The sequence below is a fragment of the Pseudanabaena cinerea FACHB-1277 genome (assembly GCF_014696345.1).
In the GTDB taxonomy this organism is placed as follows: domain Bacteria; phylum Cyanobacteriota; class Cyanobacteriia; order Pseudanabaenales; family Pseudanabaenaceae; genus Pseudanabaena; species Pseudanabaena cinerea.
Genome location: NZ_JACJPY010000024.1, coordinates 1 through 53,948 on the forward strand (window position 1 = coordinate 1; position 53,948 = coordinate 53,948).

Consider the following 53,948-nt stretch of genomic DNA (forward strand, 5'->3'; position numbering starts at 1 on the left):
TCCCATTGGTATTCAAGTCCTCTGGCGTGGCTGGTCTAATTTACGCGAACTTTGTCAGGGCTGGCTTCTTGCTCAAATTCATACTTAACGGGAAAAGTAAGGAGGCAATGTGTCCTTAGAAACTTTGCCAACGGCTTCTTATGTCAAACTCACGGTTTCTGAGGCAGCGATCGCTTGAGTATTGGCTTTAGTATGTAGATGGTGCGAAGTTCTACAACGATTTGCACTGAATTACAACCCAGAGCAACTTTTGCAAATTTTGATCCGCAGAGGGTTTAAATATTTCTCTGTAAGCCTCAAAGCCTCAATAGGCTGTATCCACATACTTTTTACTAACTATGAAACTCGCATTCATTATTGATCCCATCGCCAAGCTTGATCCTGCCCATGATACTAGTGTGGCGCTCATGGAAGCTGCCTGTCGTAAGGGTTATGCAGTATTTATCACAAACATGAATAGCTTGAGTATCAAGGATGGCAAGGCATGGGCTTGGTTGCAGCCAACAGAGATCTTGCCGATGCCACTTGTGGATGGTAAATGGCAAGTGCCACAGCCTTGGTATCAAGTTGGGGCAGGTGAGTTTCAGCCTTTAGAATTTATGCAATTTGTGTGGATGCGTCCTGATCCCCCCGTCACCACTGAATATCTCTATGCCACTTATATTCTTGATTATATTGATCCTGTCAAGACGCGGGTAATCAATTCCCCGCAAGGCATCCGCGCTGCTAATGAGAAAATGTACGCACTGCAATTTACTAAGGCAATTCCCCAAACGATCGTGTCTGCCGATAAGGGCGTAATTCAAGAATTTTTGGCACAGCAGGGCAGGGCGGTGATGAAACCCCTCGGCGGCAAGGGTGGGGAAGGCATCCTCTTTTTAGAAACAGGCGATCGCAACCTTAACTCACTGATCGAAATCAGCACGAACATTGGCAAAACCCCTGTAATGGTGCAGGAATATCTGCCTGCTGCCCAACAGGGTGACAAGCGCATCATTCTTCTTGATGGCGAACCCATAGGCGCAGTGAATCGTGTGCCAAAATCGGGAGAGTTTCGCGGCAATATGGCGGCAGGTGGCAGTGCAGCCCAAGTTGACATTACCGAGCGCGAGTTGGAAATTTGTCAACAGCTTGCCCCTACCCTCAAACGGGATGGTTTGATATTTGTAGGGATCGATGTGATTGGCGGCTATCTCACCGAAGTCAATGTTACTAGTCCCACGGGGGTACGTGAGATCGATCGCCTTGATCGGGTTTCCTTGGGCGATCGGGTAATGGATTGGTTGATGTCAAAACTTAGCGATCCCAAAGCTTAAGAAACTTGGAATATGTGCGCTATATCACCGTCAGCCATGAGACGATCCCCTACTCTGGGATCATTAATTGGCAAGCTTAGCGGCTCTGCAAAGGTTATAAAAGGTTATATATAATGTTTAAAAAATTGTTGGTGCAATCACAAGAAATCAATGCTCAAAGTTTAGAAAAACTAGAAAACCAATTTCAGCAGATAATTTGTGGATACCACAATTCAAGTGATGTTGTGCAGATCGTGCGTATATCTAAGCCTAGTAAAGCATTTATTGAGCGATCGCTCATGCCCAATCAATATCTTGAGTTTGTCGCCGCAGCAAACGACTTACTAGAAATCTACGAGTGTTCGGCATTTAGTCTGATTTTTACCGACACAATTCCATGCTCCCAGCTAGTCGCCGATGATGCCGAGCTTCATATTAACTTACCGAAGATTAATGCCATTGCCGCTCTGAGATAAATATAGCGCTGGGTAATAACTATGAAAAGGGGATGATCACACTCATTACGATCATCCCCTTTTTTTTTGATTGTGGATCGGGATCATCCCAAAAAAACTACAATAGAGAGAACATAGTAGCTGTAGCCAGTCTTATTAGGACACAAATCTAGAAGATGCGTGGCGGCGCAAAGTGCCGCTAATTGCTTCTTGCTTTTTGACTTGTCCTCACCTAAGTGACTACAGCCACATTACAAAATCAGCATAAATTAAGACTGTGGCGAATAAAGTGACGAATAAAGTGACATATAAAGTTGGACTCCTTGGCTTGGGTACAGTTGGCGCAGGGGTTGTCAAAATTTTGCAAAACCCCAAAGGTCGGCATCCTCTGTTACCTGATCTGCAAATTACCCATGTCGGGGTACGATCGCTGACTAAAGCCAGAGATGTGGCGATCTCCTCTGATATAGTCACGGACGATTTGGACTCAATTGTTAATGATCCTGAAATTGATATTATCGTTGAAGTGATCGGTGGGATCGAACCAGCCAAAAGTTTAATTTTAAAGGCGATCGCCAATGGTAAGCACATCGTTACCGCCAACAAAGCCGTAATTGCCAGATATGGCAATGAAATCTTTACCGCAGCAAAACAAAAAGGCGTATATGTAATGTTAGAAGCTGCCGCTTGTGGTGGTATTCCTGTAATTCAGGCACTCAAGCAAAGCTTGGGGGGCAATCGCATCAGTGAGTTGACGGGGATTGTCAATGGCACAACCAACTATATTTTAAGTCGGATGTATTTTGAAGGCGCTGATTTTGAGGCAACCCTCGCCGAAGCACAAAAGCTAGGCTATGCTGAAGCCGACCCAACGGCAGATGTCGATGGCTATGATGCGGCGGACAAAATGGCAATCTTGGCGAGTTTAGCCTTTGGCGATCGCGTCAAACTAGAAGATATCTATCGAGAAGGAATTCGTGCCATCACCAGTGCTGATATTGGCTATGCCAAGGAGCTAGGATTTACGATTAAGCTCTTGGGGATCGCCAAAAGAGATGTAACTCAAGAAGATAGCCCACTGGAAATTCGTGTCCATCCCACGATGATCCCACTGCAACATCCCCTAGCCAATATTCATGGGGTAACAAATGCGGTTCGCATTGAAGGCGATCCCATCGGAGAAGTGGTATTTTCAGGGCCTGGGGCTGGCTCAGGAGCAACAGCTAGTGCGGTTGTTGCCGATATCATCAATATTGTGGCAGCTTTGAAAGCTATCCCCAATAACATTAATCAGTTGATGGGCTGCTCCCATGAGCATTATGCCGAAATTGCGCCCATTGCCAATACCGTAACCCAGTTTTACGCGAGGCTAGTCACCCACGATCAGCCAGGGGTAATTGGCGATCTTGGCAATGCTTTTGGTAAACACCAAGTTAGTTTAAAGGCAATTTTGCAAAAAAACACGATTCACGATGGCTTAGCCGAAATTGTGGTGGTAACGCAACAGGTCAGCGAGTTGAATTTTCAACAGGCGATCGCCGCTATTCGCGATTTACCAACTTTGCATAGCATTCCCACCATATTACGAGTGTTATAAATGGCTAAAAGCGTTGCTTCATGAGGCTTTTACCTTTGGATTAAAAACATAAAGACATAGAACGACATAGGAAGATGATGGCGGACATTGCTGACTGGAGTGATTTAGAAACACAATTGCAAGAGGTAAAAGAACTATTGCATAGCGTTGAGCAACGTTTGCAACAAGTGAGTCAAGGGGCGATCGCCAAACAAGATTTATTGCAACAACAGGAACAGTTAAAGGCAGAACTGCAAGATTTGCAAACCAGTAGCGATGCTCATAACCTAGCTCAAAATCAATCTAGTCAGCCAACCCATCAACAATCAAAAATCCGCCGTAAACCTAATTCTAAACATGTCCCAAACTCTGCTCCGCTACCCCCCCGTATAGACGAAATTCATCGGCAGTTATTAGAAATTCGCGATCGCCTCGAACAGATAGAGGCAGAAATCGAGAGTCGCTTATTGTCTTGGAGTAGTTTTAGTGAACCCTTCTGGCAAGTTGTCCGTTTCACAGGCTTGGGCATAGTTATCGGCATAATTTTACGCAGTTGCGCTGTCAGCTAGTTGATCAACAGACCGCAAAGATTCAGAAGCCAATGGTTAAAATACATTTGTTACCAACTTTGTAAACATCAAATCTAGAGAATGAGTCTCGGTACTTAGTGCCGTCACGCATCCTCTGAATAATGAAAAATAATGCAAAGCGCTGCTAAAAAACTACGCATATCCTTAATTAGGAAAAAAATATGGAAAACTTTAACTTTTATAATCCTGTCAAAATCCTATTTGGCAAAGGACAAATTGCCAATATTGCCTCAGAAATTCCTGCGAATGCCAAAATCTTAATTACCTATGGTGGCGGCAGCATCAAAAAAAACGGCGTGTATGAGCAAGTAATTGCTGCACTCGCAGGAAAGACGTTTCTTGAATTTGGCGGCATCGAAGCGAATCCTCATTTGGAGACATTGCTTAAAGCAGTCGAGCTAATTCGGAAGGAAGGGATCGACTTTATCTTAGCGGTGGGCGGTGGCTCTGTCGTTGATGGCACGAAATTTATTGCCGCAGCAGTTCCCTTTGAAGGCGATCCTTGGAATATCTTGGCGCAACAAGTTCCTGTCAAAGCCGCAATTCCCTTTGGCGCAGTGCTGACCTTGCCTGCGACTGGTTCCGAGATGAATACTAATGCTGTGGTAACGAAGGCGGCAACCCAAGAAAAGCTCTATTTCTCCAGTCCTTTAGTATTTCCTAAGTTTTCGGTACTTGATCCTGAAACAACCTTCTCGTTGCCGCCGCGCCAAGTCAGCAATGGCATTGTCGATGCCTATACCCATGTGATGGAGCAGTATCTCACCTATCCTGTCAATGCGCCATTGCAAGATCGGATGGCGGAGTCAATTTTGTTGACGCTGATTGAGGAGGGACCCAAAACCCTAGCCAATCTCAATGACTATCAAGCAAGGGCAAATGTGATGTGGTGCGCGACTATGGCACTCAATGGTTTGATCGGTGTGGGTGTGCCGCAAGATTGGGCAACTCATATGATTGGGCATGAGTTGACGGCTTTGCATGGCATCGATCATGCTCAAACCTTGGCGATCGTGCTGCCAAATATGCTGACTATTCAACGCGATCGCAAGCGCGAGAAGTTATTGCAATATGCGGAGCGCGTTTGGAACTTAGTCGATGGCGATGCAGATTTAAGAATTGAGCGGGCGATCGCAAAGACCCGTGAGTTTTTTGAGGCTGTGGGTGTTCGCACCAAGCTATCAGATTATGGCGTAGGTCTAGACACAATTGCGCCAATCATTGATCGTTTTGAAAAGCGTGGCTTTACGGCTCTAGGCGAACATCGTGATGTTACGCCTAAGGTGGTTGAGCAAGTTTTAACCCTTTGCGCTTAGGGACTTAGCGGCTTAGCAAGTACCACCGCCAAGTGTTAGCCTCTGTCAATATTGACAGCAATATTGCTGTTTCTTGTCTCGGCTTGCTAAGTCTATTATTTCGCCTCGCTAATTACATCCAAAATTACATCCAAAATTACATCCAAAAAAATTTAACAGCCATATCTAGCTTTTTGCACAGTTATCGGTTAAAGTCTGCGAGTAAATATTTTGTCGGTAAATTGTCAATACTGATTTAGGTATTATTAGCAACTTTTACTGGCAAACTATTGACAAATTCAGAAATCTCAAGTATCTAAACAAGGCAACAATGTTGTCTATTTAGACCCTATGTAGATTATTTTAGATAGATTGCACTCCTCATCTGGTCTAAAACAAGATTTTGGCTTTGTAGGCTTAGTAAGCTGAACCAGCCATGACAAAGCACAGAGGAGTAAACACTAGGAGTTAATTACGATGGGAATTTTTACTAAGCTAAAGGATTTTGTTGGGTTGTCTGAGGGTCAACAAGAGTACGAATATGAGTACGATGAGTCCAACAGCCGCGAGTATCAAGATATTTATCAAGAGGAAAATGGCGCGATCGCTCCAGAGCCAGAAGAGCCAGCCCCCCGCCGTAGCCGTGAACGTCCAGTAGCTCTTAGATCTACGTCAGAAATGGGCAATGTAATTGGTATGCCTGGGGCTGCTAATGGCATTTCTCAGGTGATGGTAATGGAGCCTCGCAGTTTTGAAGAAATGCCCCAAGCAATTCAAGCATTACGCGAACGCAAATCTGTCGTTCTCAACCTCACCATGATGGACCCCGATCAAGCGCAACGTGCTGTTGATTTTGTGGCAGGTGGAACCTATGCCCTAGATGGTCATCAAGAACGTATTGGCGATAGCATCTTCTTATTTGCTCCTTCTTGTGTACAGGTTACATCTCAGTCAACTGTCCTCAATGAAGCGCCTATGCCCCAGCCCCGCGTAGTCCGTCCGACTGCCGCTCCTTCGCCAGCATGGGCTGCTGAAGCACCTGTTAGCCGCTTTGCTCAATAGCTTGTCTAACAATTTATTCAATTAGGAACATAGATACGCTAAATTTTGAAATCTAAACTTGGAATTGTTGGTGGCGGAGTTATGGGCGAGGCAATTTTGTCTTGCTTGATTGCCAATAATATCTACCAACCTAAGGATGTATGCGTCAGTGATCCGATGCTAGAGCGTCGTGAGTTGCTGGCTGCAAAGTATGGAGTGCAGGTAACAGCTAATAATTTAGTAGCTGCTGAAGCGGAGATCATGCTGTTGGCGGTGAAACCTCAATCGCTCAAAGGGTTGGCGCTGAGTCTTACTGATGCTCCAGCCCCTTGTATCGTTTCGATTTTAGCGGGTGTTACCTTGGCACAGCTAGGCGGAATTTTCCCAGACAAAGCGATCGTTAGAGCAATGCCGAATACACCTGCTCAGGTTGGTGCGGGTGTAACGGCGATCGCGCCCAATTCTTTAGTCACCGATATTCAACGCGATCGCGTCCGCGCAATTTTTGCGTCGGTGGGGATGGTGGTGGAGGTGGCTGAATCTTTAATGAATGCAGTTACGGGTTTATCAGGATCGGGTCCTGCCTATGTGGCGCTGATGGTCGAGGCAATGGCGGATGGCGGTGTGGCGGCTGGATTGCCAAGGGCGATCGCTTTACAGCTTGCCACCCAAACGGTTTTAGGCACAGCGCAATTATTGACCACAACTAAATTACATCCCGCCCAATTAAAGGATCAAGTTACTAGCCCTGCGGGAACAACCATCGCAGCGATCGCCCAGTTAGAAAAGGCGGGCTTACGTTCCGCGATGATCGAGGCAGTGCTGACAGCAACTCGTCGGGCTGAAGAATTGGGAAGTTCAAATTAAAAAAATATAGGGAGTTAGTAGTTTTGGATTATCGTCAAGCGGGTGTAGACATCGAAGCAGGTCGCACTTTCGTGGAAAAAATTCGCGATTCCGTCGCCAGAACCTATCGTCTAGGGGTATTAGGCGATCTTGGCGGTTTTGGGGGGTGCTTTGAATTGCCCACAGGTTATCGACAGCCCGTTCTCGTTTCAGGTACAGATGGCGTTGGTACAAAATTAAAAATCGCCCAAATTGCTAACAAACATGACACCATCGGTATTGACCTTGTGGCAATGTGTGTAAATGATGTCTTGACCTCTGGCGCAGAGCCTTTATTTTTTCTAGATTATTTGGCGACAGGCAAACTCGAACCCGATCAACTGGCAGAAGTGGTCAAGGGCATTGCCGATGGTTGCCAAATGGCGGGTTGTGCTTTGTTGGGCGGCGAAACGGCGGAGATGCCAGGGTTTTATGGGGTGGGGGAATATGATGCAGCAGGCTTCTGTGTGGCGATCGCCGAAAAGTCGGAAATGCTCAATGGCACACAGGTCAATATTGGCGATGTAGTTTTAGGATTGGCGAGTTCAGGCATTCATAGCAATGGCTATAGCCTTGTTCGCAAGATTATTGAAACTAGGGGCTATCAATGGGGCGACAAGTTAAATATTTCCCCCGAAACCGCCGATTTGACCCTTGCCGAAGTATTTCTCCGGCCGACTCAACTTTATGTGCAGCCTGTATTGGCGGCGCTCAAGGCTGATTTAGGGATTCATGGTTTAGCGCATATCACGGGCGGCGGACTGCCTGAAAATCTGCCCCGTTGTCTGGGTGCAGGTCAAGCGGTAGAAGTAATGCGCCATAGCTGGCAGATCCCCGCCGTATTCCAATGGTTGCAAGCGCAAGGCGATGTGCCTGAAATGGATATGTTTAATACTTTTAATATGGGGATCGGTATGGCTGTGGTGGTTGATCCCCCAAAAGCGGCGGCGGCGATCGCCTACTTTCAAGGTCAAGGCTTGACGACTGATCGCATTGGTCAGGTAGTTGCGGGTGAGCGATCGCTGATTTTTGTTTAGTACATTTGACAGCGTGACAGAGCCGCGCTCTTAATCTTTTTTGAGTTTGCCCGAAATAATTTGTTTTAGTGCCAAATACATGAAAATAGGGTTGGTGCTAAGGTAGCGGAGCCATAACCGCTTTGGCTCCTGCCCAAGGCGAAACAGCCATGCTAGACCAGCATTCCGCATAAATTCGGGGGCTTGCTTCATGATCCCCGCATAAATCGGGAATACTGCACCTACACCAATTAAAACCGCTTGCAGGCGATCGCGGTATAATGCCATCCATTTTTCCTGCTTAGGACAGCCCAACGCCACAAATACGATCCCTGCACCACTGTCATTAATGGTTTGCACAAGTTCCAGATCCAGATCCTTAGAGATGGGCGCAAAAGGCGGTGCATACATCCCCGCAACCTTAAGATCGGGGAAATCTTGGGCGAGATGTTGGTGTATTTTCGTTAATATTTCTGGCTCTGTTCCCAACAAAAAAATACTAATTTGTGCCGCCGATGCCTTCTGACAGCAGGCTAGAAAAAGCTCCATGCCGCCCACGCGCTTGATGTAATCTAGTCCCATCAGGTTCAACATCCACACTAGGGGCATCCCTTCAGGAACAAGGAGATCGGCATTTTTGAGGATATTGGCAAATTCAGGATCGCGCCAACCTTCCACCAGCATATGCACATTGGCAACACAGACCATTTTGTGATGTCGCCGCTCTGCCCATGAGGTTATTTGCTCAGTTTGTTGATCAAAGGTTGTAATATTTACGGGAATCTCAATTACATCCCTTGTACATAGATCACTTTGAAACATTTGAAAAACCTTAAATTAGTCAGTAAAGGAAAACTATAGACACAGCGAGTCCATTGTGCTTTCAATTTCTTGAGATCGTGCTTAATAGCCAGCGAAAAGCATAGCGCCAATTTAATGAAAATTCAGACAGAGCGGCATCCGTGGCAATCTTTGCTAAGTCGCTATGGGTAAATCCGCGCAGCACAGACAATGGCGCATCGTGACGCACCATCTGCACGGCTGGCAAAATGCGGGTGAGGGCATAGATACCATAGTAAGCAAGGGGATGACGATGGAGGTCATTGATCAAAATCCCTTGACTTGCCACACGCTGCATCGATCGCACAATCTGGACAGCATTGTCATGGGCAAAGTGGTGCAAAAACATGGCGGCGATCGCCAAATCAAACTGATGATCGGCATAGGGTAAAGCCAAGGCATCGACAACTTCTAATTTAATTTTTGTCAGTAATTCGGGGGCTAAGCGCTTTTGCAAGGTCGATTGAGCATAGGCAACAGTGACAGGATTGGCATCGATCGCTGTAATTTCCACATCAATGGGGGGCGATTGTGCTGCTGCCCAACGCACAATATATTCAGGAAAGTCGCCAATGCCTGTACCAATATCGAGAATGCGAATGGTTTGATTGGCATGGGATTTGAGGAATGGGGCGATCGCTGCCATCGTTGTGGCATAGCCACCAAGAAATTGATTGACGGGGCGTAATTGTTCGAGAGCTTCGGTAAGGCGATGATCTTGAATAGAAAAATCATCCATTAGTTCATCTTGATCGGTACGAATTTGGAATGAAGGCATAGGTTTTTAGCACAAAAAGATTTGACAGAAAGAGTTGATAAAAAGAGTTGTTAATTGAGCAATGGCGGCTTTCTTAATTCAATATGGAAAATAAACAACTCTCAATTGATAGACCAGGACCAAAGGCGATCGCTAACCCCCTATGAGATGATGAATTTGATGGATTAGCGAGGGAGCCTAATGGAGAATTACCATCTGCATCGCTGTTAAGAATACCTTTAAGAATACGTTTGAGAATAAATAAAATAGTTGGTGAGCTCATATTGCCATAATCTCGCAAAACCCCATAGGAGTCAGCTACTTGGCGATCACTAAGCTCAAAAACTGCTTGAATTTTATCCACGATGCGCCTTCCCCCTGGGTGAACTGCCCAAAAGTCTAAATCTGATAATTGGAGCTGATGGCGGTTTAACATGGATTCTACATAGTTAGGCAAATGGGCTGCCAAAACATGAGGAATTTGTGCCGACAGATTCATCAAAAAGCCTGTATTACCCACCGTCCAATTCATCAAATCAGGTGTATCTACAATCCATTGACTATCCCCCCCTTGATAAACCAGCTTACCTTGAGCTTCAGTCTGCGCCATCAAGATGGCGGCGGCGGCTCCATCGGCAAAAATTGCATTGATAATTGTATTCTCCAAACTATTAGCGACTTGAAAATGCAGGGTGCATAATTCCACACATACCAACAAGACCTTGGCATTGGCATCGCTCTGACAGATGGCATCGGCAATTCGCAGCCCATTGAATGCGGCATGACAACCCATGAAGCCGAGCATCGTTCTCGCGATCGTAGGTGACAGTCCCAAATGTTTGATCAAATAAAAATCAACCCCAGGCGCGGCGAACCCCGTACAGCTAACCACAATTAAATGGGTGATATGTTCAGGTTGCAGCTTTGCCTCTGCGATCGCCTGCTGTGCTGCTTGGCAAGATAACTTTGGTGCATAGAAATTATATTTTTGATTGCGCTCAAAGGTGCTGGGGGTAGGGGTTAGCGCCCAATTTGGCGGATAGAGTTCAAAACTGGCAAGTTCGCCGCCATAGTCGGGTAGGCAGGTATAGCGATAATCAATGCCAGAATTAGCATAGAGCGCAGGGATACGATTTTTGATAGATCCAGATAGACCCTCGCTTTTGAGCATAAACGCTGCTGCTTGCGACTGAGTAAGGCAATAAGGCGGGTTAGCAGTGGCGATCGCTTCTAAAACTGTGTGCATTAAATTTTGGATAGGATGGGCTGCTGTAGGAGGCGATTTCCCGCCCTAACTTGCGGACGTTTGTAGTGAGGGCTAGGATAGATCGTCTTATTGCCGATTGGCAATGTTTAGAGATTCTGATTCTAGCGTAGGGTCAATTCATGGGTTGACCTTACCTGTGGCTATTTTGCGGAAAAGTCCTAACCTTTATAAGAAATCAAATCCTTAGTGATTGCGGATTAACACCTGCTTTAAGGGCGGCAAGCAAACCGATCGCTTCCCAATAGTTATCAGCTATTAGCCCCTTTAAACCCAACATTTCAGGGGTGACATTGAGGGTGGTTTGATTCTCCTTGACAAAAATATGATGCCCAAGGGATAGGGCATTGAGAGCCAGTAAACCTGCCCCTCCACAGGCACTGTAGGGAGTGACGATCGCGGCAATATCATCGGCGGTGATGTCATCGGGCTTAAATAAATGGCGATCGCGGATAATCTGCGGGGCGCGGCTTAAGCCCACTAAGACGGAGGGCAGAAATGTATAGCCTAGCTCCTCCGCCGCCGCACGGGGAGACACCGTTGGATCGAGGGGTAAGGGTTGCAGCGCTGGGGCATGGGCGCAGGGAATGCCAAATTCACGGACGATCGCATGGCTAATCACGGCTTCTGCCCCTGCAAGAGCATCCACCCCCTTACCTTGGCGATAGTTTTGCAATGCCTCACGATCGCCATCATCGGGAAATCTCGCCACAACGGCGATCGCCTGCACCTGAGCAACCTCAATCAACTTCGCCGCAGCGCGTAACAAACTATCGAGATTGGCGATCGTTCCCCATGCCGCCCCCGAATCCCCCGAACGCAGCTCCACCCCAAGGGGCTGATCGGTAATCAATATATCCGCAATATTTAGACCTAATGTTGCTTGGGCGGCGGCGATCGCCTGACGATGGCGCAATTCCAAATCTGGCTCCATACCGCGATCGAAAATTACCCCAATACGATTAGACCGCATAGGGCGCAATCCCCAATCTCCCCTTGCCATACGATCAAGGGCATAGCCTTCGGTATATAAAATATTGGGCATAGACCAATATAAGCTTGCACCGTTTAAAACATTGGGGTGGGTAATTAGATGGTCTGCGATTGAGGCGATCGTCCTTGCCACAGGCAGCGCATCCCCCGCATAACCACCAATGGCGGCATTGATGCCTGTCGGCACTAGTAACAAGACGTTAAAAGATAGCATAGGGACTTTAAAATTCATGTTCGCTCAATTTACGCGCAATTTACGCGCAATTTACGCGCAAGTTATTATTTATTCTCTCGTTTGTTTGCCCACAGCGCATCCTATAAATAGATAGACTGCGGGATTTCCTACTCACATTTGTTAAAATTTATCGGCAATACTTAAAGCCTGAATACTGACTAAAAAATGCCACAACAATTTGATGCTCTGATCGTTGGCAGTGGTGCTGCTGGACTCTATACTGCCCTTTGCCTGACGGAACTAGCACCAAATTGGCGAATTGCCCTAGTGACCAAAGATCAACTTTCCACATCTGCGAGTGATTGGGCGCAGGGAGGAATCGCTGCCGTCATTGCGGAAGAAGATACGCCCGAATATCACGGCAAGGATACCTTGATTGCAGGGGCGGGGCTATGCGAACCGCAAGCCGTTGATATTTTGGTGCGATCAGCTCCCCGTCAAATTGCCAAACTAGTTGCTCTGGGCGTGGAATTTGATCGGACTGCCGAAGGCAAACTTGCCCTTACCCTAGAGGCTGCCCATTCCCAGAGGCGAGTGTTGCATTCCGCCGATACCACAGGACGGGCGCTAGTTTCTAAGCTAGCCGCCGCCGTTTTGCAAAGCCCACAAATTCAGGTACTGGTCAACACTCTTGTGTTGGATCTGTATCTAGAGCAAGGCAAATGTACAGGCATATTTTGTGCATCAACCCATAGCCCTGAAGTTTATTGCTTAGTTGCCCCCATAGTTGTACTTGCCACAGGCGGCGGCGCTCAAGTTTTTTCGCAAAATACAAATCCGATGTCAAGTACTGGTGATGGCGTGGCGATCGCTTGGCGAGCGGGGGCAACCATCCGCGATCTCGAATTTGTGCAGTTTCATCCCACCGCCTTAGCATTGCCCAATGCCCCCAGATTTTTGATCAGTGAAGCAGTGCGTGGCGAAGGGGCGCATTTGATCGATCATCGCGGCGATCGCTTTGCCTTTCAGTACCATCCTCAAGGGGAACTCGCCCCCAGAGATGTGGTCAGCCGTGCCATTTTCAAGCATTTACAAACCACCAAAGAGCCAACGGTCTTTCTAGACCTACAACCAATTCCCCGCGATCGCATCGCCTATCGTTTTCCCAATATCATTAAAATATGTCAAGATTGGCAGATTGATATCCTCTCCGCTCCCATACCTGTCACCCCCGCCGCCCATTACTGCATGGGAGGCATTGTCACCGACTCCTATGGAGCCACCTCAATCGCAGGGCTATATGCAGTTGGCGAAACCGCCAGCACAGGCGTACATGGTGCAAACCGCCTAGCCAGCAACTCCCTATTAGAATGCTTTGTATTTGGCGAACGCCTAGCCCAAAAAGTCTGCCAATCCCCAATTACCAATCCCCAATCCCCAATTACGAATTACGAATTACGAATTACGAATTACCAATCCCCAATTACCAATCCCCAATTACCAATCCCCAATCCCCAATCCCTAAAAACATTCGCTACCATAAAAGCCAACATTCAAAACCTCACTTGGCAAGCCGCAGGTATTTGTCGAACTCAGACCGAGCTAGAAAATGCCCTTACGCAAATCAACCAGTGGCGATCGCAACTAGCGCAACTCCACCAATCATCACTCCCCGTGTCACGTATTAGTATCGAAACCCGAAACCTTGCCGACTATGCTTATCTACTAATGCGATCGGCGCTTTTCCGTACCGAAAGTCGCGGCGCTCATTATCGTCTAGACTGTCCAGAAAGAGATCGGCTATGGCAGGCACATACAATTATTAAAAGTGAAGAAATATGTTTAATGCAACCGAACTCCTGATCAATAACTTTGTCGAACAACTCAAGATCGGCTATCGGCGCACCTATGGTGGATATCTCCACGACTATGAAGATATCATTGCTTGGGCGGGCAATATGGCTCTGGAAAATATTGCTAATAGTGATGCGCTCTATCACAATGTTGAGCATACGATTTTGGTAACTCTAGTCGGTCAGGAGATCCTGCGCGGCAAACATATTCGCGAAGGGCGCGTCTCTGCTGATGATTGGCTGCATTACATTATTTCCCTCGTTTGTCACGATATTGGCTATGTTAAGGGCGTATGTCTGCAAGATGGCAATGGCAAATATGCCACAGGTATCGGTGATGGAATGGTAGAGCTGCCTGCGGGGGCTTCGGATGCAGGACTTACGCCTTACCATGTCGATCGCGCTAAGCTATTCGTCAATCAACGCTTTGCCAATCATTCCTTGATCAAGGCTGAAAAAATCTGCCGCAATATCGAACTTACCCGTTTCCCTGTGCCGAAGACGGGTGATCATCAAGATACGACCCACTTTGCAGGTTTGGTGCGATCGGCTGACCTGATTGGGCAACTGAGCGACCCACGCTATCTCAAAAAAATTGGCGCACTTTTCTATGAATTTGAAGAAACAGGGGTAAATGCGGCACTAGGCTATGCCCACCCTGGTGATTTGCGCCGTAACTATCCTAAATTTTATTGGACAAGCGTATATCCCTATGTCAAGGATGCTCTGTATTACCTATCGCTGACGCAACAGGGACAAGAGATTGTCGCGCACCTCTACTCCAATGTATTTGTCATTGAGCATGAAAAAGCTGAGTGAACAAAATCTAAGCAGCAAACCTATGATCATTACTGTGACAGTATTACGTCCGATCAAGCCTGTTTGATGTTGTAAGAGCAATCAAAAAAAATTTGAGCATTCTGTTCCTATCTTGATTTATCTGGGAATAATAGGCTAGGCTGTTTTGTATGCTCCTTATAGATGCAGTAAGCGGACATCTTAAAGGGAGCTATGTAGATTGATCACGTCCTAGCTGGGGCTTTGAGCTTTTGTGGTTTAAGTCCAAGAATCCAAAGGTTTGATGGGTGACTGCTATCAATGCCATCCGATCGCTTTTTTTGGGGAAAAGAAGCAACGACCTGTTTGGATTTAAGTTTTCCCTATGACTATTTTCGCACAGATGTAACTATTTCTTTCGTTTCAAGAAGGAAATAAATTTTTTTTATGAGGAGTAGCTAATAATATATGCCTAAGCATAGCCAAAAAGGTAGTCATCGGTCTTCATTCTATCGATTGATAGCAGCATCACTAGGTGTGGCGGGGGTATCGTCTTTACTGCTTCCTTACTTAGCGATCGCGCAGACCGTTCCCCCCACTCCCGCCAATACGCTCATCCAAAACAGAGCATCAGGAACTTACGAAGATCCCAATAATCCTGGTGTACCCATCACCACCACCTCCAACACTGTTGATGTTACCGTGGCTGAGGTTGCAGGTATCACCAATACGCCTGCGGGGATTATTGATACCAACGGCGGTAGTATTTCCACCAATGATGTCATTAATTTTGACTTCTTAGTTACTAATACAGGTAATGCTCCTAGTCATATCTTTTTCCCATCAATAGCAGCTATTACTGCGGTTGCCGATGCCGTCAATGGTCTGGATGAGGCAGGTTTGCAATATCAGCTTGACCTTAATAACGATGGTGACTTTGATGATGCCAACGAAACCCTGCGGAGTACTGCGTTTGATACTGCAACCATTACTCCCACTACTCCCATTGCCTCAGGTGCATCAGTAAGGGTTAGAGTCGTTGGTACAGTCACAGCCACAGGTGCTGGTGATGCAGTTAATGTCCGCTATGGCGATACAGGTGCTAACGATAATAGTGCTGGCACACAAAACCAACCCGACACTGGTACTGAGCCACCTGCGGCGGCTGGTGGTGACACTCCCACTGGTGCTAACGAAGTGCGTACCGTCAACTTTGATGATCCTGCTGTTGCAGGTACTGACTTGCCCGTTAACGGTGTCCGCGAAGCTTCGGCGTTCCAAGGTGGCACAGTTGCAACCGCAATTCGCAATATTGCCCTATCAACTGTCCTCAAAGCTAGAGTTGCCTATGATCCAGTTACTCCTGCAACTGTAACAGATGACCTCTTAACTTATCGCCTCGATCTGCGCGTTGCTGACTTATCCCCTAATCCCTCCATCTATACGACGACAGCACTCGAAGGCACAACTATTCGTCTTATCGATGGTGGACCAGAAGCAGATGCTACCCGCATCTTGATCTCTGATGTTATCCCTACAGGTACAGTTATTGACCATACCTTTGATGCAGCCCTAAACCTACCTGCGAACTGGCAAGCGGTTTACCAATACGGGGCGGCAACCTTACCAACTACTACGGTTCCTGTGGTCAGCACAGCAGCAGGAGCTTTACCCGCAGCAGTTTGGTCTACCACCGCACCAACGGCTGGCACGGCTGCAACTGTTCGCCGTGTTGGTTACATCTTTACTGGTACTTTACCCACAGGCTTTAGAACTGACCTAGTGACAAATGCCTTCCGTATCCGCGTCCGTACCTCTGGCTTGCCTGCTGAAGGTGGTGTGATCAATAACATTGCTCAGGTCTTTGGTGAAACCGTTGGCGATGCGACTAATCGCGTAGTCTATGACGAGTCGGGCGACCAAAACCCCAACAACTTTGAAGGTGCTGTGCCACCTGCGGTTGAAGGTACATTGTTTAACCCCACAACCGATACGGGCTTAGCTAACCCAGGGGTGCAGGATACTGACGGCGCTAACAATAACAGTGGTTCGGGGCCTGCTGGTGAGGTTAACATCTTCCCCATTGTGCCTCCAGGCAGCATCCTCAATGGACCAAATAATGTCCCTGGGGCGATCGGGATTAACAACAATCAGGATGACTTTACCAACCGCTCTGCTGCCCTACCTGCGGCAAACTCGGTACCTGGTACAACTTACGACCCTGATCCAATTGTCTTTAACAACACTTTCCAAAACCCACCTAGCAACACCACTCGTTTAGACACAGTGCGTCTGTTGCCATTGCCTCCTGATAATGCTTCTATTCCAACTACAGTTGTAGGTTCTACACAGCCTGCTGCGGATATTCCTGATGGTACTCGCGTAACGATTACCTTTGGTACACAGGTGGCTGCTTACGATTATGCAGGTGGTGTTTATACCTTTGTGCCTGCGGCAAGCTCAGGCTTACCACCTGGTTCTCAGTCCATTTTGCTTGACAACGTGCTGCCAGGGGTGCTGAACAATTACACTGTTTCCCTCAATCTACCTGGTGGCACTGCATTGTCAGCCGATCGCTTCGCAAATAGTGGCAACGACCCAACCCGTGCAGGTTTCAATGTGCCAATCGTTGCTTTTGTAGATAACGACAACAACGGCGCATTTCTGGCTGCCAATGACCCGATCTTTAACATCACCATTGATCGCGGCTATACAGGTTATGTCAGACTTCGCAAGCGGTCACAGGTCTTACAAGGTACTAACCCACGCCCCGTTACACCTGCGTCAAATGGCAGTCTTGATACAACGCCCAAGACTGCCGAACCTGGTAACGTGATCCGTTATGTGATTGATTACGTCAACTTCTCGTTGCCTCTGACGGCGGCAAGTACGGGTAGTGTGATTTTGGATGCTGCCAATTTGGTAATCACCGAAAATGGCGCACTAGCACCTAACAACTGGGGTGCGGTATCCGTCCACTTCTCCAATGCAACTGTTGAAGGTGGTTTTGCCCAAACAACTTTCGCGACTCAAGGTTCGATCACCTATGATGGTGCGGCAATCCCTGATCCTTTAACAGGTGCTACGGTTGGCATCTATGTAAACAATGTGGGTACGATCTCACCTGCGGCCGACCCTGCGATTTTCCAAGGTCAATTCCGTTTCCACCGTCGTGTTAACTAATTGATGTTATAGAGATTTTGATGTTGCCGTAGGCAACATCAAAATCTTCCTGTTTTTCTGAATTTAGGAATAGATTATGAAGAAATTACTGTTCGGCTCCTTGAGCCTAGTCGCTACGTTGGTGGTTTTACCGATCGCTTCGATCAATATGCTGCCAGCGATCGCCAATAGCTCCTTTGGTAATCAGCAACAAAACAATTTGCGGGTTGCCCAAACACAGCAGCAGCCTGTGGCACTTTTATTGTCGGCAGAGATCAAAAAATTGAGCCGTGACGAAAATGGCAATCAGAAGATCTCATGGAATCAATTGCCTCCTCAAGTGGTTCCTGGCAGCATTTTGCGCTATACAGTCACGGCGGAAAATAACACCAGTCGCAATATGCGGAATCTGGCAGTAACGCAGCCCATACCTGATGGCATGGTGTACATTATGCAGTCGGCAACTAAGGCGAGTGCAACTAATTCCAGCGTTGACTTTAGTATCGATGGCGGTAAGAGCTTTAGTCCTCAGCCTGTGATTAAAGTGCGCGGTCGTGATGGCAAGGTTGAAGAGCGCCCAGCACCAACCGATGCCTACACCCATGTACGTTGGAACTTTGGCGAAACCTTACCTGCGAATTCGCGAGTACAAGTTTCCTATCAAGTGCGAGTTAAGTAATTTGAAGTCTCCTCAAGGCTTCTATTTGGATATTTTGTAGGGATTTGATGAATAAGCGATCGCTCAAAAAAACATTACAGCGCTGGAGCTTCCGCTTCTGCGTATGGTGTTGCAGCTTTCTAGTTTGCATCAGCTTAGCTAATAGTGATGTTTTAGGGCAGGCGCGAACCTTTGAATTGCGAAATCAAGGGCGAGGTTCTTACAATGCCCCTGGTTCAACCACTGGTACGACCGTGCCAGTGAATGCAGCTTCAGAGATTAATAGAATCAATGGCGATCGCCTCATCGATCCTTTAGGACAAATTTTGGACTGTGCTGGCGGCGAATTTCCTGATTACACAGGCTTTTCGGTGGGAGTGTATGAGCCTGTGGTGGCAATGGGGGATGGCGAAGCATTGATGGCATCAGTCGATAGCCAAACTCAAAAGAGCAAAGCGATTATTTCTAATTCCTCCAAGATTGCTCCAGACCCTAGAATTGCCCAAACTATACAGGTGGGCGAAGTGGGGGCATTGGTGGATCTGACTCCCACTAATCCGCCAAGTGTTGGACCACCTGAGGGTATCCCCCCCAATGTCTTTAACCGCAACCCTTACTTCATTACCAATGAGCCTGTCAATGGCAGGCGTGGGGTTTACAACTTTTTGTTTGACGTAAATAAGGGGCAGACTACACCAGGGCGTACCTATATTTTGTTGGTGAATGCGCCCACCAGTTTAGGTGTGGCACAGAGACGAGTGCAGTTAAAAATTGAAACTTTAACTGCTGATGGTGTACTTTCCTATTCGGCGGCGGCTTTAGATGGTCGCCCCATCGGGGCGGATGGCGTATTTGTGGCGGAGGGTTCAGTACTGGTTAAAAATGCTGAAAATATTCCCCTATCGTTGATTGCGTTGCAATTGAACGCGGCGATGTGTGAATCGCAGGAAATACAAATTATTAAAACGGGCGATCGCGCTGCCGCCGAACCAGGGGATATTGCTTCCTATCGTTTATCAATTAAGAATCTTACCAAGGCAACCCTCAGTAACCCCAAGATTGCCGACACCTTGCCCCTTGGATTTAACTATGTGCCGAATTCGGCGATCGCCTCTTTTCGCGGTAGTAATGTTTCTGTATTAACAACGGAAAATGGCAGAAATCTCAGTTTTGCAATCCAGACTGAGATGCCAGTGGGCAATGATGAAATTCAACTTGCCTATGCGGTGGCAATTACCCCCGATGCCGTCAGAGGTTCGGGGCGCAATGCGGCGATCGCTTCAGCCTCGCGCAGTGACAATAAAAGCATCGTGCGCGATGGACCTGCCATTTTTACAATGCGAATCCGCCCAGGCATCGTGACTGACTGCGCCACTTTAATCGGGCGCGTATTTGTGGATAAGAACTTTGATGGGGAACAACAAAATGGCGAACCAGGTGTACCGAACGCAGTGATCTTTATGGATGACGGCAATCGCATTGTCACCGATGCCAATGGTGTTTATTCCATGGCAAACGTGATTCCTGGGGCGAGAACTCTAGCGCTAGATATTAGTTCTCTGCCTGGTTACACCCTTGCACCAAATCTATATTTCATTGAGCGCAATAGCCAATCGCGACTAGTGCGCCTCTCACCAGGGGGCTTGGCTAGGGCTAACTTTGGGGTGACACCTGCATTTAAGGGTGCGGGAGAGCAGAAATGAAACCAATGACTATAAAAGGAAAAGGAAAAGGAAAAGGGAAAAAGGAAAAAGGAAATAGCTGTTGGCTGTTGGCTATTAGCTGTTGGCTGTTGGCTAATCAACCATTAAATTTCCATCTCAAATTTGGGATGTTTAAAACCATCGGTTTATTAGCGATCGCTGTGATTTTTCTGGTAACTGATACTGGCTCAGGGGCGATCGCCAATGATTTAAGTGATTTAAGCGCTCGGACTAATCCAACCCCTGAGCAGACCCCCTCACCAATATCAAACCCAGAGCCAACAGCCAACAGCCAACAGCTAATAGCCAACAGCCAACAACCAACAGCCAACAGCCAACAACCAACAGCCAACAGCCAACAGCCAACAGCCAACAGCCAACAGCCAACAGCCAATCCCCAATCCCCAATCCCCAATCCCCAATCCCCAATCCCCAATCCCCAATCCCCAATCCCCAATCCCCAATCCCCAATCCCCAAATTTCCATCCTCTCCCCCAGCATGGACACCCTCAGCGATGTCCCTGGGGTGACTGTGATCTTGCGACTGCCCCTTGGTTCTGAGTCTGAATTATCGGTAAATGGACGCAAGGTCAATAGCAATGCCATTGGACGTACTGATGCCGACAGCACCGCCAAAACCGTCACCCAAACTTGGTATGGTGTGATTTTGGATGAAGGCGAAAATATTATTACAGCCAAAATTGTTGGCGGTGAGGCGATCGCCACAACTAGGGTAAAACTGCGGGGAGCCGCCACCCAATTACAAATTAGTACCTTAGAAACGCGCATTCCTGCCGATGGGCGCAGCACTGCCACGGTGCAGGGTTTACTGCTTGATGAAAAGGGCGATCGCTCTAACCGCAGTGCCATGATTACCCTTACCGCCAGCGATGGCGACTTTATTGGCGCGGATGCCCAAGCCGATCAACCAGGGTTTCAGGTGGAGGCTAGGGAAGGGCAGTTTTCGGCATTGCTCAAAGCCAGTCTCAATTCGGGCTATGCCAGAATTCGCGCCAACACCAGATTTAACAATCGGGAGGCGGAAGCCTTCACCCAATTACAGTTTGAAACGAATTTGCGCCCTTCCATCGTCACGGGGGTGGTGGATGTACGCATTGGCGCGAGGGGAACCGACTACTATCGCAGTTTCCGCGATTTCTTACCCAGCGATCACAATAATTCTACTAATGTCGATTTTTACGCCGCCGCCTTTGGTACTGGGCGCGTGGGGGAATGGCTAGTCACGGGGGCATTCAATACTCGCCGCACCCTCAATGAAGATTGTGAAGGTCGCAGCCGTCTATTTCGGGATATGCAGTTCTGTCAGCAAATCTATCCCACCTATGGCGACAGTTCCACTTACACCACCGAAACCCCATCCTTAACCAGCGTCTTCCTAAGAGCCGAGCGCACTTCACCTGTTCCCAATGCTGGCACTGATTTCCTAATGTGGGGCGATTTCCGTACCCCCGAATTTACGAGTCGATCGCAGGAATATACTGGTTTCACCCGTCAGTTAAACGGCTTGAAACTGAACTATAACATCGGCGATTTACAGGCAACAGGCTTCTATAGCAACAATACCAAGGGTTTTCAAAGGGATATTATTCCCCCCGATGGCACAAGTGGTTTCTATTTCCTATCGCGCCGATTGGTGACTCCTGGCAGTGAAAATATATTTATTGAATGGGAAGAGCTATTGCGCCCAGGCACAATCGTACGGCGGGAGCAGTTGGAGCGCAGCAAAGACTATGAAATTGATTACGATCGCGGCTCTCTGCAATTCCGTCAACCGATTTTCCAGACAGATATTGGCAGCAACGGCGAAACCCTCGTGCGGAGGATTATCACCTCCTACGAATACGACAATGAGAATGGCTCCAATAATAGCGTTTATGGCGGACAACTGCGTTATCACTTCCATCGCCATGCCGAAACTCCCAGTTGGCTGGGCATGAATTATTACAAGGAGGATCAAGGTGCGCGGAATTTTCAACTCTATGGTGCAAATGCGTTGTTTTCCTTCGGGCGCAATACCTATCTCATTGGTGAATATGCGCGATCGGAAAACCAAGCTACGAATTTATTAGCCCCCGTTTCAGGTTCGGCTTTGCGCTTTGAGGGCATGGCAGAGATCGCCCAAGGCATTATTGCTAGAGGTTTCTATCGCCAAACCGATACGGGCTTTGTAAATAATGCCACCATTAGTTTTACCCCTGGACAGACTCGCTATGGCTTGAGTGTCGATGCCAAATTGACCGATTCCACCACCCTCCGCGCCGCCTACGATCGCGAAGAAAATCGCGGTGTTGCCCCCCAGCCCTTCACCCTCAGAAGTTTTCTCGATCTCAATCCCCAATCTGCGCCTGGCACACCCGTTGACAATCGCCTCAGCACCTTTAGTTTTGGCTTGATCCAAAAGCTAGGCTTTGCCACTGCCGAACTAGATTTGTTAATGCGCGATCGCCAAGATTTCTTAAATACTTCCCTCACCAGCAACTCCACCCAATTGCGATCACGGCTGACCATGCCCTTGGCGAACAATCTCAAATTCATAGCCCTCAACGAAACTAGCCTCTCCAATAACTCCGATTCGATCCTGCCCGATCGCACTGCCTTAGCCTTAGATTGGCAAGTGATCGAAGGCATCAGCTTTAGATTGGGGCAGCAGTGGTTTAGTAGTGGCGTGCTGGCTGGCAGTAACTTCACTACCGCCGAAGTCGTGGGGGATTACAAACTTACACCCGACACCACTGTATCAGGTCGCTATTCCATTGTCGGCGGCGCGAATACCACCACCACCCAAGGGGCGATTGGCTTAAATCATCGATGGGCGATCGCCCCAGGGTTAAGATTAAGCCTGGGTTACGAAAGGATTTTTGGCGATAATCAGGTCAACAATGCCGCCGCCCGTCAAGTGCTGCAACCCCTGACCACTGGCACAAACACCGCTAACCTAGCGTTGCAAAGTGGCGATAATTACAATATTGGACTGGAATATAGCGATAATCCAGACTTTAAAGCCAGCGCCCGCTATGAATTTCGCAACTCTAGCGCAGGTGCGAACACGGTGCTGAGCGCCTCTGCCTTGGGCAAAATTAGCCCAGCTCTCACTGCCCTCTTCCGTTATCAGCGATCGGGCGTTGCCAATCAAACCATCAATAATTTTGGCGACACCTCTAGCATCAGGTTGGGACTGGCATATCGCGATCCCCATAATGATTCTCTGAATGCCTTGCTACGCTACGAATATCGGCAAAACCCTAGCACCATTCCCAACAGCTTAATTAGTGGCTTTGGTTCAGGCTCGGAAGAATCAGTATTTGCCATCGAAGCCATCTATGCCCCCACTTGGCAATGGGAATTTTATGGCAAATATGCCCTTCGCAATAGCACAGCTTACATAGCCCAAAACTTTGTGGGTACATCGGTGATCAACTTGGCACAGCTACGGGCCACCTATCGCATGGGCTATAACTTTGACCTCACAGGCGAAGCGCGATTTATCAATCAACCCACCGCAGGCTTTAGTGAAACAGGTTTTATGGCAGAGGTGGGTTACTACCCCACGCCCAATTTGCGCTTTGCCTTGGGCTATAGCTCTGGGGCGGTGAATAACGATCGCGACTTTAGTGGCACGCGATCGGCGGGGGGCATCTATGCCGCCGTAACGATCAAGCTCAATGAACTGTTTGATGGCTTTGGCTTGCAAAAAATGGATACCCCGCAATACAAAGAGCCTGTAGATCCGCAAACGCCGATTGCCTTACCAAACCTTAATAAGCCTACAAATACTAATCCTAAAATTTCCCAAGAGGCTGACCCCGCCACGGAAATGATGCGGATTGCCCTCGCGCAGCCCATTCAATTCCCATCCTATCAAGCCAACCTCTCCCCCATTAGCCAAGTTGTCCTCGATAACCTTGTGCTAGTGATGCGCGAATATCCCGCCTTGAATGTCGAAGTGCAGGGACATCTGGCATCTCTCAGTCAGTCGGGAACGGTTGCCAGTACGGAAGTGCAGCGACTAGGACAGATTCGCACCTATTTATTGAACAATGGCATCACGGCGGGGCGCGTCACCATGCGATCGCTAGGAGCGGCTGCCAACCCAGAAGCAAGCGCCGAAGTGTATCTAAACATCGGCGGCACAAAGGCAACCTTTGCTCAGATTGCCCAACGCTTAGCCCAGGGACAGGGCAACGCGGCTTTACAAAACATTCTGCCCGACATTGCCAAGCAGGAAAATAATAATCCTGTAGCATCGGCAAATGTGCCGCAGGTCGCCGCGATTTCGCAAGTGATTGAGTTTGCGCCGATGGGTAAAATGACCGATGTGAGCAATGCCAATCTTGATGCTTTGATCCGTCGGGTTGCCGATCGCGCTGACATTGCCATCGAAATCAAGGGCAATCTGGACGGCTCCGCCCTAGAGGTCAATCGCTTGATGGGCTTACGCAGCTATCTGTTGCAAAAGGGCATCAGCAGCGATCGCATTTTGATTAGTAATAGCGATCGCCCCATGCAAGCCAGTCAAGTTACAGTCACCCTTGCCAACCTAGAGGGCTTACCCATCGCCAAGCTGCCCGATGATTTGATTGATAATAAGCCTGATAATAAGCCTGTTGATGTCCCAACGGTAATAACTCCCGTTGCTCAGCGCAACCAACCCGCAAATGTTGCTAATAATGGCGATCGGGCTAATGGCAATCAGACTAATGGCGATCGGGCTAATGGCGATCGGGCTAATGGCGATCGCCTTAGCCTCTTATTTAGGGAAGAATTTAGGAAAGAATTTAACCTTAGCGTTCAACCGTCAAGCTTCACCACTAGCCAGATCAATTTTGGCGGTAATGCTATTGATACCTTTAGCAATGCCTTTAGCGGCAACTTGAATAGCCTTGAAACCAGCAGCCTAGCCCAGAGTCGCTTCTTCCTGCTCGGTCAATTGCTAAATCTGGATAATCGCCTTGCCCTATTGCCGAGAAACCTCAGACAAGACAATGGACAGGAAAATAGACGGGAAAATATCTTTAATAGCCCAGTCCTCTTCACCGACTTCACCGACAATACCCTCTCCCTCACCCCAGTTCCCAACCTCCTGCTCGGTCAACTACTCGATCCAGAAACATACACCCGTCAACCCCTCGCCCTCTTGCCACCCAACCTATTGCCCAACAATCCAACACTTAGCAATTCGCAAGTTCTCAGCCTACTCCTAGAGCCAACCACTGGTTTCTCATTCCTAGTTAGTACCGCACCTCAAGAGCAAGCTCAGCCACGATTTAGCTTCCCCAATGCCAACGCCGATACCAACATTCCCCTCTGGTCTTACACCCCCACCGACCAAATGCTATCCTTACTGCTCACCGAACCGACCACCATTGTCGCCAATGCCCCCGATCTTCGCACTCAGCGCTTCATCTCCGCTTTGAACTTCTTAATGAACCGCGATCGCGACGTATTAACTTCATGGCTCAACTCCCTCAACGGTCAACAACCTGAGATTCGCGGTGAATTGATCAGAACCGAACTGTTTGAAGAAGGACAAGAACAAGGAAAAAGTGAAAAGGAAAAAGAAAAAAGTTTTGAAGGAGGAAGATTATGAAAAAACTAGATATTGCAACTACCCTAAGTAGATTTTCTTTTTTCCTTTTTCTTTTTTCCTTGAATAGTTTTTCCTTTCTACTTTTTCCTTTTTCCTTGCCAGCGCAAGCTCAGAAGTTTCTGGCGATCGCCGTTAATAGCAATCTCGATAGTAATGACCGCGATAGTGTGATTACTTTGCGGGAAGCGATTATGCTTGCTAATGGTAAATTGGCAGTTCATCAATTAACGACAGCCGAAGCTAGGCAAGTTAGTCCAAGTTCACAACCAAGTCCCCAGCGTCATGACATTGATTTTCGGGAATTGAGCGATCCGAAAATTTTATTGCAAAGTGCTTTACCAGATCTAATCACGCCGATCGCCATTGATGGCACAACCCATCCCGCATACCAAAGCGATCGCGGCTTTTCTGTGGAAATTCCCATCCCTAAGCCCGTTGTCACGATTACCCCTGCGCCACAAGTACAAATCATGCGTGGACTAAGTATCACCAGCGATAATGTCAGCATCAAGGGCTTGAGCATTTACGGCTTTAATTCACGCCATTATGAAACTGCGGTTACGCCCCTCGGTGATATTTTTATATCCCATCGCTTGCCACCCCCCATCACCACTGAGCAGCAGCCCCCCGCCCAGTTTGCCCCCTTCCACGATCGCGATCGCCCTGCCAAGCGCGTCATTATTGAGGACAATTGGCTAGGCATTCCCCCCGATGGCTCGATGCCTGCCCAACCCTCTGCCTTTGGCATCTATCTCTTTCATGGCATTCAAACCAATATCAGCCGCAACCTGATTGCCAATCATCAGGGTAGCGGGATCATTACGGCAGTCGATAGCCGCGATAGTGTGATCCAACAGAACGTGATTCAGGGTAACGGTTTTGATGGAATGCCCGATGCCATTCGCTTAGAAGGCAATATCGACAGGATGCAGATCCGTTCTAATATTATCTGTGGCAATGCGGGAGCGGCAGTATTCCTATTTAAACCAGAGGGCGCGATCAGGGTGCAAGACAATTCCGTTAAATTCAATTCTCGCTTCTACCGCCGCTCCGCCATTCATCTGATGGGGCGCGGGCATATTGTGTCAGACAATCGCATTAGCAATCAAACTGGCTCAGGTGTCACCGTTGAAGGTTTTCCTGGCAGCGATCGCAATATAATTCGCCAAAATCAGTTCCAATTTATCGAAGGTCTAGACATCGACCTAATCCACCGCCGCAATGTCGGTGAACGGGATTTTCGGGTGGGTGATGGGCGCAACCCCAAGCGCGATTCCTATTACCGCCGTGTGGATACGGGCAATGCTGCCATTAACAGCCCCGAATTTCTGGCAAATGTGTTTAATCGTATTGATGGCAAAGTGGGCATCGATGGCATTGCCGATCCTCATACCGAAGTGGATATCTATCGGGTCAAAGGTAAAGGGCTTGCGGAATTACTAATTACGATCAAAACCAACGCTGAAGGCAAATTTAGCCATCGGTTTGACAATCTCCAAGCTGGCGACACCCTCAGCGCGATCGCCACTGACCCCGAATTCGGCACATCGGAACCCGCCCACCATGTCCGCATCGCGGAACTCAATCAACCCGTCCCTGTGATGCCTCCCGATCCCAGACTGTCACCCCAATGCACTACGCCGCCACCGCCACCCGTTGATATAGAGCCACCGCCGCCACCGCCACCGCCCGCCCCCCCCACTTTACAACTGCCGCGCCAAGTCCACTTTGCCCTTGATGAAGACTTCATCAGCAAAGCTTCGGCAAAGGTGCTAGACAAAATTGTAATGGCACTGAAAACCTACCCCAGCATTACCCTTGAGCTAATCGGTCACACCGATCCGAGAGCCACCGATGCTTACAATATCGAACTTGGATTGCGCCGTAGTCGCTCGGTGAGTCGCTATCTCCGCAGTCAAGGTGTTGCCCCCGAACGCATCGTGGTGCGATCGCAAGGGGAGAGCCAACGACTCACCAATCAAAGCGATGTCATTAACTATGCCCGCGATCGGCGGGTAGAATTCTTCCTGTTTAACACCCAAGGCATCGAGATCCAGTTAATCGACCAACAAGAAGACATTCAAATCGAAGGCAGATAGAACCAATAAAGAATCCAATAAAGAACCAATAAAAGGGAAGTAATTTGAATATGGCAAAGAAATGGCAAAACGCAATTATGGCAATCAGGCAATTATTTAATTACTTATTTAATTACTTTGCTCAAGTAAATCTGCGTCAACTCAAGCGGATCTTACTTCCCTTTGCGGGTTTCATCATCACCCTCAGTCTCATTCTCTTTGCCAATCATCACACTGCTCCACCCGCTCAATCCCAAGTTACCGTTGCCTCAATTAACAAAAGTTTCTTGCCAATTGCAATCGATCCTGGAGGAGTTTCTAGACTCAGTATCAGTATATTTAACTCCAGCGCATCCCCTTTAACTGGTAACAGTATCACTGATGTTTTTCCCGCAGGGATGACCGTTGCCGCCCCCTTAAACATTGGCAATAGCTGTGGTGGTACTGTCACGGCAGTTGTTGGCGGTAATTCTATGGCGCTGAATGGTGGTACAGTTCCTCCTGCTTCTGGAGGGGTTGATGGCAGTTGTACTATTTCTGTAGATGTTACTTCTACCATTCAGGGTAACTCAATTAACAATATTCCCATTAATGCTCTAACTAACGATCAAGTACAAAGAAACGCTACTCAGGCTAATGCCACTCTCCAAGTTAGAACAATGACTGCACCGAGTATCAACAAAGTAATCGCCCCTAGCACGATCGCCACAGGTGACACCGCATTATTAACCATTACTCTCAGAAATAATGATCTTAGTATTCCTTTAACTAATGCCTCATTTACCGATACCTTGCCCGCTAATGTATTAATTGCTGGTACACCCAACCTTGGCGGCACTTGCCTCACTGCCAACGGTGGCACAGGTTCAGCATCAACAACGCCCACTTCTGTCACCCTTACAGGTGCAACAGTTGCACCTAATAGCACTTGTACGCTATCAGTGAGCATTACTTCTAATGTCATCGGGAATTATACCAATGACATTCCTGCTGGCGCAATTTCATCAACTCAGGGAGTTACTAATGCAAACCCAACCAGCGCCCCTCTCGCAGTTCAACAAGCCCGAATAGTTGTTACTAAGAGTTTTAATCCTAGCAATCCCAACATTGGAGAAAATAGTAATCTTACAATCACCCTCACCAATTCCACTACTAATAACACAATCACAGGCATTAATCTCACTGACACAATGCCAGCAGATTTAACAGTTGTAAATTTTGGGACTACAACCTGTACCAGTGATGGCACTCCAACTAATAGTACTTTATCCTTTACTTCAAATTCTGTTACTATCACGGGCGGGATATTGCCCCCCAATTCCACAGCCAATAATAGTTGTACAATTACAGCCACGGTTACATCTAACATCGGTGGGCTAAAAGTAAATACAATTGACGCAAATAATGTGGCTAATACCCAAAACTTACCAAGTACTGCCACTAGCGCCAATATTAACTTCCGTGGAATCACGGGGACTAAAACCTTTGCAAGAGCAGTTGCTGCTGTTGCGCCGCTAACAGCCACAGACTTACTACCTGGGGAAGTCGGTATTTATACCCTCACTCTTACAAACCCGACCCCTCTTAGCATCACCAACATAGCTTTCACGGATACATTCCCAAATACTAACCTCCAGTTAAATAGTCCACCCAATGTGACTAATAGCTGTAACGGTACTGTCACCGCCAATAACCGCGCTAATCCCAGTCCCGATCAAATAATCTTGACATCTGGCTCTCTAGTCCCCAATAGTTCCTGCACAATTACCTTTGAAGTTGTTGCCGAGTCAGTAGGATCAATGAGCAACAGTATACCAGCCAATACGATTACCAATAACCAGAATGCAGGTAACGCTAATAATATAAACACTGCTGCTGTAAGAGTGCCTGGGCTAAGAATTAGCAAGGTCTTTAGTCCTAGTACTACCACAGTCAATGGTCTTACCAGAGCAACTATCACTGTCGAAAATATAACTAGTACGACAAACATAACCAATATTCTCGTCCCCGATGTATTGCCATCAGGTTTGATCGTTGCCACCCCACCCAATGATAGTACAACCTGCACGGGCGGTAGTGTGAGAAGGGTAGATAACACAACGGCTTTATCTGGTGGTGAAACTCAATTTAGACTAGTTGGGGCAAGTTTAAACGCTAGCTCGACCTGTACCTTTCAAGTCGATCTCACCCCGACTACTGCTGGTAATAAAGATAATGTATTTAACCCAGCTAATATCACTAATGCTGAAAATGCTCCTGCCATTGCTAGTGGCGCAACTCTGACAATTGATACTAGTTCTATTACTGTTAATAAATCATTTTTGACTTCTCCCGTAAATGTTAATAGCAATACCAGAATTAGAGTTGATATTATTGTGCCTGCGGGTTCAGGTAATGTGACAGGACTAAATCTGACTGATACCTTACCTGCGGGATTACAAATTGCGAGCACGCCAAATCTGACTCGTGAGAACTGCGCTTTTACCCCAATTGGTGCTTTCACTGCAACGGCTGGTGGCAATACCATTACATTGACTGGCGTTAACATCAACCAAAATCAAACTTGTAGAGTTGAAGTGAATGCAGTACCAACTACACCAGGCAACAAAGTTAATGAAATTCCTGCTAGTGCAATTACCACAAATCAAGGCAGAACTAATACTAACCCCACTTCTGCCACCTTACAGGTAACGGCTGTTCAATTAAATAAATCCTTCTCCCCTAATTTAATCGCCCCTAGTGGTCGCAGTGTGTTATCGGTGACGATTACCAACTATGCCAGCTTCCCTTTAACCAATGTGCAGGTAATTGACCCCTTACCCCAAAGTCCAGTGGCACAAACAATTTCAATTGCCAATCCGCCCAATGGTAGTACTACCTGTGCTAGCGGAACTGTCAATGCGATCGCTGGTGGAACAAGCTTTAGCCTCACAGGGGCAACTGTACCTGCTTTTGTTGGCGGTGTACCTGGGATATGCACATTTCAAGTAGAAGTTACTGGTACTGGAGCTAGTGGCAGCATTGATAACGTAATTCCTGCGGGTATTGCCAATTTCAGTAGTGCCGAAGGGGTCACAACATCAGCTCCTACTTTGGCAACCCTCAATTATGGTCCTTTGCAAGTTTTAGTTAATAAAAACTTTAATCCGCTAACTGTCTCTGGTGGCTCAACCTCATTACTGACAGTTACACTAACCAACAACTCGGCGGTAAATTACATTGGTGTGAACTTTACAGACAATATGCCCACAGGCATGCAGCTTGCCGCTCCTCTAAATGTTAGTACCACCTGTGCATCAGGCATCATTACTGGCAATCCTGGGGATGGTAGTTTTAGATTGTCGGGAGCCTCCATGCCTTCTAATTCTAGTTGTACCGTCTCCGTTAGAGTGGTTTCGTCTGCTGAAGGCAACTTGACTAATACTATTCCCGTTGCTGGTGTCAGAAGTTTTCAAGGTGCAACTAACCCTGATCAAGCCCAAGCCACATTGACAAATTTACCTGGTATTGGGTTGGGTAAAAGCTTCACCCCATCAACGGTTAATCCAGGGGACATCACGAGATTGACGATCACGATTATTAATTCCCGCCCCGTTGACCTTTCCAATTTAGGCATTACCGATACTTTACCCGCAGGGCTGGCGATCGCCTCCCCGCCAAACACAAGTACCAATTGCCCTGCTGGTGTAGTTACCACCACAGCCAATAGTGTCACTCTCGGTAGTGCAACAGTTGTAAGTAGCACGACCTGCTCGTTTAGTGTTGATGTTTTGGTGGCGGCTGTAGGAAGCTATACCAATATCATTCCTGCGGGTAGCATTACTAGCACTCAAAGCTTTACAAACCCCGATCCTGTTGAAGCAACTGTAACTGCGGCAATTTTACCAACGATAGCCAAGTCATTTGCGCCTAATACTATTAGCCAAGGTGATATTTCCACCCTCACGATTCAGCTTGGTAATGCTTCTGGCGCAGCCATTACTTTAACTAGTGCGTTTGTTGATAATTTGCCAACGAATGTTTTGGTTGCCCCAACGCCTAATATTGGCGGAACCTGTACAACAGCCAATGTGGTTGCCAATGCTGGCACGATTACCTACAACAATGGTGCCACTATTCCTAATGGTGGCTGTAGGATTACTGTGCAGGTAACTTCGGCAACAAATGGCGTGTATGTGAATACGATACCTGCCAATGCATTACAGACCAACATTGGCAATAATCCTATTCCAGCAACGGCAACGTTAACGGTGCAAGGAGGTTCGCCAAATGTGGTTTTAGTAAAACGGATCACGCGCATTAACACTAATGATCTCAATGGATATGAAAATGATCTTAGTACCACTAATGATGACATTACAAATAACTGGCCTAATCCTCTAAGTGATTCGCTAAGAGGCTCACTTGCCCAGACAAATGTGCGTCCACAGGATGAGGTGGAGTACACAATTTATTATCTAAATATTGGTTTGAATAATGCTAACAATGTGCGGATCTGTGATCCTGTGCCTGCAAATACGCTCTATATTGCCAATGCTTTTAATGGCTCTACGCCCACCGATGGTGGCTTACCTGCGGATTTGGGGATTGTGTTGCAGACAGGAACAACCATAGGCGATCGCCGCTATCTCACAGGTATAAATGATGGCGATCGCGGTCGTTATTATGACCCGACCATTGGCGAGGTCACACCTAGCACGGGTAGCGATCGCTGTGTCCAACCCGATAATCCCACTTTGCCCATCACCACCAATCCCAATGGCATTGTCACGGTGAATGTCACCCGCATACCGACATTCCCATCTGTGCCTAATGCCACAGGGGCAGGATTACCGCCTAGCTCTTACGGATTTGTAAGATTTAAGGTCAGAGTCAAATAAAAAAGAGGGGCGCATAGCGCCCCTCTTTTTTTACTTCAGATAATTTGGATTACCAAATAATGCCAATCTCTTTACCAAAATCCCCACTAAGCAAATCTTCCCACTCCTTGTAAGTTCTGACTTTCTGAGTACCCGCCATAACTTCTTCGGGTTTTAGATATATAACAACAACTCCAAAACCTCTAGGCTGCTTTCTACGTCTCAGCGAAGATCGGTTGACCGTATTGCGTGATGAGACTTTGGGTATATTTTTCAGCCCTGTTCCTCGAATCGGTAAACGCATACACTTCACCTTGTTCTAAACGTATGGATTTTTGATATGTCATGCCTATGAATAAAAATCTAGGCAGTGATCGATTAATTTATGTTTTCGACTGGGAAACTTTTTGAACAAAATTATCTAACTGCTCGACAGCCATAAAAAAGCCTTGATATCCTTTCATATCATTATCATTTTGATCGTATTCCCAAGACTGGACATCTAAGGGAAGAGAAGCTTTAAGTTGGCTTTCATTTAAATTGAAACAATTCATAAAACGTTGATCGTAAAGCTCAAATTTTAGACCCTTTGATTCAGAACATTCATTTGGTAGAAGACTCATTACCAGTAAATCCTTACCGCTTGATTTTCCAAAAAGATTAATTTTAGAACGATTGGTACTGATTTTGGAAAATAATGGTTTGATCTTCTCAATGCCTAGTGGAAGGTCGTCATAACCATTATTAGATGCAATTCCAGAAAATTGTTCGAGAGAGAGGGGGCGATTTCTTTTAAAATTACTTTTGTTTTTTGTATTGCTATCAACTTGTTCTGGCTCGATCAAAAACACTCGTGTTAATAATTCAATTCCTTCTGTTGTCTTAAAATATTGAAAGGTTACAGCATTAATATTCACCCCATAAGTATTAGATAGGTAGCTAATAATACGCTCTGACTTTTGATCGATTCTTGAAGCCACAACAACTATCTTATGATTGGTATTTACAGATTCTGGTAGATCTTTCAGGAATTTATTCTGAAAGACATCCTCAAATGGCTGCTTCAAATACTGATCAGCAATTTCTATCACTCGTTCATAGGATAAATCAACAACCCATGAAGCATAATCTAATGCTTGAGCGACAGTATCACGGGGAGTCTTATCTCTCTTCAACTCAACAATAACTGTATCTCCAGACGAATCAACGCAAAGTAAATCAATAGAGCCGCCAAAATCGGTAGAAACTTGTCTGCCGATAACTAAAAGATCTTTATCCAGAATACTAATGTCATTTTCGAGCCAATTTTCCAGCCGCGACTCAAAATTTAATTTGCTTGTATTAATTTCCATTAAAAGATCGTCTGCGCTTACTTGCCAAACACGAGTATCAGAACTCATAACTCTAACCTGAAATAAACCATAGAATAAAATCCTCGCATATTAATTTTACTTTTACCCACATGAAACGAATCTTGCAAAAGTAAAGTGGCGGCAATGCCACCACTTTACTTTTGGATTTTATGCACCTTCGCGCAGTTTATCCAAGATCGAACGATCTTCTAAAGTGGAAGTGTCGCTGGTGATTTCTTGACCAGAGGCGAGCGATCGCAGCAATCTTCGCATGATTTTACCCGATCGCGTTTTGGGTAGAGCTTCCGCAAAGCGGATTTCATTAGGACGAGCGATCGCGCCAATTTCATTGACAACGTGCTTCTTCAGTTCCTTGGATAGCTCTTCGCTAGGTTGGCGATCGCCTTCGAGAATTACAAAGGCAAAAATATCCTCTCCTTTAACATCATCAGGCTTACCGACAACGGCAGCTTCGGCAACGGCAGGGTGAGAAACTAGGGCAGATTCAATTTCCATAGTTCCCAAACGATGTCCCGCAACGTTAATTACATCATCCACACGCCCCATCACCCAGTAATAGCCATCTTCATCTTTACGCGCCCCATCCCCTGCGAAATAGACATAGTTGCCATCCTTGGGGGGAATATGTTCCCAATAGCTCTTACGGAACCTGTCAGGATCGCCATAGACCGTCCGCATCATGCCCGGCCAAGGATGACGCACGATTAGATAGCCGCCTTCATTGTCATGGGCAGGATTACCATCGAGATCGACAATATCAGGAATGATGCCTGGGAAGGGCAGGGTGGCGGAACCTGGTTTAGTGGGAACGGCTCCAGGGAGCGCAGTGATCATAATGCCGCCTGTTTCTGTCTGCCACCATGTATCGACAATGGGGCAGCGACCGCCGCCGATCACACGGTGATACCACATCCAAGCTTCAGGATTGATCGGTTCACCCACGGTTCCCAATAGTCTCAGGGAAGTGAGATCGCGGGTATTGGGGTGATGTTCACCCATTTTGATAAAGGAACGGATGGCAGTGGGTGCGGTATAGAAAACTGTGACTTGGTACTTCTCAATTACATCCCAAAAACAACCCAAATTAGAAGCTCTGGGCGCTCCTTCATACATTAAGGTTGTGGCTCCATTGGATAAAGGTCCATAAACAATATAACTATGTCCTGTAATCCAGCCCACATCAGCAGTACACCAATAGACATCCGTGTCTTTGAGGTCAAAAATCCATTTAGCAGTGATGTGACTGTAGAGGTTATAGCCTGCGGTGGTATGGACAACTCCTTTTGGTTTGCCCGTGCTACCCGAAGTATAGAGAACGAAGAGCATATCTTCGCTATCCATGGGTTCCGCTTCGCATTTTGCCGATACGCCTTGCTGAAGATCATGCCACCAATGGTCACGCCCTGCGCTCATGTGAATGTTTTGACCAGTGCGCTTGACCACTAGCACATCAGTTACGGAAGGCACGGCTCCATTGGCGATCGCCTTATCCACTTGCTCCTTGAGTGGCACAATTACATCCTTGCGCCAGCCACCATCGGCGGTGATCACTAACTTGGCTTCTGCATCCACAAGGCGATCGCGCAGGGCTTCTGCACTAAATCCACCAAACACGACACCATGCACCGCGCCAATTCTGGCACAGGCAAGCATCGCGATCGCCGCCTCTGGAATCATCGGCATATAGATACCCACGCGATCGCCTTTTTTAATTCCCAATTGTTTAAGGGCATTGGCGAACTGACAAACTTCGCGATGCAATTGAGCATAGGTGAGGGTGCGCGAGTCGCCATTTTCCCCTTCCCAAATTAGCGCCGCTTTATTTTTGCAACCTGTTTTGAGGTGGCGATCGAGGCAATTGTAAGAAATATTGATCTTGCCGCCATCAAACCATTTGACATTGGGTGGTTGCCAATCTAGCACTGTATGCCATTTCTCAAACCAATCTAGCTCCGTAGTAGCCAGTTCTGCCCAGAATGCAGCAGGGTCAGCTTTAGCGCGATCGTATATTTGTTGATATTCTTCTAGGCTTTTAATATGGGCAGATTGGGAAAATTCTGCCGACGGCGCAAATAGGCGCTTTTCATTTAAAACCGATTCAATGGTGGGCTGGGACATGGTGGGCGCAAAATTATGAATATAGTACAAAAACGCAGAATTATTAAAATCCTGATTTTTTATGGTTTTTGATTAATCTAGCTATTTTACCCCACAGCCAAGAACACCAATCATGGCGATCGCCATATCATCGGATGGTCGCTTGGAAACTGCCATAGAGATCAACTAAAGTAAAGAGAGAAATTTTAATAATTTTAATAACTTTATATTTAGTAGCTTGATCTGTGCAGGAAGACTTTCGCTTAATTGTTGATTTGGTGACAGTACTTGCCGCCGCCTCCTTTGGGGGACTATTGGCGGCGGGGTTAAGACTGCCCGTGCTGTTGGGATATATCTTTGGCGGCATTGTCGTTGGTCCAACGGGGCTAGGGCTAATCAAGGAATTGATTCAGGTAGAAACCCTTGCCCAGTTTGGTGTTGCTTTTTTATTATTTGCCCTTGGGGTGGAATTTTCACTGAAGCAATTAAATAAGGTAAAAGCGATCGCCCTTGGTGGTGGCACATTGCAGGTTTTACTAACCATTGCCCTCACCGCCGTCCTTTCGATATTTGTGGGCTGGGTGGAGACTCCTGTGCAGGGTGTCTTTTTGGGTGGTATTTTGTCGCTATCCTCCACGGCGGTGGTATTGCGAAGCTTGATGGAAAGCAATGAGACCGAATCACCGCAAGGACAGGTCACGCTGGGCATTTTAATTATCCAAGATTTAGCATTGGGGCTAATGTTGGCGGTACTGCCTGCCCTCGATCATCCCGAATCCGTTAGCATTGAAGTGATCAAGGCGCTATCGGTGACAGCCTTATTTGCAGGATTGGCGATCGCCGCAGGTATTTGGTTGATCCCGCCCTTTTTGCGCTGGGTGGCTGGAACGGAGAGCCGTGAGTTATTTCTGTTGAGCGTAATCGTTTTATGTCTGGGGATTGCGCTGCTTACGGAGTCCTTGGGGTTATCCATTGAAATGGGCGCATTTGTGGCGGGCTTGATGATCTCAGAGGTGGAATATGCCGATCAAGCCTTAACCTATGTCGAGCCATTGCGCGATGTCTTTGCCACCTTGTTTTTTGCGGCGATCGGGATGTTGATCGACCCAGTATTTTTGGTGCAGAACTGGGAATTGATTTTAGGATTAGTGGCGATCGTCATGCTGGGTAAGTTCCTAATTGTCGTGCCTTTGGTGAGCATTTTCCGTTATCCCTTACGGGTGGCAATTTTTGCGGGTTTAGGTCTGGCGCAAATCGGCGAATTTTCCTTTGTGCTTGCCAGTGAAGGTCAAAAGCTAGGCTTAGTATCACGCCGCGTTTATTTGTTAATTTTAGGAACAACCGCCGTCACGCTGATGGTGACACCATTTTTACTCAAGGCAACACCCACAATTCTTAGCCTTTTGGAAAAAGTACCATTCCTGCAAGCATGGATGAACAAGTTGGATATGCCACAGGAAATGATGACTAATGCGGAACTGCATGATCATGTGGTGGTCTGTGGCTATGGGCGCATCGGTCAGGGGATTGTGGCGCTATTGCAGTCTAAGGGCTATCCTGTGTTGGTCATTGAGGATGCCGAATCCAAGGTGCAAATGCTGCGATCGCGGCAGATTCCCTATCTCTATGGCAACTGTGCCAGTCCTTTTGTATTAGAAAAAGCAGAAATTAGCCATGCGCGATCGATGCTGATAGCCATTTCTGACCCAATTTCCACAAGGCTCTGTGTGCAGAGGGCGATCGGCATTTCCCCAGAAATTGATATTGTCGTCAGAGCCGAAAAAGATGCAGATATTGATACGCTGTATCAGTTGGGAGCTAAAGAAGTCGTGCATCCCACCTTTGAGGCGAGCTTGGAGCTAACCACCCATTTACTGCTCTGCCTTGGTGAAAGTACGCAGAATATTCAGTCAGAAATTATTGCGGTGCGCCGTAGCCGCTATGTTAACTTCCGTCCTGAAATTGCCTGTGTTTTGCCATCGGTAGTACCTTTGCTGCCGAATAATCTTGTGGAAATTGACCAAAAAGCTTCTTAAAGTTCTCTATGCAGTTGCTCTTTAAAACTTTGATTAAATCTTCGATTAGATCTTTGAGCAAGATCTGTCCAACTTTTGGATCGGCGTGCATTGCTACCATTGTTATTGCCAGCCTTAGTGCTTGCCAAGGTTCTAAGCTTGGTAGTTCCCTTGAAGGTGCAATTTCACCCGCTAGTAACGCTCCTGAACCAGATTCTTCAAAGCCGATCGCTCCTTCGCCACAACTCCCCCCCCCAGCAACCACTCCTCAAGTAAGCCCGACTAAGGCAAACCCAAATCTAAATCTAAAACAAGTCATGGCAGCGATCGCCCTGCAAGCCATACCCAAATCATCAGCGCCTCAACAACCATCCCTTACCGATTATTTAGCGATTAGATTTGAGGCGATCGCCCCCACCACTGCCACCTTTAGCGACATTAGCCAAGCCCCCAATTCCCTGCAACCTTGGCTCAAGGATCTCAACAAATTAGGCACAATTGAGCCAAAAATCAGGCAAGAATTTCAGCCCAATACCTTGATTGCCCGCCGTGAATATGCCCGATGGCTATTTAAAACCAATAACCGCCTTTATCAAAAACAACCCAGTCGCCAAATTCGCCCTGCCCAGTCTACCGATAATCCTAGTTTTACTGATATCCCCAAAAGTCATCCCGACTTTGCCATCATCCAAGGCTTAGCCAATGCGGGGCTAATCACAGGCGATCGCTTTCGTCCCAACGATCCTTTACTGCGCGAAGAATTAGTCCAGTGGAAAATACCCCTTGATATTAGGCAACCCTTACCCAGTGCCAATGTTGAAAATATTGAGCAATTATGGGGCTTTCAAGACAGCGATCGCATCAGTGACAATGCTCAGCGATCGATCTTTGCCGATGGGCAGTTAGGAGATCTTGCCAATATTCGCCGTAGCTTTGGCTTTACCACAATCCTACAACCACAAAAGCCCGTCACCCGCGCCGAAGCCGCAGCCTCTCTGTGGTATTTCGGCACAGCGATCGATGGCATCTCTGTCACCAAAGCTTTGGAGGTAGAAGGTCTAAATAGCAAGAATTAATGATTTTGCGTCAGTTCTATTTATTTTAATGTAAGCTTAGATATATATATATCTATATATATTTAAAATTGTAAGGAATTTAGCTACAGAGTTAATTAACCTTTAACTAATCTCTTAGACCGATTCAGCATTGTGTATCAGTGTGAAAGCCTTGGCTCGATTTGTATTTGGTGATATTCATGGTCAGTATGACGGCTTAATGAAGCTACTAGAACTCATTAAGCCAAATCCTGACGACAAGTTATTTTTTTTAGGAGACTTGATCGATCGCGGCAGTCGTAGCGCCGATGTCGTGCAGTGGGTCATGGAAAATGGTCATACTTGTCTGCGTGGCAATCATGAACAAATGTGTCTTGATGCTTTTGCCAGTAGTGAGGGATCGTTAACTTGGAAAGGCTGGCTACTAAATGGCGGTGCAAATACCCTCGAAAGTTATGGCAGTCCAACCATTCCCGACGCGCATTTAACGTGGATGAAACAATTGCCCCTCTATGTGGATTTAGGCGATGCTTGGTTAGTTCATGCAGGCGTAAACCCTAACCTGCCCATTGAGCTACAGGGTTCCTCTGAATTTTGCTGGATCAGGGAAGAATTTCATAGCGCCCCCGAACCATTTTTTGATGACAAAATCATCATTACAGGGCATACGATTACCTTCGTATTTCCAGGGGTCAAACCAGGTAATCTCGTCTTAGGTAAGGGGTGGTTAGATATTGATACAGGCGGCTATCACCCTAAGAGTGGCTGGCTGTCAGCCCTAAACCTTGACTCAGCGACTGTATATCAGTGCAATACTTTCACCAATGAGTTAAGGATAAATTCGCTGTCAGATGTCACAACGGTGGTGGAGCCAATGCCTAAGGCTAGGTCTTCAGCGAATAAAGCGGCTCCTAAGCGGCGCTGGTCATGGGTGTGATTATTGTAGCTCCTGCTATGTTTGCCATTGATGCGATATTCTAGGCAATGCCTCTAAGGCATACTCATCAAGCCATAAATTTACTTAAATATTCACTATGTCACCTGATTATATAAAAGCCCAATTAATTCTGCTTATTTCCATTGTTGCAGCGATCGCGTTTGTGGGCTGCATTTACGAAATATCCTACGGCGCACCCGACTTCGGCTTTGCCACAACTTGGGCAATTTTGCTAATCAGCGTACCTGTTGGGATCTATACCTTTGTCAAAGCAGTTAGCCTAGCTAGAAAATCCATGAACTAAGATCCAATTCAGCAATTATCAAGCAAACAAGCCACAAGAGTCACAAGAAAATTTTTGAAAGCGTTGCAAAAGCGCAATGCTTTCAAAACTCTTTTTAGTTTGAGCGCAAATACCTGTAAATCAAGAAAACATTTCCACACTAGAGGAATAGATTGGCTCAACATGAATCGCAATTACGCGCTTTGGTCTTACTAGCAAAATTTCATTTAGCTCAGCGCGGACAGGGATTGGCATCAGATCATCTTCTCCTGCTTTCGCTTTAAACTGAGAGGCATACCATGTCTTCACTTCTTCGATGGTAGTAAACTTAGTGATCACTTCCTGACCACCCTCTAGCTTTAGATGCACGATATATTCATTAGGTTTTTTCGGTTCCCTTGCCATTTTGCTCGACTCCGTATGCGCTTGATCATGCCGAATTATACAGCGCTTTGTGTTGACTTGAAACCCAGAGGCATTTTTGAAAACGCCGTTTTGCAGTGCTTTCAAGAAATCAGTTAAAAGAAAACCGCCTCACCGCCAATAAACTACCAACCACACCAATAAACGAGCCAAATAGCGTTAGCACCAGTGGCAATAAAAACTGGATTCGCAGATCTGTCGTTAAGCCCAAGGTCAAAGACTTAATTAACTCAGGTTGATTAACGATCGCCCCACCCAACAAATTAGTACTAAAGAGCAGCATCCCATAGGCAGTTGCCGCCCCTGTGATCCCAAAAAATACCCCCTGCAATACAAAGGGGAAATAAATCCAAGCTGCCGTTGCCCCCACTAGCTGCATCACCTCAATTTCCCGTCGCCTTGCCAACACAATCAGACGGATTGTGGTCGTAATCACCGCGATCGCAATGATCGTAAATACCACCACGATCGCCAAACTAATATTACTCAAAGCACTGCGTAACTGTCCAATGCGCTCCACCACCTCATTGGTGTACCACACCTCATTAATGCCCTTCAGCTCCGATATCCGCCTTGCCACATCAGGCACGCGATCGCTCGAAACCGCCCTCACCTTAAACTCATCCACCAGAGGATTTCCCCCCAACTGTTGCGTTGCCTGACTGAGATCCGTCTTACCCAAATCCTTGAGCAAACTTTCCCATGCATCATCCTTAGAAATCAACTTCGCCGCCGCCACCCCCTCCACCAACAGCAACCGTGACTGCATCGACTCCCCAGCCGTATTTTCATCAAGATAAACCGATATTTCCAACTGACTACCCAACTGCCCCAAAACATTCTCCAATTGCCAAGAAACCTGCAAACTCGCACCAAACAAAAACAATAAAACCGCCACCGTACTAATCGCCGCCCAATTCATCCAACCACCACGCCGCAACCCCAAAAGAGTCTCTCGCAGCAAATAATCAATTTTCGTAAAAAAGCGAAGAACATTTTGAAACATAGAGTTTAGACAAGGAAAAATTAAAAAGGTAAAAAACAATCACCAATCACCAATCACCAATCACCAATCACCAATCACCAATCACCAAAAGCTAAACAATATACCCATTATGTAAATGTAAAACAGGATGATTAGCGGCTCTGACTAATTGTTCGTCATGGGTCGTTAATAAAACTGTCACGCCAAAGGAATTGAGCTTTTTAAGAATTTTAATCACTTGCCAAGCATTGTCGGGGTCAAGATTGCCCGTTGGCTCATCAGCAAGCACTAGCGGCGGCGTATTAACGATCGCCCTTGCAATACTAGTACGTTGCTGCTCACCCCCTGATAGCTCTTCAGGGAAGCAGTCTGCCTTGTGCATCAGCCCCACCATTTTGAGGGCAGGCTGTACCCGCCTTTGGATTTCTTTGTAGGTGTAACCTTGAGCCATCAATACAAAAGCCACATTCTCTGAGACTGTCCGCCTTGGCACCAGTTTATAATCCTGAAAAACAATGCCAATCTTACGGCGGAGCATTGCCAAATTATTGCCCTTTAATCCCCTAAGATTAAAACCATTTACAAATATTTCACCATCACATACCTGCTCCGCCCCATAGAGCAGTTTGAGTAAGGTGGACTTACCAGATCCTGAATGACCTGTAATAAATTTGAAGTCTCCTTTATGTAGCTCTATACTGACATCACGCAAACCCACTGCCCCATTGCTATAGGTCTTGCGGACATTTGCTAACCTGACAATTACTGGTTTTTTTTGACCATGATCATAGCTATTGGGCTTGTCTTGATCATTGGCGCGATCGCGGTCATCATGGCTAGCAGGATCGGCGGCGGCACTGACCGATGATTTAGTTGGCAGTTTTAGCATGGTCGACAATAATAATCTATGGAATTTATCGAGATTATACAGATCAAGTCAAGACATCAGCATCGGCTAAGGCACTTGATCCGTCTCTCTGTCATAATACTGCGTGAATTTAGCAGCAAACAATGATAAAAACTTGTAAGCTTTTACTCAGTAGATTTGGCTAACAAACCAAGATGCTTGCTATCATTGTCAGCAAAAGCCGCCAATCTACCTTTTGGCGATCGCCACAATGTCATAAGCACCACAATCACCCGAATTACTAATAAATTACTCACAATTTACTAGCAGTCTATTTACCAAACCAACTGAGGAGTTATCAGCAGTGGCAGCGCACAAAATACTTGTAATCGATGATAGTCGCGTAATTCGTAACATGGTACGCGATATGCTCCCGCCAGCAAACTTTGAGGTTATGGAGGCAGCCGATGGCATTAAAGGACTAGAAATGATCCAACAGCAAAAGCCTTGGATGATCATGTTAGATTTTTTGCTGCCAAGAATGAGCGGGTTTGAGGTATACGAATCATTACAGCAAAATCCTGAGTTAAGAAGGATTCCTCTAATCTTGATGTCTGGGCGTAAGGAAGAAGTAACCAGCAAAATTCCTGAGCCCTTTGAAGATAAGCACCTTGTATTTGTCGAAAAGCCCTTTGAGCAGAAGGAATTAATTGCGGCAATCAAAAAAGCGATGGTGCTTTCACAAAAATTGCCACCCCTTTCTGTCATTCCCACCTCACCTTCCGTTTCTGAACCCACACCATTGCCTAGCGACGACTTACTCAAGCGCATTCAAGAGCTTGAAGCTAAGCAAACCGCCCTTGAGCATCAACTCTCAACTCAGCAAAAGCAATTCCAGCAGTTAGTCGATTTCATCAAAAAGAAACTAAAATGATTTAATTTGTCCAAGCATTAGATAATCCAATCATTATGATTACAATTCATCTATGATACAGCCGATTGAGGCTTTGAGTAGTACAGAGATATCTTTGAAAGCGTTACCTCCCGTCACTTTCAAGAATATTTCTAGGTTTTAAGTAAGCGCAAAGCGCTGTAATTCATGGATGGATTGTATTTTGTTTATTGACATATCTTGGCAACCGCTAATATTGACTCATCCAGCTTGCCGAAAACTACTGACTCCGCTTAGCTGCAACGATTTTAAAGATTAACTATACCAACGACAGTTAAAATGCAGCATCTTCGATAAAGTATCCCGCATACCTCTTCAGGATGGAATTAACTGAAACTTAAACATATCTCCTGATAGCCGTTAGGGAATAGTCTAGAATTATGTAGGAGTGTTAAAACACAGTTAAAAAAAATGTAGTTTTTTGGCTGTTTGAGACAACACCAAACTGTGATGAAAATGTCCATGAATCATCAAATATAGGAGAATATAATAAATTTTACAGTTTGAATTGCTGATCAGATGCCTTTAGTCTCTAGATTCATCTGGACATATGCTTGTCTAGTATTACTCATCTATGTGAAAGGTCTCTTAGATCGGAAGTCAAACGATAATTTTTGATGTTCAAATTTTTGCATTCTTGATATTTTCGTTTCTTTATTTTCGTTTCATTCATTGGATATCTAGCTAAGTATCACACCATGACGATCAGTATCTCTCGCACTCTCAACAATAATAGTTCTGAGAATGAATTCAAAGCAGCAAAAGTTTTAGAATCTTTACCCACGCGCAAGCCAATTTCGCAAATTATTCGCGATCGCGTCATTGCGGCTGGCGATCCATTTTTTGCCAATGACTCAATCGCCCATCACATCAGCGAGTTGGAGCGAGAGGAATTAAAAAAAGAAATTGAGGTCAAGCTGCAAAGTGTTTTTGATTCTTTGGTTATTGATACTGCCAATGATCACAACACTCAAGAGACGGCAAAACGGGTGGCAAAAATGTATGTGGATGAAGTGTTTAAAGGTCGCTATCATCCTATGCCCAAGGTCACAGATTTTCCTAATGCCAAGGAGCTAGACGAAATTTATACCCTAGGTCCAATTTCCGTGCGTTCAGCCTGCTCACATCATTTTGTGCCAATAGTGGGGCAAGCTTGGATCGGCATCGTCCCTAGCGATCGCGTAATTGGCATTTCTAAATTTAATCGAATTGTTGATTGGGTGATGAGTCGCCCCCACATTCAAGAGGAAGCGGCGATCATGGTGGCAGATACCATCGAAAATTTGATTAAGCCCAAAGGTCTAGCATTTGTGATTAAAGCTCAGCATATGTGCATGACTTGGCGTGGGGTCAAAGAGCCTGAGACTAAAATGGTTAACTCGATCGTGCGCGGCTCCTTTAGAAATGATCCTTACATGAAGAAAGAGTTTTTTGACCTAATTCGCGCTCATGGTTTTGGTGATTAAAAAACACGCGAGTAGCTTATAGCGCTGACCTCTTACATTCTTGTCGCAAGTGACTTACAAAGCTCTACGCTGATTTACAACCCCGACAACTTTTCAGAGGCAATGCGCCCTGCCGCTTTTGAAAAGTTGTCTGTGCTACTCAAAGCCTCAATAAGCTACATAACTTTTAATCAAAAGTCGGATATTTTGATTCCTTCCCCAAAGTCCAAGCATAAATTAACTTAGAATGACCTGCTTAACCAGTTTTCCAAAGTTATTTGTAACGCCATTTGTAATGTCTTTTGTAATGCCAAACTTTTTCAAAAATATTCTTTACTCTGTTTTCTATCAACTAGTTGCAACATATCGTGTTCGCCAGATTAGCAAAGCGATCGCCTGTATTGGTGCGAGTTTACTTCTAGCGATCGGGTTAAACCTAACAACTAGCCCCCAATCCGTAGAAGCAAAGCTCACCGATGATACTTATGATGGCAACATTTTTGCTCTCTATGGCGGCAATGGCTCCATCGTGCCAGCTCGCATCAACCTTGCCCAATCACTAAAGCAAGGACGCGCCGCCATGCTAGTTTTTTATATTGATGATAGTAGCGACTGCAAGAGATTCTCACCAATCCTCAACCTTGCTCAAGCACAATATGGTAAAAATTTAACCCTAATCCCTGTATCCGTTGACAGCTTAGACTTACAGAGGTCAGATTATCAGCCCACCGAAGAAGCTTACTATTATCGTGGCGTAGTACCTCAGACCGTATTAATATCTGATCAGGGTGAGAAGAATTTTGACCAAGAAGGGGTATTTGGCTTTGAAGAATTAGATGCGGCTATTCGTAATCTATTTAAATTGCCAATAGCTCCGCCATCCCAAAGGTTCCGAAAAACCAATCAACCTATTAATGAGGTAAATCCTTAACAAAGCTCAAACCAAAAAAGCTTTAAAAGCCATGCAAAGCATGGCTTTTAAAGCTGCTCTTGTGATTCGTTTGAGTTTGAAGACCTGCAAGCCAGCACAAAGCGCTTTACTAAAAAAAGAAAGACTTGATCAAGCCTTTCTTTTTTTATGGCTATTCAAAAAGCATTAGTCTTCAGCAGGAGGACTGACTTGCTCTTTGAAAGACTTACCTGCGGAGAAAGCAGGTACTTTGGTCGCAGGAATTTCCATCTTTTCTCCAGTTTTAGGATTACGCCCTTCTCTAGCTTTGCGTTCGCGAGCTTCAAAGGAGCCAAATCCCACTAAAGTAACTTTATCTCCACCAGCAACGGTGTCGATAATTACTTCTAGAGTGGCAGACAAAACTTCGTCGGCAGTCTTTTTGTTGATTTGCACGCCTTTTTCGGATGTTTTTTTGGCAATCGCATCAACTAGTTCACCTTTGTTCATAGGTTTCCCCTTTTTATAAATAGGAATTGATTATGGGTTAAATCTCAAAGCAAACATCGTGCGATCGCTCTTTGCGAAACCCGCACTGACTATGACTTCTGATTGCTTATTCTAATAGTAACTTGCCACTTGTGTATATACGTAATGGTTAATTTATATGGATTTGAGCAGCTTTTTTCAAATACTTATTGGCGCAATTCTCTATAAAATTCTCAAGATCCTTACCAGGAAAGGCTTTTAAGGTTTTGAGTAAATTGCTAATCAGTGTAACCTATGTAGGGCAAGCACTTCACAAAAGTTCAATATAGATTGGCAAAACTCTGAGATCAAGTATTTTGCCCAAATCAAAAAACGGCTACGCCTTAAAGCCCAGAAATACTCTTGAGATCAGCGCAAAGCAATAATCTCAAAAGTATTTCTGCACTACTCAAAGCCTTGATAGGCTGTAGTATTAAGGCTGATAATTAACAATACGTGCAAAACCCGCAGGATCGAGGCTAGCGCCGCCAACTAGCACCCCATCGATTTCTGGCTGAGCCATAATTTCATCAATGTTATCGGGTTTGACAGAACCACCATATTGAATAGTCATATTTTGATGGTCGAGTTTGCTGCGAATTAGGCCAATAACTCGATTTGCCTCACTGGACTGGCAAGTATCGCCTGTACCGATCGCCCAGATTGGTTCGTAGGCTATGATCAAGTTGCTTTGATCAACATCGACTAGGGCATTGGCAAGCTGAGAAAAAATCCAAGTTTCAGTTTCGTTGTTATCACGCTGTAGCTTGCTTTCGCCAACACAGAGTATGGGAGTGATGCCGTGGGCTTGAGCAGTTTTGATGCGCTTGTTTACCGTGTCATCAGTTTCGCCAAAAAATTGACGACGTTCGCTGTGACCGATGACGGCGTACTTAATACCAAGTTCTACCAACATCGGCGCAGAGATTTCGCCAGTAAATGCACCACTGTCAGCCCAATGCACATTTTGAGCGCCAATACTGAGACTAGGGCAAGCTACTGAGGGCAATATTGTTTGGACAATGGCAAGGTTTGTGTAAGGTACACAAATGATAATTTGTTGATCGGCGATCGCTTGCAGATGCTTAGGAAATTCCGAAAAGAATGCTTTGGCTTCAGACTGGTTTTTGTACATTTTCCAGTTGCCAGCAATAACGACTTTACGCAACGCTTATATACCTCTGATTAAAAATCACTTTAAAAATTGTTGTTCAAGATAGTGCTAGGGGGTAGCTATTTTAGTGAAAACTCTGCTTTATGGCGGCGCAGTTTAGCAAGATCACCAAAACAAATCACCAAAAGCTGATGCGCTTCACCAAAAGCCGATGCACTATGGCTTTATTACTTTTTCGTACTGCTTATTCTATCTAAAAATGGGCTTGATTACGGCTCTTGATTTTCTCTACAGAGATTTGCGCTGACTTAAAATCCGTATTAAAACCCGTAAATACTGCCCAAAGCGTCTCAAAGCAATGCTTTCAAAAATATTTATGTACTACCTAAAGCCTTAATAAGCTGCATTTTGATTGCTACTTGCTTAAGACTTACCAAAAACAATATTGTTTTTTGGTTTTAGAATCTAAAAACTTGCCCCAAAAACTCAATGAGTCTAGCAGAAGGCTGCTAGACTCATGTCTTAATATAATTCAATTAGTTATTTTACTAGGGTTTACTCAGGCGTGTTCGGCATTGATCAACTATGCATCTTAGCCTTCTATTCTAACCTAAATTAGCTTGTCTCTGTGCAGTTCAATGATTTAGCACAATGATATGTAACACATTAGGAACCATGCTGCTCAATCTAGAAGACCTTGGCAAAACTTAAGGCTACGGAAGCTATCAAAGCTACACCGATCTTTGGATTCAGCACTTCCCTGTAAAGATCGTGGAATCGCTGGGAGCAACAAAGCGTCAATCCTTATATTGACTAGTGACTCTTTCTTTTTGCCTCTCCTTTCTTAATTTCAGAAATCTAATTTAAAGATCTAAGTTAGGTTTGCTTTGGATTGAGTTGCTCTGTCTCTTGTGCTGATGTATATATACTAACTTAGGACTGTACAGTAATTGCTATTTGTTTACATAAGTTTATAGTTCTTGCAGCGCCCTAGGCTAGGAAATTCATTCCGAAAACAATAAATCCCCCAATTAAGCTGGTTGCATTGGTTAGCAAACTAATCAGTAGTGACTGCCGTATGGGTAATTGTTCAAGACTTAGTGTTGAGATCAACCATGCTTCGTACACTATGGCAAAGACTTCAGAGGCTGGCATTGTCAGTCGATAGGGAATTCCTGTGACGATAGGGAATCTGTTGCCATAGCCAAACCAGAGAGCGCCAAAAATGCCGATTATGTTCAGAACAATGAAAGCAAGTATCGACACAAGAATAATTCTCTTAGATGAATCTCTACGTCTGTTGTAAATTATCAGACCATAGAGGATTGCTATGATCAAAGAGCTAATCCCTAGATAGCGCCCCAAGAGTAGTTGAAAAGCTTCTAGGGATGGAAAAAATGACCAGACTACTGGATAGCTAAATAAATTAACCACCGCGATCGCTGTTAATGTTCTCCAAAATTTTGGTTTAGGTGTTTTTTGCCACCACAGGAAAGGTGCTGCTATTAATAACTCAGAAACAATTGTTAGCAGCCAACCAGTAAAGAACATCTGGCGAGTATATTCTTGCAAAGGCGTGAACAGAGGGTATAAGTACCAATCCTCCTCTTGAATTACCTGTAATGAGTCATTAGTGATTTGCACTTGCCATAAACCACTTAAGGGAAAAAATGTACTTTGTCCTTGGGGATCTTTTAAAGCGGGATTACTAAGACGCAGGCGATCGCTGAACTGTCCAATCAGTCGAAACCATCGCTTGGACTGCTCTTTAGCTTGATTCTGTTGGTTAGCATAGGTATTGACTGTATCAAGAAGTAAGCAACGATTTTCGGCGCAGCCAAAACGGTAGGTGTTTCTAGTCTGTGAGGTAATAGCATTGGGCTGTAGACAGGCTTTGTCACGGCATTCACCGTATTGTATGAGCAAAGTTGGCTGCTCGCAGATTTCTGTATTGCATTCTACTATCTGTAGTCCTTGAAGGGTTTTCTGCCCTGAGGGGTAGGAGAAAACAAACCAATTCATCGGTGGCGGCGGCGGCGCATTGGCAATAGCAGGCAAGACAAATAGGCTAAGGATTATCAAGATCACCAAAATCTTGATTAGATTTGACAACTTCTTTTTCATACAATCTGGGTTGTAAGTCGGTGCAAAGAGCTTTTTTAGTTGATCGGCATTGATGCAGCGATGTCATAGGTCATGAAGTCATGGGCGGGAATCGTATTGGCAAAAATCATGCGGGCTTCCTTGACTAAATCCTCTAGCAAAATGGCATTGCCGGGGGCATAGCGCGGACTGAAATGGGTCATGATCAATTGCTTGACATTGGCTAGAAGTGCCACTTGTGCCGCCATTGTGCTAGTTGAGTGCAACCTTTGAAAAGCCATTTCGGAATCTTGATGGGCAAAGGTGGCTTCATGGATTAATACATCAGCATTTTGGGCGAGGTCGACTGCGCTATCACAGAAAATCGTATCGGTGCAGTAGGCAATCTTGCGTCCTATTTGTGGCTCTCCGCAAAGCTCTTTGCCATTGATCATCCGCCCATCGGCAAGGGTGATCACTTTGCCCTGTTTGAGTTCGCCAAAAATAGGTCCTGGGGTAATATTCATGGCGATCGCCCGATTTACATCAAATTTGCCAGCGCGATCGCGTTCCACTAAGCGATAGCCAAAGGCTGTCACCTTATGCTTGAGGGGAGCCGCCATTACATAAAATTCCTTGTCTTCCCAAACTAAACCTTCCTTAACCCGATGTACTTTAATGGAATAGGAAAGGCGGGTTTCGCTATAGCGCAAACAAGCATCTAGATATTCGCCCAAACCAGAGGGACCATAGAGATCGATATGGCTGACATTGCCTGCCATACCACAGCTTGCCAGTAATCCTGGCAAACCAAAAATGTGATCGCCATGCAGGTGAGTTACAAAAATTTTCGTAATTTGACTGATTTTGACATCACTTCTCAGTAACTGATGTTGGGTGGCTTCGCCGCAGTCCAATAGCCAAGCTTCTGCACGTTGGGGCAACCGCACAGCAATGCTAGACACATTGCGTCCACGGGTGGGAACTCCTGAACTAGTACCAAGAAAAGTGATTTGCATATTTAGTCGTCTACAACAATCTCAATGCGGTTGTTACCGCTAACTTTGTCTGCGCTATTACTCAAAGGGCGACTAGCGCCATAGCCCACTACCATCCATTGATAGGTACGCTCTCCCCTTAGTTTTGCTAAATATTGCTGCACGGCATTTGCCCTTAAATAGGATAGGTTGAGAGCATCAACGCCACTGGCAACATCTGTATGTCCATTGATTCTAATCTTTCTGCCTGTACTTAGGGGCAACTGCGCGGCAACTTTATCAAGCAGTTGAAAACTATCGGTTTTAATTTTGGCAGTGCCGCTATCAAATAGCGCATCGGCGGATAGGGTAAACTGCTGTTTTTTGCTAAAAATATTGATCTCCGATGGTTGCCATACCCATTCGGGTCGCATGATCGCGATCGCTAGTCCGATGCCGATACCCGCGATCGCGCCTATCCCCAAAACTACACCACGAACAAGCAGTCGCAACCAAGGGCGATCTGGCTTCTGCCCCACGGGGTTTGTGACTGCTTTAGATAGAGATTTATCGGGAGTGGGTGAATTGGTCACTACAAGTTTTGCAACTTTGATAATTATTTCTTCTTTGCCTTAGCGCTAACGGTGGTATCGATTAGCTCTAACTCATTAGGTCGAAAGGATACAATCTTTTCCCAGTTGCCGCCACCGAAGATCACAGCAATGCGCCCGTCGCTGACCCTCTGTACCTGTCCCTGAAAACCATAGTAAGTGTCGCCTTCATTGACCACCCGCACTGCCGAACCGGGAAACATAATTGGCTGCATAGCTTACTTAAAACTCCAAAGTATGATTTTGTATATGATTTTAGCTAGGTTCATTCTATATCCTTTTGGATTTTCCCATAGGAAACGGGTAATTTTTCATATGACAACATGGAGTTTGGTGGGTGCATTGCTGCTATCGCTGTCAACACAGGTACTTGATGGTCGTGAGGTGGCGGCTGTGCCGCGATCGCTGATGAGCTATGCCAATCGCCCTGTGCTTGCCGATGCAGTGAATGCCAAGGGAGATCGCGAATCTGTCATGAAGCAGGCGATCGCCACGTTGCTCAAGGATTTGCATCAGGGGGGGATCACCAATCCCAATCAGGGGGTATGGCTCCAGAGTCATGATGGGGCGATCGCCTTGGGGCAGTTGTCCCGTCAAGCCTTGCCATCGGCATCCCTCACCAAAAATGTCACCACCCTTGCCGCCTTGAATGCTTGGGGTTCTAACCATCGTTTTATCACTAATGTCGGCTTTACGGGCAATGTTACGGGCGATACCCTCAAGGGCGATTTGATTGTGGAGGGCGGCGGCGATCCATTTTTTGTGTGGGAAGAGGCGATTGCCCTCGGTAATAAGATCAATCAGTTAGGTATTAAGCGCGTTCAAGGTAATCTGATTATTACGGGTAACTTTGTGATGAATTTTGAGCCAGATGTGAGTAAATCCGCCGATTTTCTGCGAACTGCTTTGGATAGCAGCCAATGGGAAGGGGAAGTGGCACAGCAATATACGACCATGCCTGCGGGAACAGCTAAACCCCAGTTAGCGATTTCTGGCAATAATCGCATTCTCACCAATCGGGCGATCGCGCCTAACTCCACAATTAAGCCCATGATCCGCCACCAATCCTTACCTCTGTGGCAAATTCTCAAGCGCATGAATACCTTCAGCAATAATGAAATGTCAGAATTGTTGGCGCGGCAATTGGGGGGAGGTGGTCAAATCGCGGCGATCGCTGCCAATATCACAGGGCTACCCCCATCGGAAATTAAATTAATCAATGGCTCAGGTTTGGGGCAAGCCAACCAAATTTCTCCCCGCGCCACAGTGGCGATCTTGATGGCTATTCATAATCGCGCCCAAGTTGAAGGCTTGACCCTCGCTGACCTCTTCCCCACCAGTGATTGCAATTGCGGCACGATTGAAGGCAGATCGATTATGCCTAAGGGGGCGATCGTCAAAACTGGCACTTTGTCCGATGTGAGCGCCCTCGCTGGAATCTTACAAACCCAAAAATACGGCACAATTTGGTTTGCGATCGTCAATCGTGGCGAAGGCGATATTGATATGTTCCACCGATCGCAGGATCGCCTATTACAAAACTTGGTCAGCAAATGGGGTTTACCCCCTCTGCCCACCGTCAGTTTTGCGGAAACCCCTTGGCAAGACAGCGATCGCAATGAAATCACTTATTCCAATAGCAGCAAATCGCGCTGAGGTCGGGATAGGTAAGGTAAATGATAATTGATGAGAATAAGAACGCGATCGCCTGTTCAATTTTTCAATGATTGAAAGTAAAAGGCGATCGCACTTTAGCATCATTAATCCTAATCCAGTCCGCCAGAGGATTTGCTAGGTGATTGGGAGATATATGCAGAGCAAGTTGTCTAAATTTGTTATTCTGAAGATTAACTGTTGTCATAGAAACTATGAAAGCTTACGAATTTTCTACTACGATTACACCTGACAGGAAGCTTGAGTTACCTAAGCATCTGAAAAATTTGCCAAAACAACCCAAAGTTAGGGTTATTGTTTTGGTCGAAGATTTGCTAGATATTGATTTAGAAGATCAGGATGAAGTGTTTGATCCAAGTCCACAACAAATTGCAGCTAGTCTTCATAGAGCGTTACATGAGGTAAATACGGGGCAAACTAAACCTATTTCTCAACTTTGGGATAGTCTGGATAGAAACTAGTCGGAATCGTGTTTTGCTCCATTGTTTAAGGCTTCGAAAAATAAGGCGCTCGCTGTCAGCATGATTAATCCAAGTCCTGCTCTCCACAGGATTTGCCAGATGAGGGGGAGGTAAGAGAGAAGGAGGGCGATCGCGCCAAACATTGCGGATATGGGAAAGGCAAGGAATAATCCAACGAGAAAGTAGGCGAAATATTTTAAAAGTGTGATCGTGAACTTAGGCAGTGGTTCCGCCAAGTGAGGATACGAAAGGTATATATGGAGTCAGTCAGAAGACATATTGAATAGAAAACAACTGTGCCCAAGAAAGTCCCACTTCGA

General features: G+C 46.1%; 44 protein-coding genes. 26 read left to right on the plus strand and 18 right to left on the minus strand.

The features are described from left to right. Nucleotides 1-338: 338 nt before the first annotated feature. From gshB to purM, 8 genes are all read left to right on the plus strand, one after another. Nucleotides 339-1,316, plus strand: a complete 978-nt coding sequence (gene gshB, locus H6F44_RS09515) for a glutathione synthase (protein ID WP_190350721.1) — start codon at nucleotides 339-341, stop codon at nucleotides 1,314-1,316. A gap of 113 nt (nucleotides 1,317-1,429) precedes the next feature. Then, a complete protein-coding gene (locus H6F44_RS09520; RefSeq protein ID WP_190350722.1) occupies nucleotides 1,430-1,771 on the plus strand; it encodes a DUF1830 domain-containing protein in 342 nt (113 codons plus the stop codon). Between the two features lie 280 nt (nucleotides 1,772-2,051). After that, nucleotides 2,052-3,347: a homoserine dehydrogenase gene (locus H6F44_RS09525; protein WP_190350758.1), complete on the plus strand. Its 1,296-nt coding sequence runs from the start codon at nucleotides 2,052-2,054 to the stop codon at nucleotides 3,345-3,347. A gap of 77 nt (nucleotides 3,348-3,424) precedes the next feature. Then, nucleotides 3,425-3,895 carry a hypothetical protein gene (locus tag H6F44_RS09530; RefSeq protein ID WP_190350723.1) on the plus strand — a complete coding sequence of 157 codons (471 nt, stop codon included), beginning with the start codon at nucleotides 3,425-3,427 and terminating at the stop codon, nucleotides 3,893-3,895. Between the two features lie 182 nt (nucleotides 3,896-4,077). Further along, nucleotides 4,078-5,232 (plus strand): iron-containing alcohol dehydrogenase, encoded by a 1,155-nt coding sequence (locus tag H6F44_RS09535; protein ID WP_190350724.1) that lies wholly within the window; start codon nucleotides 4,078-4,080, stop codon nucleotides 5,230-5,232. 456 nt (nucleotides 5,233-5,688) lie between these two features. After that, entirely contained in the window at nucleotides 5,689-6,273 is a 585-nt protein-coding gene (locus H6F44_RS09540; RefSeq protein WP_190350725.1) for a cell division protein SepF, read from the plus strand. Between the two features lie 45 nt (nucleotides 6,274-6,318). Further along, a complete protein-coding gene (gene proC, locus H6F44_RS09545; protein WP_190350726.1) occupies nucleotides 6,319-7,119 on the plus strand; it encodes a pyrroline-5-carboxylate reductase in 801 nt (266 codons plus the stop codon). Nucleotides 7,120-7,142: 23 nt separating this feature from the next. Further along, nucleotides 7,143-8,174, plus strand: coding sequence for a phosphoribosylformylglycinamidine cyclo-ligase (purM, locus tag H6F44_RS09550; RefSeq protein ID WP_190350727.1), 1,032 nt, complete (start codon nucleotides 7,143-7,145; stop codon nucleotides 8,172-8,174). A gap of 30 nt (nucleotides 8,175-8,204) precedes the next feature. Here the strand turns inward: purM and H6F44_RS09555 are convergent, their stop codons facing one another. From H6F44_RS09555 to H6F44_RS09570, 4 genes are all read right to left on the minus strand, one after another. Then, on the minus strand, nucleotides 8,205-8,975 hold the full coding sequence (locus H6F44_RS09555; protein WP_190350728.1) for a WecB/TagA/CpsF family glycosyltransferase: 771 nt from the start codon (nucleotides 8,973-8,975) through the stop codon (nucleotides 8,205-8,207). Nucleotides 8,976-9,036: 61 nt separating this feature from the next. After that, nucleotides 9,037-9,771 (minus strand): methyltransferase domain-containing protein, encoded by a 735-nt coding sequence (locus tag H6F44_RS09560; RefSeq protein ID WP_190350729.1) that lies wholly within the window; start codon nucleotides 9,769-9,771, stop codon nucleotides 9,037-9,039. A 73-nt stretch (nucleotides 9,772-9,844) separates the two neighbouring features. After that, nucleotides 9,845-10,996 carry a type III polyketide synthase gene (locus H6F44_RS09565; protein ID WP_190350730.1) on the minus strand — a complete coding sequence of 384 codons (1,152 nt, stop codon included), beginning with the start codon at nucleotides 10,994-10,996 and terminating at the stop codon, nucleotides 9,845-9,847. Nucleotides 10,997-11,192: 196 nt separating this feature from the next. Beyond that, nucleotides 11,193-12,239, minus strand: coding sequence for a DUF3326 domain-containing protein (locus tag H6F44_RS09570; protein ID WP_242016514.1), 1,047 nt, complete (start codon nucleotides 12,237-12,239; stop codon nucleotides 11,193-11,195). Between the two features lie 168 nt (nucleotides 12,240-12,407). Between H6F44_RS09570 and nadB the strand changes: the two genes are divergently transcribed. The 9 genes from nadB to H6F44_RS09615 all read left to right on the plus strand — a co-directional run bounded on the left by nadB (nucleotide 12,408) and on the right by H6F44_RS09615 (nucleotide 32,901). Further along, nucleotides 12,408-14,045 (plus strand): L-aspartate oxidase, encoded by a 1,638-nt coding sequence (gene nadB, locus H6F44_RS09575; protein WP_190350731.1) that lies wholly within the window; start codon nucleotides 12,408-12,410, stop codon nucleotides 14,043-14,045. After that, the gene (locus H6F44_RS09580; protein WP_190350732.1) at nucleotides 14,021-14,854 is read left to right on the plus strand and encodes an Npun_R2479 family HD domain-containing metalloprotein; all 834 of its coding nucleotides are present in this window, start codon (nucleotides 14,021-14,023) and stop codon (nucleotides 14,852-14,854) included. The genes nadB and H6F44_RS09580 overlap by 25 nt, the downstream gene beginning before the upstream one ends. Before the next feature lie 426 nt (nucleotides 14,855-15,280). Further along, a complete protein-coding gene (locus H6F44_RS09585) occupies nucleotides 15,281-17,995 on the plus strand; it encodes a DUF7925 domain-containing protein (RefSeq protein WP_190350733.1) in 2,715 nt (904 codons plus the stop codon). Nucleotides 17,996-18,071: 76 nt separating this feature from the next. Continuing rightward, nucleotides 18,072-18,653 carry a DUF11 domain-containing protein gene (locus tag H6F44_RS09590; protein WP_190350734.1) on the plus strand — a complete coding sequence of 194 codons (582 nt, stop codon included), beginning with the start codon at nucleotides 18,072-18,074 and terminating at the stop codon, nucleotides 18,651-18,653. Nucleotides 18,654-18,700: 47 nt separating this feature from the next. Then, nucleotides 18,701-20,335 (plus strand): DUF11 domain-containing protein, encoded by a 1,635-nt coding sequence (locus tag H6F44_RS09595; protein WP_190350735.1) that lies wholly within the window; start codon nucleotides 18,701-18,703, stop codon nucleotides 20,333-20,335. A 5-nt stretch (nucleotides 20,336-20,340) separates the two neighbouring features. Then, entirely contained in the window at nucleotides 20,341-20,865 is a 525-nt protein-coding gene (locus H6F44_RS09600; RefSeq protein WP_190350736.1) for a hypothetical protein, read from the plus strand. Beyond that, nucleotides 20,835-25,943 (plus strand): OmpA family protein, encoded by a 5,109-nt coding sequence (locus H6F44_RS09605; RefSeq protein ID WP_190350737.1) that lies wholly within the window; start codon nucleotides 20,835-20,837, stop codon nucleotides 25,941-25,943. Before H6F44_RS09600 ends, H6F44_RS09605 begins: the two co-directional genes overlap by 31 nt. Before the next feature lie 95 nt (nucleotides 25,944-26,038). Then, entirely contained in the window at nucleotides 26,039-28,042 is a 2,004-nt protein-coding gene (locus tag H6F44_RS09610) for an OmpA family protein (RefSeq protein WP_190350738.1), read from the plus strand. A gap of 50 nt (nucleotides 28,043-28,092) precedes the next feature. Beyond that, nucleotides 28,093-32,901 carry a beta strand repeat-containing protein gene (locus H6F44_RS09615; RefSeq protein WP_190350739.1) on the plus strand — a complete coding sequence of 1,603 codons (4,809 nt, stop codon included), beginning with the start codon at nucleotides 28,093-28,095 and terminating at the stop codon, nucleotides 32,899-32,901. Between the two features lie 49 nt (nucleotides 32,902-32,950). Here H6F44_RS09615 and H6F44_RS09620 read toward each other — a convergent pair whose 3' ends face one another. The 3 genes from H6F44_RS09620 to acs all read right to left on the minus strand — a co-directional run bounded on the left by H6F44_RS09620 (nucleotide 32,951) and on the right by acs (nucleotide 36,371). After that, nucleotides 32,951-33,184 carry a hypothetical protein gene (locus H6F44_RS09620; RefSeq protein WP_190350740.1) on the minus strand — a complete coding sequence of 78 codons (234 nt, stop codon included), beginning with the start codon at nucleotides 33,182-33,184 and terminating at the stop codon, nucleotides 32,951-32,953. A 79-nt stretch (nucleotides 33,185-33,263) separates the two neighbouring features. Next, nucleotides 33,264-34,280, minus strand: coding sequence for an endonuclease NucS domain-containing protein (locus H6F44_RS09625; protein ID WP_190350741.1), 1,017 nt, complete (start codon nucleotides 34,278-34,280; stop codon nucleotides 33,264-33,266). A gap of 120 nt (nucleotides 34,281-34,400) precedes the next feature. Further along, nucleotides 34,401-36,371 carry an acetate--CoA ligase gene (acs, locus tag H6F44_RS09630; protein WP_190350742.1) on the minus strand — a complete coding sequence of 657 codons (1,971 nt, stop codon included), beginning with the start codon at nucleotides 36,369-36,371 and terminating at the stop codon, nucleotides 34,401-34,403. A gap of 224 nt (nucleotides 36,372-36,595) precedes the next feature. On the opposite strand from acs, the gene H6F44_RS09635 reads away from it, so the two are divergent. The 4 genes from H6F44_RS09635 to H6F44_RS09650 all read left to right on the plus strand — a co-directional run bounded on the left by H6F44_RS09635 (nucleotide 36,596) and on the right by H6F44_RS09650 (nucleotide 40,661). After that, on the plus strand, nucleotides 36,596-38,386 hold the full coding sequence (locus tag H6F44_RS09635; RefSeq protein ID WP_190350743.1) for a cation:proton antiporter: 1,791 nt from the start codon (nucleotides 36,596-36,598) through the stop codon (nucleotides 38,384-38,386). A 29-nt stretch (nucleotides 38,387-38,415) separates the two neighbouring features. Then, nucleotides 38,416-39,441 (plus strand): S-layer homology domain-containing protein, encoded by a 1,026-nt coding sequence (locus tag H6F44_RS09640; protein WP_190350744.1) that lies wholly within the window; start codon nucleotides 38,416-38,418, stop codon nucleotides 39,439-39,441. A gap of 151 nt (nucleotides 39,442-39,592) precedes the next feature. Next, nucleotides 39,593-40,357: a metallophosphoesterase family protein gene (locus tag H6F44_RS09645; protein ID WP_190350760.1), complete on the plus strand. Its 765-nt coding sequence runs from the start codon at nucleotides 39,593-39,595 to the stop codon at nucleotides 40,355-40,357. A 97-nt stretch (nucleotides 40,358-40,454) separates the two neighbouring features. Next, nucleotides 40,455-40,661, plus strand: a complete 207-nt coding sequence (locus H6F44_RS09650; RefSeq protein ID WP_190350745.1) for a hypothetical protein — start codon at nucleotides 40,455-40,457, stop codon at nucleotides 40,659-40,661. A gap of 120 nt (nucleotides 40,662-40,781) precedes the next feature. On the opposite strand, the gene H6F44_RS09655 is transcribed toward H6F44_RS09650, so the two are convergent. From H6F44_RS09655 to H6F44_RS23540, 4 genes are all read right to left on the minus strand, one after another. Then, nucleotides 40,782-41,045, minus strand: a complete 264-nt coding sequence (locus H6F44_RS09655) for a hypothetical protein (protein ID WP_190350746.1) — start codon at nucleotides 41,043-41,045, stop codon at nucleotides 40,782-40,784. 109 nt (nucleotides 41,046-41,154) lie between these two features. Then, a complete protein-coding gene (locus tag H6F44_RS09660; protein WP_190350747.1) occupies nucleotides 41,155-42,069 on the minus strand; it encodes a cell division protein FtsX in 915 nt (304 codons plus the stop codon). 91 nt (nucleotides 42,070-42,160) lie between these two features. Next, entirely contained in the window at nucleotides 42,161-42,928 is a 768-nt protein-coding gene (ftsE, locus tag H6F44_RS09665; RefSeq protein WP_407681867.1) for a cell division ATP-binding protein FtsE, read from the minus strand. A gap of 152 nt (nucleotides 42,929-43,080) precedes the next feature. Beyond that, the gene (locus H6F44_RS23540; RefSeq protein WP_277874117.1) at nucleotides 43,081-43,212 is read right to left on the minus strand and encodes a hypothetical protein; all 132 of its coding nucleotides are present in this window, start codon (nucleotides 43,210-43,212) and stop codon (nucleotides 43,081-43,083) included. Between the two features lie 47 nt (nucleotides 43,213-43,259). Here H6F44_RS23540 and H6F44_RS09670 point away from each other — a divergent pair, with 47 nt between their 5' ends. The 3 genes from H6F44_RS09670 to H6F44_RS09680 all read left to right on the plus strand — a co-directional run bounded on the left by H6F44_RS09670 (nucleotide 43,260) and on the right by H6F44_RS09680 (nucleotide 46,223). Beyond that, nucleotides 43,260-43,829: a response regulator gene (locus H6F44_RS09670; protein ID WP_190350748.1), complete on the plus strand. Its 570-nt coding sequence runs from the start codon at nucleotides 43,260-43,262 to the stop codon at nucleotides 43,827-43,829. A 716-nt stretch (nucleotides 43,830-44,545) separates the two neighbouring features. Next, entirely contained in the window at nucleotides 44,546-45,313 is a 768-nt protein-coding gene (folE, locus tag H6F44_RS09675) for a GTP cyclohydrolase I (protein ID WP_190350749.1), read from the plus strand. 274 nt (nucleotides 45,314-45,587) lie between these two features. Next, on the plus strand, nucleotides 45,588-46,223 hold the full coding sequence (locus tag H6F44_RS09680) for a thylakoid membrane photosystem I accumulation factor (RefSeq protein ID WP_242016516.1): 636 nt from the start codon (nucleotides 45,588-45,590) through the stop codon (nucleotides 46,221-46,223). Between the two features lie 165 nt (nucleotides 46,224-46,388). On the opposite strand, the gene H6F44_RS09685 is transcribed toward H6F44_RS09680, so the two are convergent. From H6F44_RS09685 to H6F44_RS09710, 6 genes are all read right to left on the minus strand, one after another. Further along, nucleotides 46,389-46,691, minus strand: a complete 303-nt coding sequence (locus H6F44_RS09685; protein ID WP_190350750.1) for an HU family DNA-binding protein — start codon at nucleotides 46,689-46,691, stop codon at nucleotides 46,389-46,391. Between the two features lie 451 nt (nucleotides 46,692-47,142). After that, nucleotides 47,143-47,877, minus strand: coding sequence for a triose-phosphate isomerase (gene tpiA / locus H6F44_RS09690; RefSeq protein ID WP_190350751.1), 735 nt, complete (start codon nucleotides 47,875-47,877; stop codon nucleotides 47,143-47,145). A gap of 936 nt (nucleotides 47,878-48,813) precedes the next feature. Further along, nucleotides 48,814-49,947 (minus strand): hypothetical protein, encoded by a 1,134-nt coding sequence (locus tag H6F44_RS09695; protein WP_190350752.1) that lies wholly within the window; start codon nucleotides 49,945-49,947, stop codon nucleotides 48,814-48,816. Nucleotides 49,948-49,982: 35 nt separating this feature from the next. After that, nucleotides 49,983-50,924 (minus strand): ribonuclease Z, encoded by a 942-nt coding sequence (locus tag H6F44_RS09700; protein WP_190350753.1) that lies wholly within the window; start codon nucleotides 50,922-50,924, stop codon nucleotides 49,983-49,985. 2 nt (nucleotides 50,925-50,926) lie between these two features. After that, nucleotides 50,927-51,475, minus strand: coding sequence for an OmpA family protein (locus H6F44_RS09705; RefSeq protein WP_190350754.1), 549 nt, complete (start codon nucleotides 51,473-51,475; stop codon nucleotides 50,927-50,929). A 23-nt stretch (nucleotides 51,476-51,498) separates the two neighbouring features. After that, nucleotides 51,499-51,699: an NAD(P)H dehydrogenase subunit NdhS gene (locus H6F44_RS09710; RefSeq protein ID WP_190350762.1), complete on the minus strand. Its 201-nt coding sequence runs from the start codon at nucleotides 51,697-51,699 to the stop codon at nucleotides 51,499-51,501. Nucleotides 51,700-51,808: 109 nt separating this feature from the next. Here H6F44_RS09710 and H6F44_RS09715 point away from each other — a divergent pair, with 109 nt between their 5' ends. Then, nucleotides 51,809-53,149 carry a D-alanyl-D-alanine carboxypeptidase gene (locus tag H6F44_RS09715; RefSeq protein WP_190350755.1) on the plus strand — a complete coding sequence of 447 codons (1,341 nt, stop codon included), beginning with the start codon at nucleotides 51,809-51,811 and terminating at the stop codon, nucleotides 53,147-53,149. 64 nt (nucleotides 53,150-53,213) lie between these two features. On the opposite strand, the gene H6F44_RS09720 is transcribed toward H6F44_RS09715, so the two are convergent. Further along, nucleotides 53,214-53,354 carry a hypothetical protein gene (locus tag H6F44_RS09720; RefSeq protein ID WP_190350756.1) on the minus strand — a complete coding sequence of 47 codons (141 nt, stop codon included), beginning with the start codon at nucleotides 53,352-53,354 and terminating at the stop codon, nucleotides 53,214-53,216. A gap of 7 nt (nucleotides 53,355-53,361) precedes the next feature. On the opposite strand from H6F44_RS09720, the gene H6F44_RS09725 reads away from it, so the two are divergent. Further along, nucleotides 53,362-53,628 (plus strand): hypothetical protein, encoded by a 267-nt coding sequence (locus tag H6F44_RS09725; RefSeq protein ID WP_190350757.1) that lies wholly within the window; start codon nucleotides 53,362-53,364, stop codon nucleotides 53,626-53,628. The last annotated feature ends 320 nt before the right edge of the window (nucleotides 53,629-53,948 follow it).

Excerpts from the sequence above, each read along its gene's own strand:
- gshB (WP_190350721.1), top strand. The coding sequence starts at position 339 with ATGAAACTCGCATTCATTATTGATCCCATCGCCAAGCTTGATCCTGCC.
- H6F44_RS09520 (WP_190350722.1), top strand. The coding sequence starts at position 1,430 with ATGTTTAAAAAATTGTTGGTGCAATCACAAGAAATCAATGCTCAAAGT.
- H6F44_RS09530 (WP_190350723.1), top strand. The coding sequence starts at position 3,425 with ATGGCGGACATTGCTGACTGGAGTGATTTAGAAACACAATTGCAAGAG.
- H6F44_RS09535 (WP_190350724.1), top strand. The coding sequence starts at position 4,078 with ATGGAAAACTTTAACTTTTATAATCCTGTCAAAATCCTATTTGGCAAA.
- H6F44_RS09540 (WP_190350725.1), top strand. The coding sequence starts at position 5,689 with ATGGGAATTTTTACTAAGCTAAAGGATTTTGTTGGGTTGTCTGAGGGT.
- H6F44_RS09555 (WP_190350728.1), bottom strand. The coding sequence starts at position 8,975 with ATGTTTCAAAGTGATCTATGTACAAGGGATGTAATTGAGATTCCCGTA.
- H6F44_RS09560 (WP_190350729.1), bottom strand. The coding sequence starts at position 9,771 with ATGCCTTCATTCCAAATTCGTACCGATCAAGATGAACTAATGGATGAT.
- H6F44_RS09565 (WP_190350730.1), bottom strand. The coding sequence starts at position 10,996 with ATGCACACAGTTTTAGAAGCGATCGCCACTGCTAACCCGCCTTATTGC.
- H6F44_RS09570 (WP_242016514.1), bottom strand. The coding sequence starts at position 12,239 with ATGAATTTTAAAGTCCCTATGCTATCTTTTAACGTCTTGTTACTAGTG.
- nadB (WP_190350731.1), top strand. The coding sequence starts at position 12,408 with ATGCCACAACAATTTGATGCTCTGATCGTTGGCAGTGGTGCTGCTGGA.
- H6F44_RS09580 (WP_190350732.1), top strand. The coding sequence starts at position 14,021 with ATGTTTAATGCAACCGAACTCCTGATCAATAACTTTGTCGAACAACTC.
- H6F44_RS09585 (WP_190350733.1), top strand. The coding sequence starts at position 15,281 with ATGCCTAAGCATAGCCAAAAAGGTAGTCATCGGTCTTCATTCTATCGA.
- H6F44_RS09590 (WP_190350734.1), top strand. The coding sequence starts at position 18,072 with ATGAAGAAATTACTGTTCGGCTCCTTGAGCCTAGTCGCTACGTTGGTG.
- H6F44_RS09595 (WP_190350735.1), top strand. The coding sequence starts at position 18,701 with ATGAATAAGCGATCGCTCAAAAAAACATTACAGCGCTGGAGCTTCCGC.
- H6F44_RS09600 (WP_190350736.1), top strand. The coding sequence starts at position 20,341 with ATGACTATAAAAGGAAAAGGAAAAGGAAAAGGGAAAAAGGAAAAAGGA.
- H6F44_RS09605 (WP_190350737.1), top strand. The coding sequence starts at position 20,835 with ATGGACACCCTCAGCGATGTCCCTGGGGTGACTGTGATCTTGCGACTG.
- H6F44_RS09615 (WP_190350739.1), top strand. The coding sequence starts at position 28,093 with ATGGCAAAGAAATGGCAAAACGCAATTATGGCAATCAGGCAATTATTT.
- H6F44_RS09620 (WP_190350740.1), bottom strand. The coding sequence starts at position 33,184 with ATGCGTTTACCGATTCGAGGAACAGGGCTGAAAAATATACCCAAAGTC.
- H6F44_RS09625 (WP_190350741.1), bottom strand. The coding sequence starts at position 34,280 with ATGAGTTCTGATACTCGTGTTTGGCAAGTAAGCGCAGACGATCTTTTA.
- acs (WP_190350742.1), bottom strand. The coding sequence starts at position 36,371 with ATGTCCCAGCCCACCATTGAATCGGTTTTAAATGAAAAGCGCCTATTT.
- H6F44_RS09650 (WP_190350745.1), top strand. The coding sequence starts at position 40,455 with ATGTCACCTGATTATATAAAAGCCCAATTAATTCTGCTTATTTCCATT.
- H6F44_RS09655 (WP_190350746.1), bottom strand. The coding sequence starts at position 41,045 with ATGGCAAGGGAACCGAAAAAACCTAATGAATATATCGTGCATCTAAAG.
- H6F44_RS09660 (WP_190350747.1), bottom strand. The coding sequence starts at position 42,069 with ATGTTTCAAAATGTTCTTCGCTTTTTTACGAAAATTGATTATTTGCTG.
- folE (WP_190350749.1), top strand. The coding sequence starts at position 44,546 with ATGACGATCAGTATCTCTCGCACTCTCAACAATAATAGTTCTGAGAAT.
- H6F44_RS09680 (WP_242016516.1), top strand. The coding sequence starts at position 45,588 with ATGTCTTTTGTAATGCCAAACTTTTTCAAAAATATTCTTTACTCTGTT.
- H6F44_RS09685 (WP_190350750.1), bottom strand. The coding sequence starts at position 46,691 with ATGAACAAAGGTGAACTAGTTGATGCGATTGCCAAAAAAACATCCGAA.
- H6F44_RS09695 (WP_190350752.1), bottom strand. The coding sequence starts at position 49,947 with ATGAAAAAGAAGTTGTCAAATCTAATCAAGATTTTGGTGATCTTGATA.
- H6F44_RS09700 (WP_190350753.1), bottom strand. The coding sequence starts at position 50,924 with ATGCAAATCACTTTTCTTGGTACTAGTTCAGGAGTTCCCACCCGTGGA.
- H6F44_RS09715 (WP_190350755.1), top strand. The coding sequence starts at position 51,809 with ATGACAACATGGAGTTTGGTGGGTGCATTGCTGCTATCGCTGTCAACA.
- H6F44_RS09720 (WP_190350756.1), bottom strand. The coding sequence starts at position 53,354 with ATGACAACAGTTAATCTTCAGAATAACAAATTTAGACAACTTGCTCTG.
- H6F44_RS09725 (WP_190350757.1), top strand. The coding sequence starts at position 53,362 with ATGAAAGCTTACGAATTTTCTACTACGATTACACCTGACAGGAAGCTT.